This window comes from Pseudomonas sp. GW823-FHT06B06 (assembly GCF_058795195.1).
This window is the reverse complement of the sequence record NZ_JBXAHO010000041.1, coordinates 1-56039: the sequence shown is the minus strand read 5'-3', so window position 1 is coordinate 56039 and position 56039 is coordinate 1. Positions and strand designations below refer to the sequence as shown.

Here is a 56039-nt window from a genome sequence, read left to right as displayed (position 1 = left end):
TCAAGACGGCATTGGCCGAGGGTTCGATGCAAGGTGCTGGCGTGCAGGCCATGGCGACTTTTTTTTTCAGGCTGTCACGAAGCGTTTCGAGCTGTTGCAGCGGCATCGAGCCGAGCGCGTCCTGTTTCAACCAGAACACGATCGTTCGGTCGGAGGGTGCGGGCTTGCCTTCAAGCGCCTGCGGTGGATCGAACGGATTGGACACGAACACTTCGTAGGGCGTATCGACGAAAGCGTTTTTCTGCGGTGCCTCGAGTGACAGGTTGGCGGCCAGCTTCAGGCAGTGGATGTACTGCTCCTGATCCGGCACCCGGTGGGAATTCTTGAACCCGGCCAGCAAGGCATAGCGAATGCGCCGGCGCCGTTCGACTTCATCGGCGTAGGGGCCACCCTCGACCAGCGCGACCATGATGTCGGGCGCCGATTGTCCTGCGCTCAGGGGCGAGAGGTCGGGGCTGCAAACGTTCTCGGCGTCCGGGTTCTTGCTGTCGGCAAGCTTCTTGCGATAACGCTCCACCGCGTCGAAAGGGTCCTGCCACAACCGGGCCTCGATGGGCAGTTGTGCCTGGAACTGGGCACCGATGGGGCGCGGCTCCAGGAAGGGTTCGCGGGTGAGGGCGAACATCGATACCACCAGACTCAGGATGACTGCACTGCCTGGCAACCAGAGGGCCAGATTTGTGCCCGAATCCTTGCTGTCCATGGCCTGTGCCTCTTGTTTGCGGCCAACTGTGTACTGTTATGTATAGACCCAATAAATGAAGGGGAATGGCCTGAATGAACGATTGCCTGACCGAATTGCCGTCGATCGGCTATTCACCCGCACTACGGCGGCAGGTGTACAGTGCGGTGCTCTGGCTGAATAATCGGTCATGCCTCCTTTAAGGTCATTCTGGACGAACGCCATGCATCGCATCGGACTCATCGTTTACCCCGGTTTCCAGGTTCTGGGCCTGGCCATGTGTGCCACATTCGAACTGGCCAACAGTGCGGCCGATGAACCGGTGTACAGCATTGTCCTGGTGTCCGAACACGGCGGCATGGTGCAAACCTCCGCAGGGTTCGCTGTGGAGACCAAGCCATTTGACCCGTGTTCGTTCGATACGCTGTTGGTCATGGGCGATAACTTGATTCGCCCGCCATCGAAAGGGCTGGTGGACTTTTTGCGCCATGCCAGCCAGGGCACCCGCCGCCTGGGTTCGATCTGCACCGGTGCCATTGCCCTGGCCGAAGCCGGTTTGCTCGATGGCCGGCGAGCAACCACCCACTGGTGTCATGCGGCGTCGTTGCAGCGGGCGTTTCCGAAGGTGAAGGTTGAGGAAGACCGGATTTTTATCAACGACGGAAATATCTGGACCGCCGCCGGCATGAGCGCGTGTGTCGATCTGGCGCTGGCCCTGGTGGAAATCGATCTGGGCGCGGAAGTCGCGCGCCGGGTCGCCCGGCAGTTGGTGGTGTATCACCGCCGGGCGGGCGGGCAGTCGCAGTTTTCGGTCATGCTGGAGTTGCAGCCCAGGACCGATCGCATCCAGGCAGCATTGACGTACGCCAAGCAGAACCTGAAGTCCGATTTGTCGGTTGAGGAACTGGCCAACGCCGCCAATCTCAGCCCGCGACAATTCAGCCGAGTGTTCAATGCCGAAACCGGGCAATCGCCGGCCAAGGCTATCGAAAGCCTGAGGGTGGAGGCCGCGCGGTTGATGATGGAAACCGGCCGGCACTCGATCGATGTGGTGGCAACCGAAACCGGCTTTGGTGACAGGGAGCGAATGCGCCGGGCTTTCCTGCGAGCTTTCGGGCAACCGCCCCAGGTGATTCAGCGGGCCAATCGAGGTTGATGACCTAAAAGGTGGTGTATACGACATTCAAGTCACAATATTATTTTCGTAATATTTGTCTCGTTGAAACCCATTCCCTCAATGAGATCGCCGCCATGACCTTTGTCAAAGCCGCCGCCGTACAAATCAGCCCCGTGCTCCACAGCCGTGAAGGCACCGTCAACAAAGTCGTCGAGAAAATTCTCGAGCTGGGTGAGCAGGGCGTGCAGTTCGCCGTGTTTCCCGAAACCGTCGTGCCGTACTACCCGTATTTCTCGTTCGTCCAGGCGCCCTTTGCCATGGGCGCCGAACATCTCAAGCTGCTGGACCAGGCCGTGACGGTGCCGTCGGCGGCGACCGATGCCATTGGCGCTGCCGCCCGAGAGGCCGGCATGGTCGTGTCCATCGGTGTCAACGAACGAGATGGCGGTACGTTGTACAACACCCAATTGTTGTTCGACGCCGACGGCTCACTGATCCAGAGCCGCCGCAAGATCTCCCCGACTTACCATGAACGCATGATCTGGGGCATGGGCGACGGGTCCGGCCTGCGCGCCACCGACAGCGCGGTGGGGCGCATCGGCCAACTGGCGTGCTGGGAACATTACAACCCGCTGGCCCGCTACGCCTTGATGGCCGATGGCGAACAGATCCACGCCTCGATGTACCCCGGCTCGTTTGCCGGCCCGCTGTTCACCTCACAGATGGAAGTCAGTATCCGCCAGCACGCATTGGAAGCGGCGTGCTTCGTGGTCAACTCCACCGCCTGGCTCAGCCCTGAGCAACAGGCGCAGATAATGGCCGACACCGGCTGCCCGATCGGGCCGATTTCCGGCGGTTGCTACACCGCGATCATCAGCCCGGATGGCGTGGTACTGGGTGCGTTGACCGAGGGTGAAGGCGAGGTGATCGTCGACCTCGACATGAGCCTGATCGACAAGCGCAAGCGCATGATGGATTCGCGCGGCCACTACAGCCGTCCGGAACTGCTCAGCCTGCTGATCGACCGCACCCCGCATGCCCATGTGCATGAACGCAGTGCGCATCCGGAGACAGTGGAAAAGGTAGATCCACTGTAGGAGCGAGCATGCTCGCTCCTACAGTAAGGCGGTAAGGCAGTACTCCGTTGTTTCAGTGCTGGTTGCGGCGCCAGAAAATCCGGGCCAGCAACGCATCGACGCTGAACTTGCCAGGACCCGAAAGCAGCAACGGCACAAGGGCGGCGAGATAAATCAGCGGCAGCTTGAAGTTACCAAAACCTTTGTTGCTGATGGAGTAACCCTGGGCCAGTTCGCTCAAGGTCGACCAGTCTGCCGGCCAGTGCACCGCGGCGGTCGCGACGATGGTCACCACGATCAGGCTGATCGCCGAGAAGCGTGTGGCCAGGCCCACCAGCAGGGCGAGCGCGCAGATCAGCTCGACCCACATCGACAGTTCCCAATTCAGCGTGGCCGGCAGGTGGTTGAACGGGAACAGGAAGCGGTCCTGGATGTCGGCGAACCAGTTTTCGCCATTGAATTTTTCCAGGCCCGACTCGAAGAACTCCCAGGCGAGGAACACCCGCAAGGACAGTGGCGCGATCCAGCTGCCGGCACGGTCAAGGTTCAGGTGCAGGCCTTTCACGGCCGATGAAATAGTGGCGTTCATGGTTGATCTCCTTCAAGACAGGGATGTCGGACCGGGGGGGCCGTTGAGAGGTATTTCATCAACCGGGTGTATCTGCGGTATGTCGTTGGCACGGGAATTTGAAGGCCTGGTGTGTCAGGGGCGGGTCTGTACACACTTTGATACGTTCAGTTCGAATGCATTTAAATGTGGGAGCGGGCCCGCTCCCACAGGGACCTTTGTGGGCATCAAGTCAGAGCGGCAACGCCAGAACCCGGCTGCGCAGATGCGCCAGCGTCTCGTCATCGAGCACCGTGGTCAGTTCCAGGCCTTCTTTGGCCTGATACAGGTTCATCGCATCCCGGGTCTGTTTGCCGACAATGCCGTCAATCGTGCCGGGGTGCCAGCCCAGGTACGTCAGGTAGGTTTGCGCGGTGCGAATCCTCAGGTCGGGCGTTCCGCCGTAAGAGAACTTCTGATACGCGGCACTGAGCCGCACGTCGTAGTTGTTGATGGCGTAGTTGGGGCCGTTGTAACGACGGGCGAAGTTCGCCCAATCCTTGGCCCGTAGCGCGGCGATGGAGCCGCCACCGATCAACGTGCCGACCATACACAACAGTTGTTCGTTCTCTGACAGGACCATGCGCCTGACCATCGATTCAACGTCTGCAGAACCGGTGGAAGCGAAGTTGAACCCCATGATCTGGCCCAGCCCCCACGACGTGCTTTGCAGCGCCGCATTGCGGTCAAGCTCGATCGCCTGGTTGAGCCGGTCGTACTGGTGGTCCCCCGACGCACCATAGTTGCCAGGGCTTTTGCTGCTGATATCGGGGTGTTGTGCGTCAAACGCCTGGTGGGTCAAGCGGCTGAAGACGTGACGCTCGAAAAGGATTTTCGGACGGCGATCGGAAAAGAATCCGTTGCCGGAGGTTTCTACTGCCAGAACAGCCCACAGTTGTGCAGCGCTGACTTTGGCCAGGTCCAGGGCGTTTTCCAGACCTTCGTCGTCAAGGGCTGCGCCATGGCTTCTGAATTCGTTGCTCATGACGGCCTCCTTCGAAACAGCAAACGCGGGGGTACGCTTTAAGCGTAGGTGGGCCAGGCTGGCACCGGCGGGTTTGCGATTATCGGCGCAGGGCTGTGGCGGATGACGCTCGGCGGCTTTTGCTATACATTTTCTGCCCGCCCATTGCATGGTGATACCGCTTCATGTCTCTTGCGCTCGAACGTCTAGTCGCTGGCACGCCGATCCCTTTCGCCGGTAATCGTGTCACTGTGGTCAGCCCCGAACTGGCGGCACGCTTTGCGCCCGGTGACCACCTGTTGGTGGAGCAGGTCAGCGGCGAACTGTTGCTGATTCCGGTGGCTGACCAGCAAGCGGCAGCGGTGGCGATCGAACGTGCCGAAGCGGCGTTCAAGGCGATGTCGACGGTGTCGGACCAGGCCATCAGCGCCTTCTTCGATGAGTTTGCCCAACGCCTGGAGACGCCTGAGTGCTGGGCCTTGATCGAGGCCGCAAACCTGGCCGACATCGAGCGGGCCAAGGCTCGTGGCCGCTCGACCACGCGTTTGCTGGCCGATGAGCGCATGCGTCGCGACATGATTGCCGGCCTGCGCGCCTGGCGCGATGCATCGGCCACCCGCGGCAAAGTGATCAGTTGCGTTGAGCACGACGGCTGGAAAGTCGAACAGGTGGTCTCGCCGCTGGGTATCGTCGCGTTCGTCTTCGAGGGCAGGCCGAATGTCTTCGCCGATGCCGCCGGTGTGTTGCGCACCGGTAACACCGCGGTGCTGCGCATTGGCAGCGACGCGTTGGGCACGGCCCAGGCCATCGTCACTCACGCATTGAACCCGGCATTGAACGCCACCGGATTACCAGCCGGTGCGGTGTCGTTGGTGGAAAGCGTCAATCACGCCGCCGGGTGGGCGATGTTCGCCGACCGCCGTCTGTCCCTGGCCGTCGCCCGTGGTTCGGGGCGCGCCGTCAGTCAATTGGGCAGCATCGCGCAACAGGCCGGCACCGCCGTCAGCCTCCATGGCACCGGTGGTGCCTGGTTGATCGCCGACATCGACGCAGATGCCACGCGCTTCGCCGCTGTGGTGCGCAACTCCCTGGACCGCAAGGTCTGCAACACCCTGAACGTCTGCCTTATCCAGCGCGACCGCGCCGCTGACCTGGTGCCGCTGTTTCTCGATGCGCTGCAACAGGCAGGCAAGGCACGGGGGCAGGGCTGCAAGTTGCACATCGTGGAAGGCAGCGAAGCGTTCCTGCCGGCGGATTGGCAAACCGCCAGCGTCGAGGTCTACCGCGCCGAAGGCTACCGCACCGAAGCACTGGCCGAAGCGTTGCCGGAAGATCAACTGGGTCGCGAGTGGGAGTGGGAAGAAACCCCCGAAGTCAGCCTGAAGATCGTCGACGACCTGGACAGCGCCATCGCCTTGTTCAATCGCTACAGCCCGCAGTTCACCGTGTCGCTGCTCAGCGAAGCTGCAGCGACTCAGGAACGCTTCTACAACGCGGTCAACGCGCCTTTTGTCGGCAACGGGATCACCCGTTGGGTCGATGGTCAGTACGCACTCAACAAGCCGGAGCTGGGCCTGTCGAATTGGGAGAGCGGGCGGCTATTTGCGCGCAGTGCAATTCTTTCAGGTGATGGTGTGTTCACCATTCGCAGTCGCATGACCCAAATAGATCTGGGCATCAAACGCTAAAAAAGGCCTGTCGCAGCATCTTTATATTGTTCGAACGTGAGAGGCACCTTTACGGTTTTCTCTGCAAAAGGTGGGGTTGTCTACTGTCAAGTTTGACAGTAGACGCGCCATGCTTTTCGCCGACTTAATAAAGCTCCGGGGCTGAACCCGTGTAGTCACCATGGAAATCAGTCATCCCACTGCCTGACGAATCCCCAGGTTCCGACGATTTTAAGGGTGAGCTATTAATCGACGGCGACCCGTCGACCCCCTTCTGATATCTGCCGATGAAAAGATCTTGATGGTGTATGGGGGGCTTCTCATACGTCTGCTGAAAAATGGTCAACCTGATCCGAGTTTCAACGGGGTAAATATTACGTAGATACCCGACATTCGGAATATCCATCAGTCATCCTTCGCATGGTGCAAGTTTGTGAGGATAAACTTGTGTTGTCGGGCAACGCCAACGTGAACGGTGAGCGTGTCGTCATGTTTACGTGTTTCTTCTCAATGGAAAACTGGACACGGGTTACGGGCAAAACGGACTGCTGCTTCGCTACCTTGCTTGATTTTACGTAGTAAACAAAAAAGTCCCCGCTCAAAAAACTTGAGAGGGGACTTCTTATGGCTATGGATTATCAGTAGAACCGGTCAATCACCCGAACTTCGTTCTGGCCCTGCAGCGAGTCCCAGGCCTGTTTAAGCGTTTGCAGGACATTACCGATGAAGTCCTTGTCGGCTGCGGCCTTCTTGCCAACATAGCCATGGCCGCGACGGTACATTTTCAATCGGGCCAGCAGGTTCTGGTTGTTCTGGTCGAACTCCGCTTCGTGGGCATGTGGCGACAGGCAGTCGATATGCACCTGGCCCGATTTGCTGATCCACAGGATATGGCTGTCGTGGCTGTCTTTTTGCGCCGCGAACATGCGAGCCAGTTCTTCGATAGTTGGTTGATTGTTCAGATTCATGATAAAGCCCCCTTGACCATTTGGTGATCTTTCAAAGTTGATTCGCTAATACATGTAGCCCATCGGTTAGTTGATCCCTGGCACCGAAACCAGGACGTCAGCAGTCGTCCGCCGAAATCGACGGGGTCCCGCGTCTGTTGCATGTAGTCGTGTTGAATAACTGCTACGCAATAGCGTCACAACGAAGAGAAGCGGCGATAACCTTTGGCCCCTGCCGACGTTTTCAGGGTCGGCCACAAGCATCATGAGGATGGATCGCCAGCGCTTCTCGCCCTTGTACTGGACGTTCAGGCCAGGTCAGCTTCTTCAATCTGCCTTGTGGGCAGCGTGTATCCGGAAAAAACAGCTCGGCGGTCAGACGAGCTTGCTCAAGCGTGTTACCAGTACTCCCGATCGGGGAGACGTCTGCATCATGCAAGGGCAAATCGAAGGCGTCAACGGTTTTGTAGTGAATATTTTTAGTCACTACATATTGTCTGACAAAGCTGATTTGGAATTAGACGGAGGGTCTTCCTCTACCCCCATGTAGGAGCGAGCATGCTCGCGATAGAGGTCAACGATGACGCGGGGAGCCTGACACCCCGTGGTGCCCTCAGGTTTTTCGCGAGCATGCTCGCTCCTACAGGGACAGGGCTTACGCTTTCTCAAAACAGTAAACAGTGCACGGCAACCCCTGGATGTACAGTTGATGAGCGCTGAACCGGTTTTGCGTCGCCTCAGGAATCACCGCCGCCCAGAACAGCCGTGCCGGCTGGTTCGCCTCGACATGGAAAATTTGCCATCGACCGGGGAGTCGGTTCAACAGGGTGGACACGACAAACCTGGCGACGCCCTGGCCACGAAAGCCCCGACTGACGAACAGATAACCGATGTTGTAGCGGGCATCGGGCACGTGGATTTCGTCATCCACGGTGACGAACCCGGCCAACTCCCCATCGACCCGGATCAGAAATGCCTGGGTCGCGGGTTTTCGCCAGTAGTCCGAGAGGGGCAGGATATTGAAGAAGCCATGCTCACCCAGCTTCAGCGGCACCCACTCGCTGAAATCATAGGTGTAGAACTGCATCAGGTTTTCAATGGTCTGCAGTTCGTCGCGTTGGGCCGCGTGCAGTTCAATCGAGATCATCTGAAAGGTTCCCGCCGATGGCTGTGCATGACAGGTCATTATGGCCGAAGAAGCTGATTGACCACGTTGAACGTCTGCGAGCCGCCACACACCTGCATCACTGCAAGCGTCTTGCCCTGGGTGGGGCGAACGGCACCGAGTTCCAGGGGAACCCAGTCGATCTGCGCCTTGAACAAGGCCGACATCGCGCCATGGCGTTCCGGCGAACACCCGACCTGGCCTTTGGACCACTGCAACAGTTCGCGCAGCTCCTGGACTTTGGGGTGGGCGGCAGGAGCATCGTCGGGCAGCGGCAAACTGGACGGATTGAAGATGCGCGTCTCTGCGCCGAAATGCTCCAGCAGGCGCGCGGCTTCTTCGACCAGCAGGCGGCTGAACGAGCGTTCGCGGGTCGAGCCGTACAACAGCAGGATGTGTGGATACCAACCTTGAAGTAGTAGCCCCAGGTGATGCGCATGTCCTTGCGTTCGAGCACGTGCAGCCAGAGGAGGGTGGCGAGACTGCCGATGGGGGTGATCTTCGGGCCGAGGTCACAGCCGATGATGTTGGCGTAGATCATCGCCTTGCGAATCAGTCCGTCCGCGCCCAGGGGTTCAGCAACAGGCAGCATCGCGCACGGGACGCCCGTCCATGGCGGAACCATTGCACCCGGTTCATCCACCGCTGACTTTCCAATGCTTGACATCGTCAGCGAACATCATCTGCTTCATCTCATGGGCAATGCCATAGGCCAGGGATTCGTGTGCAGCGATGACTTTTTCTTCCGCCGAAAGGCAATGGAAAATGTCGAGCTTGGTCTCTGCCTCAGCCGTTTCGAGGGTGAAAATCTGCACGTAACGCGCAAGGTCGTTATCAAGGCTCGACAGGTATTCGCGCAGGCGCTGGTGGTCGACCGATTTCTGGCTGAAGTACCAGTTCATCGGGTGGATCAGGAAGCGTGAGTGAGGGGAGGTGATGCGCCGGCCTGCCGCCAGGAACATGATGATGCCCATGGATTCGATGTTACCCGCGTTGATTGCGCACAGCGGTACCGGCAGTGACTTCAGGAACGTATAGAGGGTGAATCCAAAGTTGGTGCTACCGCCGCTCGTAGACAGATTGAGGAGTAGGGAGGTGGCGCCTTCATCGATGGCTTCGAGGCAACAGTCCCGGAAGCGCTCAGTCGTTCCCTGATCGATCTGGCAATGAAAATGCACGATATGTTCAGTCATCGATAGACTACCTGGATGATGCCTGGAGGACTTCCACGCGTTATCAAGTCTAGTAAACATCGAGCGGTTGATCTTGAAACCCTCGCAGATTGCCGCTCTATCCGATGCTCGCCATCCATCGAATGAGCGCAATTCCAATTGAACCAAATGCCCGGATCCACTCGTCGCAAGTACGATAATTCGGTTCAAACTTTCTGTTTTGTGCGTCCTCCGACGTATACGGGCCCAAGCTCGTACCAACGATGCAGAGGTGAATGAAAATGGCCAATACAGGAAATAAAAATCCCGGCAGCGACTGGGACAAGACCAATGAAGCCGGTAAAAAAGGTGGTCAGGCTTCCGGCGGGCAACAATCGCGCGATAACGATCGCATGTCCGGAGGCGGGCAAGGCAATCGCGGAGGCGAATTTGCCGATGATAAGGAAAATATGACCAAGCCAGGCCAGAAAGGCGGCCAGGCTTCAGGCGGACAACAAGGCAACAGGGCTGACCAATCGTCCAGCACTGGGCAAGGAAGCGGACGCGGCGGTAATTTTGCCGATGATCGCGATAAGTCTGATATGGGACGCAAAGATGACGGGATGAGCGGAGGTGGAGGACGCAAACCCTGATGCTGTCTGAATCATCAAGCCCCGATTTTTTCGGGGCTTGATTTCGATAGGATTGAGATCAGTCGCAAGGACGCGCTAATTGATCTGCACAATCACCGGACCTTCCGTCACGATCGGCGGGTTCGCGTGGATATTCGATGCATTTTTCTGAATCCATTCGCGTGCAACTTTCAAGCTCGCATCGCTGCCGGCCTTGTCCGTGCAAACCGTCACTGAGGTCCCACCATCCCCGGTATTGAGCAGTGTGTAGCTGACGAGGCCAGGCACTGTCCGCAGGAGCGCTTCGACGTCGGTCTGGCGCTGTTCCAAAAGGTCGAAAAGCTGTTTGGCTCCTGCACCGAGGTAGGTTCTTATTACCGCATACATGATCGTCTCCTTTGGGAGTACCCAGGTTTCAATTCTCCCCGATTCATTAAGCTTAGCCACAGGCCGGTGGCAGGCGAGATGCTACGACCATCGGCGGCGTTCGCTCTCGCCATTCACTCTCACGCCTGATCCATCGCCTCAGCCACCCCCTGATCCTCTCCCAGGAAACCACCACTTTGATGCTGCCACAGCCGCGCGTAGGTGCCGTTTTTTGCCAGCAATTGCGCATGGGTACCCTGTTCGATGATACGTCCCTCGTCCATGACAATGAGTCGATCCATGGCCGCAATCGTCGACAGCCGATGGGCGATGGCGATGACGGTCTTGCCCTGCATCATTTCATCGAGGCTTTCCTGGATGGCGACTTCAACTTCAGAATCCAGGGCACTCGTGGCCTCGTCCAACAACAGAATTGGCGCGTTCTTGAGCATCACCCGGGCGATGGCAATGCGTTGGCGCTGGCCGCCCGAGAGCTTGATGCCGCGCTCACCCACCAGGGTGTCATAGCCGCTATGGCCTTGCCGATCACTCAGTTGGCTGATGAAACCGTCGGCTTGGGCATTAATCGCGGCGCTGCGCACCTGGGCGTCGGTCGCGTCCGGGCGGCCGTAGGCGATGTTGTCGCGAATCGAGCGGTGCAGCAGGGACGTATCCTGGGTGACCATGCCGATAGCGGCCCGCAGACTGTCTTGTGTCACCTGAGCGATGTTTTGCCCGTCGATGCGAATCTCACCGCTGTCGACGTCATAGAAGCGCAGCAGCAGATTGATCAGCGTCGATTTGCCTGCGCCGGAACGGCCCACCAGGCCGATTTTTTCGCCTGGGTGGATAGTCAGGCTCAATCCGTCGAGCACCTGGCGTTCACCGTTGTAGTTGAAGCTCACGTTGTCAAAGGTCACCGCGCCGCCAGAGGGCACCAGTACGCCAGCGTTCGGCGCGTCCTGCACCTTGGGACCTCGGGTCAGGGTTGCCATGCCATCCTGCACGGTGCCGATGCTTTCGAACAGCGAAGCCATCTGCCACATGATCCAGTGCGACATGCCATTGATACGCAACGCCATGGCCGTAATTGCCGCCACCGCTCCCGCGCCGACCTCGCCCTGGTGCCAGAGCCACAGGGCATAGCCGCCAGCGGCCATGATCAACATCACCACCAGCGCCTGGTTGACGATCTCGAACTGGCTGACCAGGCGCATCTGGCGGAAGCCGGTTTGCTTGAAGTCCTCCATTGCCGCGCGCGCAAAATGCGCTTCACGATTGGAGTGCGAGAACAGTTTCACGGTGGTGATGTTGCTATAGGCATCTGAAATACGCCCCGTCATCGACGATCGCGCATGGGCCTGTTCCTGCCCGACTCGCCCCAGGCGCGGCACAAAGTACAGCATGGCCAGCCCGAACAACGCGACCCAGGCAATAAAAGGCAGCATGAGTTTCAGGGCGAAGCCGCCGGCCAGTGCGATGATCGCAATGAAATAAACGCCAATTCCGGGTGCGATTTCGATAAGGGTGAACAGGACTTCGCGCACGCCCAGTGCAGTCTGCATCACCTTGGTGGTGACCCGACCGGAGAACTCATCGGAAAAGAACGAAAGGCTTTGCCGCAGCATCAGTCGATGGAAGTCCCAGCGCAGCCGCAACGGCAGGTTGATGGCCAATATCTGGTGCTGCACCATGGTACGTAGCGCCACCAGCCCAATGCTGGTGACCAACACTGTCGCGATACCCCACAGCACAGAACTTTCCTGCCCGTTCGCATCGCCACCGGCCTGCCAGGTCGAGAGCAGGTCCACGACCTGCCCAAGAAAGGAAAATAACCAGGCTTCGTAGATCGACACACTGGCACTGAGCAGCGCCAACGCAAGGATATAACCGCGGGCGCCGCGCGTGCAGGCCCACAGGAACCGCATCAGGCCGACAGGCGGCGGCGGTGCTTCGTCGGGAGGGAATGGATCGAGCCTTCGTTCAAACACGCGAAGCATTGTGATCTCCGAAATGATCTGGGTAAGCGGATTTTGCCATTGAGTGGCTGCTTTGAGGGTTTGCGGGCAGGCGTCGTATCCGCCACCGCCAGACTAACGGTGCCGGGGGATGCAGGGGGGCCGCGTCCAAAGCGCTCGGTTGAACTTTTACAGATGTAAGGCTGTGAAGGGTGTAAAGGAGTGTAAAAGGAGGTAAAGGGAGGGGGGCCACAAACGGAACAATTCGTCCCGTTTTCCATCAAGCGGAGAGTGGCCTGTTCATTCCTGCCGTTTACAAACACTCGGAGGTTGAAATTTCGCTGGCGTAGGCGCCTGTGGCGCTGTTGTCGACCTGAGCCGATGGACTGACAGACATACGTGCGCCGGCAGACAGGTTGCCGTTGATCCGGGGGATATGGCACAGGGACGATGCCGCCCCCATGCTCATGCGCACATTGGCCACATCCGCAATGAAGGGCAACGGTTTTTTGTTGAAGGTGCTGCCCATCGCCAGGTCAAGGACCAGTTCACCCGTCTTGCCCTCGATCTGGATGTCAGTGCCCATGCTGCCTGCCACCGTCAGCCTGGACGGATCGACGGCACAGGCAGGTGCCACGATTTTTACCCCTGCTTTTCCCGTCAACCCCGTCAGTGGCGCGCTGGTATATAGCGTGATATCCAGGGTAGGGGAGACGACGCGAACATTTTCCACTGCGTCATTCACCAGAAATAACGCCTTGTTGTCTGTCGTCACCTGAAGCTTGTTCAGCGTATCGGCAGAGCCTGAGACCACCATTGATGACGTTGCAGCGCATTTGATCGACAGGTTCACTCCCTGCCGGACCTCAACACTGCTGAATGCGGTCAGCGCAAAGGTTTTTTCGGCGGCCAGTGCAGCGCAGCTGGTCGTGCTGGCCAGCAGCATAAGCATCAGCTTCATCGTGTCCATGTTGTTCATGCAACCTCCTTGTTTTACAGAAGTACCGAAAGGGAAATCCAAATCCCGGAAACGACAAAGCCCTGAATAATCAGGGCTTTGTCATACATAAGATGGCGGAGGCGATGGGATTCGAACTCATGGACCTGTTACAGTCGACGGTTTTCAAGACCGTTGCCTTAAACCACTCGGCCACACCTCCGTTTGTGTTGCGGGCGCCATAATACCTGAATGAAACACACTGTCAAACTCTCTGCATAGCTTGTTACAGGGCGTCTGTTATGATCTTTGCGACTGAACGTTTCAAACCAACAGGAGTGTCGCCATGCGCGAACAGGATTACGCAGTGAACAACAGCGTGCAGGCTGAGCAGCTAGAGGTTAGCCGCGTCCTGCGCAACACATACGGCTTGCTGGCTCTGACGCTCGCCTTCAGTGGTGTGATGGCGTACGTTGCCCAGCAGATGCGTGTCGGCTACCCGAACATTTTCGTGGTGCTGATCGGCTTCTACGGCCTTTTCTTCCTCACCAATAAGCTTCGTGATTCCGCCTGGGGCCTGGTGTCGGCCTTTGCCCTGACCGGTTTCATGGGTTTCCTGCTCGGCCCGATCCTCAACCGTTACCTGGGCATGCAGGGCGGCGCCGAAGTGGTTAGCTCGGCCTTTGCCATGACCGCACTGGTATTCGGTGGCCTGTCGGCTTATGTGCTGATCTCGCGCAAGGACATGAGTTTCCTCAGTGGCTTCATCACGGCGGGTTTCTTCGTGTTGCTGGGTGCGGTGGTTGCGAGCTTCTTCTTCCAGATCAGCGGCCTGCAACTGGCGATCAGCGCGGGCTTCGTGCTGTTTTCCTCGGTCTGCATCCTGTTCCAGACCAGCGCCATCATCCACGGCGGCGAGCGTAACTACATCATGGCCACCATCAGCCTGTATGTATCGATCTACAACCTGTTCATCAGCTTGTTGCAGCTGTTTGGCATCATGAGCCGCGATGATTGATCGCCAGCCATGATTGAAAAAACCCGCTTCGGCGGGTTTTTTTTTGTTCTTGGCAAATGTACCGGCGGCTAGGCCATTGGCGGCAGGCGTCGCTTGACCGGGGTTTTCTTGACGATGGCGGTGTTGGTTTCGGCGTGAGTGTTGAGGCGGTCGAGCAGGGTGTCCAGTTGTTCCATCGAGCGTACATGCAGGCGGGCGATGAAGCAGTCGTCACCGGTGACCTTGTCGCATTCGGTGAACTCGGGAATCGCCATGATCTGCCGTTCCACTTCCTGCAACTGGCCGGGCAGCGGGCGAATGCGCACGATGGCCTGCAGCTGATAACCGAAGCATTTCGGGTCGATTTCCACGGTATAACCCTTGAGCACACCGCGCTCTTCGAGACGCCGCAGGCGCTCGGCGACGCTGGGCGAGGACAGGCCGCTGATTTGCGCCAGGGCCTTGAGCGAACGTCGCGAGTCTTCCATCAAGGCGGTGATCAGCACCTGGTCGATGTCATCGGTCATGGCGAAAACCTCAATTAGGCAATTTTGCGAAATCGCCTTCGCATAAAAGGCAGATTCGAAGTTTAGCCTGCTTTTTGCGCTGGAGCAGCCCCCGGTCGATTGGCATACTTTGCCCATCAACCACAGGAGTCTGATGATGGACAACTCAATACGTCGCGGCTCGTTCGAAATGACCGCCGCCATGCTGATCTCCGGGACCATCGGCTGGTTCGTGCTGGTTTCCGGGCAACCGGTGCTGGACGTGGTGTTCTGGCGCTGCCTGTTCGGGGCCGGTGCGCTGCTGCTGATTTGCGCGGCGTTCGGCTTTCTTCGCCCTGGCATCCTCACCCGTACCACCTTCCTGTTGGCGGTGCTCAGCGGTGTGGCGATCGTCGGCAACTGGGTGTTGTTGTTCGCCTCTTATTCCCGGGCTTCGATAGCCATCGGTACGGCGGTCTACAACGTCCAGCCGTTCATGCTGGTGGGGCTGGCGGCGGTGTTCCTCAACGAGAAAATCACCCTGCAGAAACTGGCATGGCTGGGCGTTTCGTTTCTCGGCATGCTGGCGATTGTCAGCGCACATGGCGGGGAGGGCGAGAGCGGTAACGAGTACCTGATAGGGATCGTCCTGGCCTTGGGCGCCGCGTTCCTCTATGCGATTGCCGCGTTGATCATCAAGCGCCTGACCGGTACGCCACCGCATCTGATTGCGTTGGTCCAGGTCAGCACCGGCGTATTGCTGCTTGCGCCATTCGCGCACTTTTCGGCCCTGCCGCAGGAACCGAGTGCCTGGGGCAGCCTCGTCACCTTGGGCATCGTGCACACTGGCGTGATGTACGTGCTGTTGTACGGCGCGATCCAGAAATTGCCGACGGCATTGACCGGCGCGCTGTCGTTCATCTACCCGATCGCGGCGATTTTCGTCGACTGGTTTGCCTTCGGCCATCGCCTGGAACCGCTGCAATGGATCGGGGTGGCCGCAATCCTGCTGGCCGCGGCCGGCATGCAGCAGGGCTGGAGCTTGAAATTGCGGCGCACCGTTACCTCGTAAGGCGTTTCAGATGTTCCAGCGCGGCGCCGTCCTGGCCAGTCGCTGGCGCATCTCGCCAATGTTGGCAAGCAGTTGCTCAGTCAACAAGCGGTAACCGTCCAGGGCGTTGTAGACCGGCACATCGAGCCTGACCATCGGTAGCGCCACGGGGCGCTCCAGCCGGTGGGGGACGCCGGACTTGAGCGCCCGGGCCATGGCAATCAGTTGCACGCGAATCAGTCGATGCTCTGCCTTCAAGGCCGACTGCAGGTCGCCGGCATCCGGTCGGGTATTGCCCAGTATCTCAAGGGTGCTGACACACAGGCGCAGTTGACGTTGAATGGCATCGAGTTCGGTCATGGAAATCTTCACTTCCTTGGACACCGATGGCATCAGGGAGCGCAGTTGCACCATCACGGTGTTCAGTCGCCCCATCAGCCTGAGGTGTTCGTCGCCAGTCACCGATTGGCCGGTGATGATACGACTGTAGACCGCCGCGCAATCACGCAGCGCATCTGCCAGGTTGTACCGCCAGGAATAGACCGCATAGAGCGGCAGGGCGAAGGAAAATGCCAGGGCCAGGGCAATGCCGATCAGGATATCCACCCCACGCCACAACCCGTCAGTGACCGGATTGTCACCATGCCCGGCGACGATGAATACGGTGATACCGGCCAGCAGCGCGGTGTATCCGCCTTTGCCGATGGCATGGTACGAGAAGAATCCGCACACCACCGCCATGGCGAAATAGGTCAGCCACGGCATGCCGAGCCAGGACTGTTGCACCACCAGGACCAGGCCGATAGCCGCCCCGACCAGGGTGCCGATGGCCCGTTCGGCGGCTTTCTTGCCGATGTTGCCATGGTGCTGCAAGCCGCCGATCACCACCAGCATCGTCACTGAGGCCCACTCGCCGTGGGGCAGGTGGATGCCGGTGGTCAGCAGGATCGTCGCCAGCAACCCGAGCGACACGCGCACGGCATGGATCATCCGCGCGTGGCGATAGCGCTGGTACGGGTCCAATAGCGGACGCAGTAACCGGCGCAGTAGCGGTGGCAGGCGAAGAGCCGTGGATGCGCTCAGGTCGGCTCTCCTCAGAAGATGTAGTCAGTGGTCAGGAAGCTTGAACTGCGGCCACTGATGATCTCGCTGATGAGATCCTTGTTGGTCTCCTGGAATTTGGTCGCCACCAGCGTGCGAATCGAAAACACCCGCAGGGCGTCGTGCACCGACAGCGTGCCCTCGGCGGAGTTTTTCCGGCCATTGAACGGGTAGGTGTCCGGGCCGCGCTGGCATTGGGCGTTGAGGTTGATGCGCCCGACCTGGTTGGCGAAGGTGTCGACCAGTCGACCGACCGCCACCGGGTTCGTGCCGAAGATACTCAGTTGCTGGCCGAAGTCCGATTCGAGGACGTAGTCGATCACCGTGTCCAGGTGACGATAGGGCACGATCGGCACCACCGGGCCGAACTGTTCTTCCTGGTAGACCCGCATCTGCGGCGTCACCGGGTACAACACGGCGGGGTAGAAGAACGATGCGCGCGCCTCGCCGCCATTGGGGTTGACCACTTTCGCGCCCTTGCCCACGGCATCGGCCACCAGCGAGTGCAGGTAATCGACCTTGCCCGATTCCGGCAAAGGTGTCAGCGCCACGCCACTGTCCCACGGCATGCCGGGTTTGAGCGTGGCCAGTCTGGCGTTGAATTTCTCGATGAAGGCCTCGACCACGTCTTCGTGGACAAACAGGATCTTCAGGGCGGTGCAGCGCTGGCCGTTGAATGACAGGGAGCCGGTGAGCGCTTCAGTCACCGCATTGTCCAGGTCCACTTCCGGCAGGACGATCCCGGGGTTTTTCGCGTCGAGTCCCAATGCCGCGCGCAAGCGGTGAGGGCGCGGGTGCAATTTCTTCAGGTCGCTGGCGGCCTTGTTGGTGCCGATGAAGGCAAAGATATCGATGTTACCGCTGGCCATCAGCGCACTGACCGTCTCACGCCCGCTGCCGTAGATCACGTTGATCACCCCGGCCGGGAAGCTGTCCCGGAAGGCCTCCAGCAACGGGCGAATCAGCAGCACGCCAAGCTTGGCCGGCTTGAACACTACGGTATTGCCCATGATCAGCGCCGGGATCAGCGTGGTGAAGGTTTCGTTCAGCGGGTAGTTGTAGGGCCCCATGCACAGCGCCACGCCCAGCGGTACGCGACGGATCTGACCGAGAGTGTCCTGCTCGAGTTCGAAGCGGCTGGAGCGGCGGTCGAGTTCCTTGAGGGCGTTGATGGTGTCGACGATGTAGTCGCAGGTACGGTCGAACTCTTTTTCCGAATCCTTGAGGTTCTTGCCGATTTCCCACATCAGTAGCTTCACCACCGCGTCGCGCTGTTCACGCATGCGCCCCAGGAAGGTCTCGACATGCTGGATGCGCTCGGCCACGCGCATGGTCGGCCACAAACCCTGGCCGCGGTCATAGGCACGCACGGCGGCGTCGAGGGCGGTCAAGGCGGTGGCGGCATCCAGCAACGGCGTGCTGCCGAGGATGACCTGTTCATCGCCGCCAGGGCCGCTCAGGTAAACCGGGCTGCGCACCTGGGCGAGTGGACCTGGCCAGGTTTTCAACACGCCATCGACCAGGTACTCGCGTTGTTCGGTCTGGCCGTCGAGACGGTATTTTTCCGGGATGCTGCCGGCGTCGGGAAACAGGTTGCCAAGAATCTGTGCGGTCGTCATGTCGCTACCCCGTGTGTAATGTCAGCCGTGCGCTTATGGCTAGCCGTTGAAGAATCCAGTTCAAGGGTTATACGCCTTGTTGATGAGTTTTTTTAACTGCAATCGAGCGCTGATGGGCAGAATAGAGGGGTGAAGGTGTGATTATTGTGCTTCAAGCGTAGACCGCAATCGGCGTTGGGGTGAAACGCGATCTTTTGACTTGGGAGCACACAATGGCTGGTGCCGAGGTTAAACTCCGCGCTCTTTCATAAGGAGTTCACATGAGTCACTACCAGCCGGGCATTCTTGCCACCCCTGTTCCGCCTCTCGCCCGTCACATGTTCTTCGCCCTGGAATCGGCCGCGGCGCTGCCGGCTGCGTTGGACAAGCTGACGCAACTGGTGGATGGCAAATCGGCGGTGGTCGGCTTCGGTGAGTCCCTGGTCAAGGCCCTCGGCGGGCATGTCGAAGGCTTGCGGGCGTTTCCAGCGCTGAGCGGTGTCGGCGTCGACAATCCGTCGACGCAACAGGCACTCTGGTGCTGGTTGCACGGTACCGACCGTGGCGAACTGCTTAACCGCAGCCACGCCTTCGAAGCAGCGTTGGCCCCGGCCCTGCGCCTGGTGCAAGTGACCGAGGGTTTCCGTCACCGTAACGGCCATGACCTGACCGGTTACGAAGACGGCACTGAAAACCCCCGTGACGAAGCCGCCGCGGCCGCCGCGCTGGTGGGTGAGGGCGCCGAAGGCATGGTGGGCGGCAGCTTCGCCGCGCTTCAGCAGTGGCAGCATGACCTCAAGGGCTTTCGCGCGATGGCGTCCCATGAGACGGATGACATCATGGGACGTCGCCTGAGCGATAACGAAGAACTCGACGACGCACCGATCTCGGCCCACGTCAAACGCACCGCCCAGGAGAGCTTTGCCCCTGAGGCGTTCGTGGTTCGCCGCTCGATGCCATGGATCGAAGGCGAGCGAGCCGGGTTGATGTTCCTGGCCTTCGGTTTTTCCCTCGACGCCTTCGAAGTCCAGCTGCGCCGCATGAGCGGCCTGGAAGACGGAATCACTGACGGCTTGTACCGCATCAGCCGGCCGATCACCGGCGGCTACTACTGGTGCCCGCCGCTGAAGGATGGTCGTTTGGATCTGCGGGCCATGCGCATCGGCTGAGTAAAAGCAAAAGATCGCAGCCTTCGGCAGCTCCTACAGGTGGAACGCATAAACCTGTAGGAGCTGCCGAAGGCTGCGATCTTTTGATCTCCATCTAACCTTATGCCCAAACAGTATTTCTCAGCCATTCCTTAGAACTCTATGATCACGTCATAACTCGTTATGACAAGTGATCTTCATGACCGATAACGTTCTATCGCTTAGTAGCGTTCCGCTGCACACCCAACTGCGCGATGTGTTGCGTGCGCGCATCCTCGACGGTGAATACCCGCAAGACAGCCAGATGCCTTCCGAAAGCGAGCTCGGTGCGCTGTTCAAGGTCAGTCGCATCACGGTGCGCCAGGCTCTCGGCGATCTGCAGAAGGAAGGGTTGATCTTCAAAATCCACGGCAAGGGTACCTTCGTCGCCAAGCCGAAAACCTTCCAGAACGTCAGCACCTTGCAAGGCCTGGCCGAGTCCATGACCGGTCGCGGATATGAGGTGATCAACCGCCTGCGCAGCTTCAAGTTCATCGCTGCCGACAAGCTGGTCGCCGATCGCTTGCAGGTCGCCGAAGGGGAGACCGTGGCGCAGATCAAGCGGGTTCGCCTGATCAACCGCGAACCGATTTCGCTGGAAATCACTTACCTGCCCAAAGCCCTTGGCGAGCGCCTGGAGAAGGCCGATCTGGTAACCCGCGACATTTTCCTGATCCTGGAAAACGACTGCGGACTGGCCCTCGGCCACGCCGACCTGGCCATCGACGCAGTACTGGCCGACAGCGACTTGACCCAGGCGCTGAACGTCGAGGCCGGCTCGCCGATCATGCGCATCGAGCGCCTGACCCACGACGCCGAAGGCCGCCCAGTGGACTTCGAACACCTTTACTACCGTGGCGATGCCTTCCAGTACCGCCTGCGGATCGACCGGCAAAAAGGGGCGCAGGCATGACCCGAACGACTCTCGAGCAGGAATACGACATCGTGGTGATCGGCGGCGGCACGGCCGGGCCGATGGCGGCGATCAAGGCCAAGGAACGCAACCGCGATTTGCGGGTATTGTTGATCGACAAGGCCAACGTCAAGCGCAGCGGCGCGATCAGCATGGGCATGGACGGCCTCAACAACGCGATCATTCCCGGCCACTCCACGCCGGAGCAGTACACCAAGGAAATCACCATCGCCAACGACGGCATCGTCAATCAGGCCGCGGTGTATGCCTACGCGACCCACAGCTTCGAGACTATCGAACAGCTAGACCGCTGGGGCGTGAAGTTCGAGAAAGACGAGACCGGCGACTACGCGGTGAAAAAGGTTCACCACATGGGCGCCTACGTGCTGCCGATGCCGGAAGGCCACGACATCAAGAAAGTCCTGTATCGCCAGTTGAAGCGGGCGCGGGTCAGCATTACCAATCGCCTGGTCTGCACCCGTTTGCTCAAGGACGAAGAGGGCGCGGTCAACGGCGTGATGGGCTTCGATTGCCGCACGGCCGACTTCCATGTGATCAAGGCCAAGGCCGTGATCCTCGCCTGCGGTTCCGCCGGACGCCTGGGCCTGCCGGCTTCGGGTTACCTGATGGGCACCTACGAAAACCCGACCAATGCCGGCGACGGTTACGCCATGGCCTACCACGCCGGAGCCGAACTGGCGAACCTGGAATGCTTCCAGATCAACCCGCTGATCAAGGACTACAACGGCCCGGCCTGCGCCTACGTCACTGGTCCCTTGGGTGGCTACACCGCCAACAACAAGGGCGAGCGCTTCATCGAGTGCGACTACTGGAGCGGCCAGATGATGTGGGAGTTCCATCAGGAGCTCGAAAGTGGCAACGGCCCGGTGTTCCTCAAGCTCGATCACCTGGCCGAAGAAACCATCCAGAACATCGAAGAGATCCTGCACAGCAACGAGCGCCCGAGTCGCGGTCAGTTCCACGCCAATCGCGGTACCGATTACCGCACGCAAATGGTCGAGATGCACATCTCCGAGATCGGTTTTTGCAGCGGACATTCGGCGTCGGGCGTGTGGGTCAACGAGAAGGCCGAGACCTCGGTCAAGGGCCTGTATTCGGCCGGTGACATGGCCGCGGTGCCGCACAACTACATGCTCGGTGCGTTCACCTATGGCTGGTTTGCCGGCACCAACGCGGCGGACTTTGTCGCCGGACGCGAGTTTTCCGCGCTCGATGCCGAGCAGGTCGCAATTGAAAAGCAGCGAGTCTACGCACCCCTTGATCGCGAACACGGCCTGCCACCGGCCCAGGTCGAGTACAAGCTGCGCCGCTTCGTCAACGACTACCTGCAGCCGCCGAAAGTGACCAGGAAGATGCAGATCGGCCTGCAACGCTTCAGCGACATCCAGCGTGACCTGGATCAGATCAAGGCCCACAACGCCCACGAACTGATGCGCGCCATGGAAGTCAGCATGATCCGCGACTGCGCCGAAATGGCTGCCCGTGCTTCATTGTTCCGCGCCGAAAGTCGCTGGGGGCTTTACCACTATCGGGTCGACCACCCGCAACGCAACGACAGCGACTGGTTCTGCCATTGCCACTTGAAGAAGGGCGAAAACGGCGTGATGACCAGTTTCAAGAAAGCCATCGAACCTTACATCATCCCACTGGACGCCGATGAAATGCAGGCCTACGACCGGTTGCGGGTCGGTGCCGACGCGGCTTGAGCATGACACTAGAGAGAAACCGTGAAATGGCCTACCAACCCCAGGAAATATTCTTTCGCTCCAAGGCTCCGGTCACCGTCGACGAGGACCTTTGCATCGCCCACAAGGGCTGCACGGTGTGCGTCGACGTCTGCCCGATGGACTTGCTGGCGATCAACCCGGCCACGCAAAAGGCCTACATGGCCTTCGATGAATGCTGGTACTGCATGCCGTGCGAAAAGGACTGCCCGACTGGCGCCGTGAAAGTGGATATCCCTTATTTGTTGCGTTGAAGCACAGCCCAAATGTGGGAGCGAGCCTGCTCGCGAAGAGGTCGGCACAGCTGGCATCTTTGTGGACTGACAGGACGCTTTCGCGAGCAGGCTCGCTCCCACAATGGAGCGAGTGCAGACAATAAAATGCTACCCGGAAACCACCGGACGCTTGCTTCAAGACACCCCTCGTTTCCCACCACGCCCTGATCGTGGCGGAGACGAACATCCTATAAATGATTCGAGGGGAAACACCCATGATATTGCGTGCAGCTTTGGCCGGTCTGGTACTGGCATCATTCACCCTGTCGGCGCAGGCGGAGACCATCCGCATCGCCATCGGCACCCAGGACACCACCATCAATTGCGCCGCTGGCGGCCTGTTGATCCGCGAGCTGGGCCTGCTGGACAAATACCTGCCCCACGATGGCCAGTACAAGGACGCCAAGTACGAGGTGCAGTGGAAGAACTTCACCAGCGGCGCGCCGCTGACCAATGAGATGGTCGCCGGCAAGCTCGACTTCGGCGCCATGGCCGATTTCCCCGGGTCGTTCAACGGCGTGGCGTTTGAAACTGCCGGCAAGCGCAGCCTGTTCATCAGCGTGCTGTCGGGCAGCACCCAGGGCAGTGGCAACGGCATCGTGGTGCCGAGCGCGTCGGGCGTGCAGTCACTGGCCGAGCTCAAGGGCAAGACCATTTCCGTTCCGTTCGCGTCCACTGCCCATGGCATGTTGCTGCGCGCTGTAGCGGCCCAGGGTTGGGACCCGCTCAAGGACGTGAACATCATTGCCCAGCCACCGGAAGTCGCCGGTTCCGCGTTGCAGGCCGGCAAGATCGACGCCCATGCCGACTTTGTGCCGTTCGCCGAACTGTTCCCGAGCCGGGGGTTCGCACGCAAGATCTACGACGGTTCCCAGGCTGGCGCGCCGACCTTCCACGGTGCGCTGGTGGACCAGGCCTATGCGAAAAAATACCCGGAAATCGTCGTCGCCTACCTGCGCGCGAGCATCGAAGCCAACCAACTGCTGGCCGCCGAGCCTGAGAAGTACAGCGAGTTGATCGCCAAGGTCACCGGAGTCGATGCCGAGGTCAACTACCTGTTCCACGGCCCGCTCGGCGTGCAGACCCGCGACTTGACCTGGAAACCGGAATTCCGCCAGGCCGTCGGCACCGCCATCGACACCCTCAAGCTGTTGAAGAAGGCTGATCGCGGCCTCGACCTGAATACCTTCATCGACGACCAATACATTCGCGCCGCGTTCAAGGCGTCCAATCTGGACTACAGCGCGCAGTTGGCGAATTACCAGCAGACGCCGCTCAAGGCCGTCGATGCAGGCAGTGGCCAGGCCATCACCGACTTCAGCCACGTGGCCGAGATCTGGGTGCGCGGCGAGCCGAAAGTCCGTCAGTACGCCTCGGCGCAAGCGGCATTCACCGCGCTGGCCGCGCTGAAGCAGGAAGGCAAGAACATCCGCGCGGTGTATGCCCAGGCCAGTGACAGCGGGATCAAGTTGCTGGCCGACCAGGCGTGGTTTGCCAGTGATGCGCAAGGTCGCCTCAGCGCGTTTCTGCTCAAGGGCCATGCCCAGCAATTCGCCACGGCCCAGGGCGGCAAGGTGTTCGATTTCACCGATGCCACGACCCAGGCCGTGGCCAGTCGCTGAGTCAGTGATCGTTCCCACGCTCTGCGTGGGAATGCCGCCAGGGACGCTCCGCGTTCCGCTTTTGAATGTGACGCAGAGCGTCACTGGATGCATTCCCACGCGGAGCGTGGGAACGATCGGAGGTGTTATATGTTTGCACGATGGCTCCCCCGAGCCGCCTCGCTGCTGCTCTGCCTTTTATTCTGGCACCTCGCTGCCAGCCACCACTGGAACCTCGGCCTGGTGACTTTCGCCAACGTCCCGACACCCCTTGCCGTGATTGAAGCGGCACTGGGCCTCGGTGACTCCGGAAAACTCGCCCGACACCTTGGCAGCAGCCTCAGCCGGGTCTTCGCCGGTTACCTCGCGGCATTGGTGATCGGCGTCGCGCTGGGCCTGGCCATCGGCCGCTCGAAATGGGCCGAAGACTTGCTGCTGCCACCGCTGGAAGTGCTGCGCCCAATTCCCGCCGTGGCCTGGATTCCCCTGGCGATCCTGATGTTCCCCTCGTCCGAGCTGTCGATGGTCTTCATCACCTTTACCGGCGCCTTGTTCCCGATCCTGCTCAACACCGTGCATGGCGTCGAAGGCGTCGATCCACGGCTGATCGCTTCGGCGAAAAGCCTCGGGGCAGGGCGACGGGCGATGCTGCTGGAAGTGATTCTGCCGGGGGCCGCACCGAGCGTCATCACCGGCCTTTCCATCGGCATGGGCACGTCGTGGTTTTGCCTGGTGACCGCCGAGATGATCTCCGGCCAATACGGCATCGGCTATTACACCTGGGAGTCCTACACCATCCAGAACTACCCCGACATTGTGGTCGGCATGTTGCTGATCGGCGTACTCGGGATGGGCAGCAGCCTGCTGATCAAACGCCTGGGCGGTGTATTCACACCCTGGCATCGACCACGAGGAAAAGCCTGATGAGTGTTTTTCAACAGCCCGAAGGGCGGATCGATATTCGCGGTTTGTCGATCAGCCTGGGCGAGGGCAGCGCGGCCTTCGAAGCTGTGCAGGGCCTCGATTGCCTGATCGAACCAGGGCAGTTCGTGTGCATCCTCGGGCCGTCCGGTTGCGGCAAGTCGACCTTGCTCGGCGCCCTGGCCGGGCACCTGCAACCACGCGCTGGCAGCCTCAAGGTTGATGGCGCGGCGGTGTCCGGCCCGTCGCCGCAACGCGGCATGGTGTTTCAGCAGCACACACTGTTCCCTTGGCGCACGGTGCGCGACAACGTTGCGTTCGGCCTGAAAATGCGCGGCATCGGTAAAGCCGAACGCGACAAGGCCGCCGATGAAATCCTCGCCCTGGTCGGCCTTGAAGGCTTCGCCGAGCGCTGGCCGGATCAGTTGTCCGGTGGCATGCAGCAACGGGTGGAAATCGCCCGGGTGTTGGTCAATCGGCCACGGCTATTACTCATGGACGAGCCCTTTGGCGCTCTCGATGCCCTGACCCGCTTGAACATGCAGGAACTGCTGCTGGACATCTGGACGCGCATTCGCACCACCGTGGTGTTCGTCACCCATGACATCGACGAGGCGCTGTTCCTCGCCGATCGCCTGCTGGTGATGAGTACGCGTCCCGGTCGGATCATCGAAGACCTGCGCCTGGATTTCCCCCGGCCACGCACCACCGCACTGGTGACCAGCCACGAATTTTCCCGCTTGAAACGTCACTGCCTCGAACTCCTGCGTCACGAAGACGGTCGGCAGCTGCCCCGCCTGAACCCTCTCGGACTTCCCCCAGAAAACAAACTGCCGCGATTTGCCCTATGACCTCACTATTCGATGTAACCGATAACGATGACATTCTCGCCCTGCAACCACGCCTGACTGACGACGATGCCGGCGTGCGCCGCATCGCCCTGATCGAACTGGCCGACCTGGAAGAAGCGGACGGGCTGCTGTGGCTGGTCAACCGGCTGGCTGAAGACCCGGCGGAAGACGTCCGTGCCGAAGCCGCGCGGTTACTCGAAGCCTGGGAGGACGAGCCTGTGGTCGAAGCGCTGTGCCAGGCCCTGACCGATCCATCCGCAGCGGTGCAAGCCGCCGCGGCGCAAAGCCTCAGTCTGCTCAAGAGCGAAGCGGCGGGTGAGGTGATCCTGCCGTGGACCGGGCATGCCGACATCGGCGTGCGCATCGCTGCGTTCAGGGCCTTGCGTGAATTGCGCTACCCGCAAGCGGCCCCGGCGGCACTGGTTGCGTTGAGCGATCAGGAGGCCAATGTCCGCCGTGAAGCTGTCGGCGTGCTGGGTTGGCTCAAACAGCTCGACGCCTTGCCGGCCCTGGCTCGACTGGCAAGTGCAGACCCGGACACCGAAGTGCGCCGCGCCGCCACCGGTGCACTCGGCCTGGCGTCTGACGAGCAGGTGCTGCCGGCCCTGCGCCAAGCCTTGCAGGACCAGGCCTGGCAAGTGCGCGAGGAAGCCGCCACCACCCTGGGCAAGGTCGGCCACATCGACGCCGGCCCGGCATTGGTCCAAGCCCTGAGCGACGATTACTGGCAAGTCCGCCTGCGCGCCACCCGCAGTCTCGGCCGCTTGCGTTACGCCCAGGCACTGGACGCGCTGATCGAAACCCTCGGCCACCGCATCAGCAACCTGCGCAAGGAAGCCGCCCTGGCCCTCGGCGAGTTGAATGAAAAAGGCGCGATCGCACCGCTGCAGGCCGCGCAAGACGATGGTGATCCGGAAGTGCGCAAGGCGGTGCGCATTGCCCTGAGTCAGCTGCAATGAACCCGGTGGCCATCGGCAATTCCCGGAGCAGGCAGCAGCTGCGACTGAACTGGCCGGATGGCCGCGAGCAGTGGCTGGACCATGCCGAACTGCGCCGCCAGTGCCCGTGTTCGCAATGCCGGGCGTTTCGATTGCGCGGGATGGCGCCGCTGGTCGATGCCCGCGTTCGGCTGATCGAGGTGAATTCCCAGGGGTATGGGTTGCAACTGGTGTTCAGTGATGGGCATGAACGCGGAATATATCCATGGGCCTATCTCGAAGGATTAACTCCAAACCTGTAGGAGCGAGCATGCTCGCGATGGTCGTTAACGTTAACGCGTGGTTTCTGGTTAAACGCGGCGTTCTTGAGTCCATCGCGAGCATGCTCGCTCCTACAGGGGGGCCAGGGCAATCAGAAGGACTTGCTGACGCTCGCCACTACCGTCGCGCTGCACACATCGTCGAAGCCCCAATTGCTCAAGCATTGGCTCTTCGACAGGTCGGTGTCGATGTAGCTCAGGCCCAGCATCACGCCCGCCAGTTCATGGGTCAGCTTGAGCTCCCACTCACGGTACGAGTCTTCAGCTTCACCCGAGCGTGAGTACAGGTGCGGGTCCTTGAAGTCCATGTCGCCGTAGCGCAGTTTGAGGCCAACGCCGTAGGGCAGCTCGGTTTCGTAACCGATATAGCTGTAGAGCGAGTTCTGCTCGCTATCGATACCCGGCGCATCGGCGGAGTAGTAGGCGCCGAGTTTTACCCCGTAGACGCTGAGAATGCCGTAGGCCTCGCTCTGGTTGAACTGGCTCTCTTTCGGGTAAGAATATTTGAGGTAGCCCAGGTCGAGGCTGACGTCATCGGTGGCCTGCCACAACCAACCGGCATAGTAGTCGACCTCCTGCCGGGTTTTCAGGCCGCCGCCAAAGTCGACGTTGGAGGTCCATGCGCCCAGGTACAGGCCGCTGCTGTGGGCCAGGGTTGCGCCGGCTTGCAGTGTCGGGTCGTTCTGAGTCTGCGAGATGCCGCGGGTTCGATAATCGCTGGCCAGTGTCACGTCCAGCAGCAAGGCGAAATCATCGTTCAAGGGGATGGCTTGGCTGCTCAAAGGCAGCAGGCTCAAGGAGCCGAGGGCGAACAGTGTGAAAGCTTTCATGGTACGTCCCGCTATTGTGATTGTTATGGGCAGAAATCGGACAAGGCTGCGCCGTGCCCCGTGTTGAAAAACACGAGGTCGGGCAGGGGTGTGGTTGTGGTTTTTATTAGAGGGGTTGCGCGTAGACCTGCCGACCGGCGAACCAGGTCTGTAGCACTTGGGTTTCATGCAGGGCTTTTTCGTCGATGCTGAACACATCACGATCGACCACGATGAAGTCGGCCTGTTTACCGGCGCTCAGCGAGCCGATCTGTTTATCCAGGCCAAGGGTGCGTGCGGCATTGAGCGTGTAGGCATAGAACATGGTTTCGCGGTCGATGCGTTCATCGGCGTTGAGCACCCCCAGCGGACCCACCCGCGTCATGGCCTGGGCCATGGCGTTCCACGGGTTGGGCGAAGACACTGGCCAGTCACTGGCCCCGGCGATGGTCGCGCCCTGTTTGAGCAAAGAATGCGCCGGGTATTGGTAACGGAACGCCAGGGCGCTGACGTAAGGCTTGATCATGTCCGTGGTGTAATCGTCGGCGCTGGCCCAGAGCAGTTGCATCGAGGCGATGACGTCGAGCGGTTTGAAGCGGGCGAATTCTTTCGGATTGACGATCTGCAGGTGCGTGATGGAGTGGGTCACACCGCTCTGTCGGTCTTTGCGCGCCTGGGCGATGCCGTTCAGCGATTCGCGGACCGCGCGGTCGCCGATGGCATGGATGTGTACCCGCCAGCCGCGCTGATCGATGGCGCTGACCAGCTCGCCGAAATGCTTCGGGTCGATCAACAGTTCGCCCGGTTTGTGCGAGTTGGTGTACGGATCGATCATCGCGGCGCTCTGGGCCGGGTACTCGATCACGCCGTCGGCGAAGATCTTGATACCGGGCAGCGTCAGGTTGGGGATGCCCTGGAATTGTTGGCGGACCTTGTCCAGGGTGTCGAGATCGGACGGCACGCTTTTGCCGTTGGCCACCAGCAGCGCCGCGACGTGGGCGGTCATGCCGCCGCTTTCGGACAGGGCCTTGTACACCGGCAGGACACCGACGGTTTTCTCCGTGGGTTTGAGTGCAAACACCGGCTCGCCGGGCGCGGCGTTGGCGGCCGGGTCCATCCAGGCGGTGATGCCCAGGCTGTTGTTGTAGCTCACGGCGGTTTGCGCCGCCTTGAGCATGTCAGTGGCGCTCGGCGAGGGCATTTTCGCGGCCACGCGGTCCCAGCCGGCGTCCACCAGGAAGCCGTTGGGGCGGCCGTCGGCGAGTTTGCCGATGGTGTCTTTCTCGGCGCCTGGCAGTGTTTTCAGCAGCGCCGCATCAATGCCTGCGCGCTTGAGCATCACGTTGTTGGCCCAGGCCGTGTGATGGTCACTGCCGGTGAACACCACGGGCACGTCGGCCCATTCGCCGCTGTTGAATTTCTTGCCCAAGGCATCAGATTGCGCCCAGTAGGCCGAACTCATACCGGCCACGCTCAGGATGTCGCCGTGTTTGGCCTTGCCGTCTTCACGCCAGGCCCGCAGGCGTTTTTCCAGTTCGTCCAGATCGACCACTTCATCTTCCATGTTGGCCGAAACCATCTCCAATCCGCCGAAGATCGCGTGGGAGTGGGTGTCGATCAGGCCTGGCATCAGGGTCTTGCCACCCAGGTCGACGACCTTGGTTCCCGAATCGATCAGGGCCTTGATCTGCGCATCGCTGCCTGCTTGCAACACTTTACCGTCCTGTACCGCCAGCGCCTGGACCTTGGGCTGGTTGCGGTCGGCAGTGAAGATCTTGCCGTTGAACAGCACCAGGTCAGTCGCGGCCATGGCTTCCAACGAGGCAAAACTGACTGCCACCAGCAACAGATTCGGGATGAATTTTTTCATTGAATGTTTCCTTGTTATTGCGTCTGATGGCCAGACTAGTGGCTTACCGCGCTCGGCAGAACGCCTCGCTCACGAAAAACGTTTTTGCCTGAATGGAAAAAGAATGGACAAGCTGGGTGCACTGAAAATGTTCGTGGTCACCGCACAACTGGGCAGCTTCAGTCGCGCCGCCGAGCAGTTGGGCAAGACCCCGTCGGCCCTGACCAAAGCGGTCAATCACCTGGAAGCGGAACTCGGCGCGCGATTGTTCGAGCGCAGTACCCGGCGGATCTTGCTCACGGAATCCGGGCGGCTGTACCTGGAAACCGCGCGCCAGGTATTGCAGCGACTGGACGAGGCCGGCGAGGAAATCGAGCAGTTGCAGCACGGTTTGCGCGGCAGTCTGAAAATCACCGCGCCGCTGGCCTATGGGCAGGCCTTTCTCGATCAGGTGTGTGGCGGTTTTCTCGAGCAATACCCGCAGATCAACCTGCAAGTGGACCTGTGTGACGAGTTCGTCAATCTGCTGGAAAGCGGCTACGACCTGGCCTTGCGTGAAGGGCATGACGACTTGCCGGGGTTGATTGCCCGCGTCGTTGGCAGCAATCGCCTGGCGCTGTGCGCCAGCCCGGAGTATCTGGCGCGCAAGGGGCTGGCGGTCACCCCGCAGACCCTCGATGAGCACGAATGGTTGCTGTACCGCCATCCTTTGCTCAGCCGCGAATTCTGGTGGGCCGAGCGCGACGGCCAACGTTTGAGCTTGCCGCAACCCCAGGCACCCCGCTTGCGCAGCGACAACTACGACTTACTGCTGGCCAATGCCCTGGCCGGGCGCGGGTTGCTGCATACGCCGTTGTGGAGCGCGGCGCCGTACATTGCCGAAGGGCGCCTGGTGCGGGTGATGGCCGACTACGACATCGACCCGGACAGCTTCGGTCCGCACATCCTGGCGGTGTACCCCAGCCATCGGCGGGCCACGGCCAAGGTGCTGGCGTTCATCGATTACATCACGGCGTTTCTGGCGGAGCCTCTGTAGGAGCGAGCATGCTCCGGGCGGCGTTCCGACGATGGTCGTCAACGATAACGCGGGGGGCCTGATACCCCGCAACGGCCTCGGGTTTTTCGCGAGCATGCTCGCTCCTACAGGGGGTAGGGGCTTGCCAGGAAATTGCGGAAAGAGTACAAATGTACTCCATGACGACATTAACTCCCCGCCGTACCGCCATCCTGACTTTTATCCGTGATCGAATCGCGGAGCATGGTCAGTCCCCGAGCCTCGCTGAAATCAGCGAGGCGTTCGGCTTCGCCTCCCGCAGCGTCGCGCGCAAGCATGTGCTGGCGCTGACCGAAGCCGGTTTTATCGAGGTCAATCCACATCAGGCCCGGGGCATTCGCTTGCTCGGCCAGCCGCCGCGTCCCGAGCTGCTGGACATCCCGGTGCTCGGCCGGGTGGCGGCCGGTGCGCCGATCGGTGCCGATGCCGAGGTCCATAGCCGCTTGTTGCTCGACCCATCGATTTTCTCGCGGGTGCCGGACTACATGCTGCGGGTGCGCGGCGACTCGATGATCGAGGACGGCATTCTCGACGGCGACCTGGTGGGCGTGTACCGCAGCCCCGAGGCCATCAATGGCCAGATCGTCGTGGCGCGGCTCGACGGTGAAGTCACCATCAAGCGCTTCGAGCGGGTTGGCGACCAGGTTCGCCTGTTGCCGCGCAACCCGGCCTATCAACCGATCATCGTCGAGGCCGACCGGGACCTGGCCATCGAAGGGGTGTTCTGCGGCCTGGTGAGGCAAGGCTGATGGGTGCCGTCGTTGCGCTGGATACGCTGTTCAATGGCGGCCAGGTCTGGAGGGGCCGGCCTGCGCCGCCGGCCGCCAGCCCGCAACCCACCGGCCATGCCGCACTGGATGCGGCACTGCCCACGGGCGGTTGGCCGGAGGCGGCGCTGACGGAAATCCTCCTGGCCGGGCAGGGCGTGGGCGAGTTGCAACTGGTGTGGCCGGCGCTGGCGCGGCTATCGGCGGCGGGCGAGCGCATTGTGCTGGTGGCGCCGCCCTGCGTGCCATACCCCCAGGCCTGGCAGAACGCCGGGGTCGATCTGCGCCAGTTGTCGATCATCCAGGCCAGCGAGCGCGATGCGTTGTGGGCGGCGGAACAATGCCTGCGTTCGGGCAGTTGTGGTGCGGTGCTGTGCTGGCCGCACAAGGCCGATGACCGCGCCTTGCGCCGCTTGCAGGTGGCGGCGGAAACCGGCTCGACCCTGGCGTTCGCCTATCGCTCGCTCAGCGAAGCGATCAACCCTTCGCCAGCGGCCCTGCGCATCGCCATCGATGCCAAGCCCGCGCAATTACGGGTGCTCAAGTGCCGCGGCGGATTGGCCCGCTCGGCGCCGATTGCCTTCGCCGTGGGGCATTGAGGTTGCCATGCGCTGGGTCTGTATTCTGTTTCCGCAATTGGCGCTGGACGCGGTACTGCGTCAGCGCGCCGACCCCCAGGAGCCGCTGGCACTGCTGACCGGCCCGGCCCAGCGGCGGGTGCTGCAGGCGGTCAATGGCCCGGCGCGGGCGCTGGGTCTGCGCCCCGGCCAGTCCATGAGCGCCGCCCAGGCCTTGAGCAAGGGCTTTGCCACCGCCGAGTACGACGTCGCGGATATCGAACACTGGCAGCAATTCCTGGCCGCCTGGGCTTATCGATTCAGCTCCCAGGTCAGCGTGCATTATCCGCGGGCGCTGGTGTTCGAAATCGAGTCCAGCCTGGGACTGTTCGGCCCCTGGCCGCAATTCGAGGCGCGCCTGCGCAGCGAACTCGGCGAACTGGGGTTTCGTCACCGCATCGTCGCGGCGCCCAATCCGGTGGCGGCGCGGATGCTGGCCAACGCCTACGATGGCCTGGTGGTGGCCGACGAGCAAGCCTTGCAGCATCACCTGGGGCACATGCCCATCGACCGCATCGGTCTGGCGGCCAGCGTGGCCACGGCGTTGTCGCGCATGGGCCTGCGCACCTTGAGCCAGGTGCAGGCGTTGCCCCGGCACAGCCTGGCCCGGCGTTTCGAGGCCCAGGTGCTCAAGCACCTGGATGAATTGCTGGGCATACGACGCCTGGCGCTGGCGTTCTACCTGCCGCCGGACCGTTTCGATGTGCGCATCGAGCTCAATTTCGATGTGCAGTCCCATCAGGCCTTGCTGTTTCCGTTGCGCCGCCTGACGGGGGATCTGTCGACGTTCCTGTGCGGTCGGGACAGCGGTGTGCAGCGTTTCGACCTGCACCTGGAGCACGCCGGATTGCCGGACACGCTGATCAAGGTCGGCCTGCTCAGTGCCGAACGTGATCCGGCGATGCTGTTCGAACTGGCTCGGGGACGCCTGGAGCAAGTCCAGGTCGAAGCCCCTGTGCGCGGTTTTCGCCTGCGCGCCGAAGATTTGCCGAGCTTCGTTCCGCAGTTTCAGGAGCTGTTCGACGATCGCCCGCAGCAGACCTTGCCCTGGGAGCAACTGCGCGAACGCCTGCGCGCACGGCTGGGGGATGATGCCGTGCAGGGCCTGCGCTTCCAGGCCGATCACCGGCCCGAGTGCGCGTGGCAGGCCAGTGCCGACAGCCAGCCCGGTGCGCGATTGCCGACCGTGCAGCGACCGGGCTGGCTGCTGACCGAACCGCTGGCGGTGCACGAAGGCTCGACGCGCATCCTCATGGGGCCGGAACGCATCGAGTCCGGTTGGTGGGACGGCGATGACGTGCGCCGTGATTACTACTTGATCGAAACCCGTGCCGGCCAGCAGGGTTGGGCCTACCGTGCGGTGGGCGAGGGTGGTCAGTTGTGGCTGCAGGGCTGGTTCGCGTGAACGCCGGATATGCCGAGCTGCACTGTCTGTCGAACTTCAGTTTCCAGCGCGGTGCTTCCAGTGCCCTGGAATTGTTCCAGCGGGCGAAAAAACAGGGCTACCAGGCCCTGGCGATCACCGACGAGTGTACCCTGGCGGGTATCGTCCGCGCCTGGCAAGCGGCGAAGTCCGTGGAGCTGCCACTGATCATCGGCAGTGAAGTGCGCGTTGAGAACGGCCCGAAGCTGGTGTTGCTGGTGGAAAACCTCGAGGGTTACCAGACCCTGTGCCGACTGATCACACGAGCTCGACGTCGTACGCAAAAAGGTCAGTATCAAGTGCTGCGCGAAGACTTCGACGAAGCATTGCCAGGACTGTTGGCGCTGTGGGTGCCGGACGCGGTCGATGACCTTGAGCAGGGCCATTGGTTGAAGCAGGTCTTCGCCGAACGCCTGTGGCTGGCGGTCCAGCTGCATCGCGGCCAGGACGATACCCGACGACTGAATGATCTCCTGGCGCTGGCCGGGGAACTGCGGATACCCGCGGTGGCCAGCGGCGATGTGCACATGCATGCGCGCGGGCGCCGGGCCCTGCAGGACACCATGACCGCGATCCGTCATCACCTGCCGGTAGCCGATGCCGGACTGCGCCTGCACCCCAATGGCGAACGGCACCTGCGCGGCCTCGATGTGTTGCGCGAGCTCTATCCGCCAGCCTTGCTCGACGAAACCCTGGACATTGCCCGGCGCTGCACCTTTGATCTGGGTCAGTTGCGTTATCAGTATCCGCGCGAACTGGTGCCCGATGGGCACAGTGCAGCGTCCTGGCTACGGGAATTGACTGAGCGGGGCATGCGCCAGCGCTGGCCCCAGGGTGCGAGCGAGAAGGTCCGCGGGCTGATCGACAAGGAGCTGGGGCTGATTGCCGAGCTGGGCTACGAGAGTTATTTCCTCACTGTCCAGGACATCGTCGCCTTCGCCCGGCGCGAGAAAATCCTCTGTCAGGGCCGAGGCTCGGCGGCCAACTCGGCGGTGTGTTTCGCCTTGGGCATTACCGAGATCGACCCCGACCGGATGAACATGCTGTTCGAGCGCTTTCTTTCCAAAGAGCGCGACGAACCGCCGGACATTGATGTGGACTTCGAGCACGAGCGCCGTGAAGAAGTCTTGCAGTACGTGTTCCAGCGCTATGGGCGGACCCGCGCGGCACTGACTGCCGTGGTCAGCACCTACCACGCGGCCGGCGCTGTGCGTGATGTGGCCAAGGCGTTGGGGTTGCCGCCGGACCAGATCAATGCCCTGGCCGATTGCTGTGGTCACTGGAGTGATGAAACACCGCCCGTGGAGCGCCTGCGCGAAGGCGGTTTCGATCCCGAGAGCCCGGTGTTGCGCCGGGTATTGAGCTTGACCGGGCAACTGATCGGTTTCCCCCGGCACCTGTCACAGCACCCCGGTGGTTTCGTGATTTCCGAGCATCCCCTGGACACCCTGGTGCCGGTGGAAAACGCTGCCATGGCGGAGCGCACCATCATCCAGTGGGACAAGGACGATCTGGACGCGGTCGGCCTGCTCAAGGTGGATATCCTTGCATTAGGCATGCTCAGCGCGATTCGTCGTTGTCTCGATTTGCTGCGTCGTCATCGCAACCTGGACTTGAGCCTGGCAACGATCCCCTCCGAAGACCCATTGACCTACGACATGATTGGCCGTGCCGACACCATCGGCGTGTTCCAGATCGAGTCCCGGGCACAGATGTCGATGCTGCCCAGGCTCAAGCCCCGCGAGTTCTATGACCTGGTGATCGAGGTGGCCATCGTTCGCCCCGGTCCTATCCAGGGCGGCATGGTGCACCCGTACCTGCGGCGGCGGAACAAGGAAGAGCTCGAAAGCTATCCCTCCGAAGAGTTGCGCGAGGTGTTGAAGCGCACCCTCGGCGTGCCGCTGTTCCAGGAGCAGGTCATGCAGATCGCCATCGTCGCCGCCGACTACAGCCCCGGCGAAGCCGATCAGTTGCGCCGCTCCATGGCGGCCTGGAAACGCCATGGCGGACTGGAACCGCATAGGGATCGCCTGGCCGCCGGGATGAAGAAAAAAGGCTACACCGCCGATTTCGCCGCGCAGATCTTCGAACAGATCAAAGGCTTTGGCAGCTACGGTTTTCCCGAATCCCATGCCGCCAGTTTTGCCTTGTTGACCTACGCCAGTTGCTGGTTGAAATGCCACGAACCGGCGGCCTTCGCCTGTGCCCTGATCAACAGCTGGCCCATGGGTTTCTACAGCCCGGACCAGATCCTGCAGGACGCGCGCCGTCACCATTTGCAGATTCGTCCGGTAGACGTGCGGGCCAGCGACTGGGATTGCAGCCTCGAACCGATTGCCGGTGCGCAACCGGCGATTCGCATGGGCTTGCGCATGATCAAGGGCTTTCGGCAGGACGATGCCCGGCGCATCGAGGCGGCGCGTTCGAAAGGCGCCTTCGTCGACATCGCGGACCTTGGCGAACGGGCATGCCTGGATGCCCGCGCCCAGGAACAACTGGCCGATGCCGGTGCCTTGCGCGGGCTGGCCGGTGACCGGCATAGGGCGCGCTGGGAAGTGGCGGGGGTGCAAAAGCAGCTCGGCCTGTTTGCCGGCCTGCCCCGTCAGGAGGAAGGCGCGGTGGCGCTGCCCAAACCCACGGTCGGCGAAGACCTGTTGGCCGATTACAACAGCCTCGGCACCACTCTCGGGCCGCATCCGCTGGCCTTGTTGCGTGGTGAGTTGAAAGCCCGTCGCTGCCGCAGTTCGAAGGAGTTGCTGGAGGTGGAGCACGGGCGACCGGTCAGCGTCGCCGGGCTGGTAACCGGCCGACAACGCCCGAGCACCGCCAGTGGCGTGACCTTCGTCACCCTGGAAGACGAGTTCGGCAACGTCAACGTGGTGGTCTGGCGCGACCTGGCCGAGCGCCAGCGCCAGGTGCTGGTGGGCTCGCAGTTGCTCAAGGTCGATGGGCGCTGGGAGAAGGAGGGAGAGGTGCGGCATTTGATTGCCGGGCGCTTGAGCGACTTGAGTCCACTGCTCGACGGCATCAGCGTGCGCAGCCGGGATTTCCGCTGACCCCCGCACACAGATCGTTCCCACGCTCCGCGTGGGAACGCCGCCGGGGACGCTCCGCGTTCCGCTTCTGTAGGTGACGCGGAGCGTCACGGGATGCATTCCCACGCGGAGCGTGGGAACGATCAGTGGGAAGACGGTTACTTGGCGATTGGCCAAAACCGCTCGCCACCCCCCGGCGCATCCGTCCACGCCTGCAACGAGCGGGTCGGCAGGTCGAAATAATCCCGGGTACGCGCATACCCATGCCCACCCATCCGCCCGATCGCATCAAGCCCGAGTTGATCGATGTACAACGTCTTCGGGTCGATCAGCTCATCACGCACATGGGCCATCAGCACTTCACCAAAAATGATCTCCCGCGACTGACCGATGTTCAGCGCCATCATCCGCCGGCATTCCAGCGCCACCGGTGCCTCGCCGATGCGCGGGCATTTGACCGAGGTGCCAGGGATGGCGGTGAGGCCGGCGGCGGTCAGTTCGTCGAAACCGGGGGCGAAAGGTACGGCGCAGACGTTCATGGCTTCCACCAGGGCATCGCTGACGATGTTCACGGTGAACTCCTGGTTGAGCTGGATGTTGCGCGTGGTGTCCTTGGGACTCTGGTCGCCGTAGTTTTCCACGCCCAGCGCAAGGATCGGCGGATCGGCCGACAGCGCGTTGAAAAAGCTGAACGGCGCGGCGTTGACACGGCCTTCAGCGTCGACGGTGGTGACCAGGGCAATCGGGCGTGGCACCACGCTGCCGATCAGAATCTTGTACTTGTCCCGTGGGCTCAGTTGGCTGAAGTCGAAGCTTTGCATGGGCAGAATTCTCTAAAGGAGTGGATCGATGGCGCACAGCGGCACCTGTGCGCTGTAGTCGTCGGCGAACGGGATGGCCGGCTGGAACAGAGTCCTCCAGTCCGGTTGGCCGAAGGCCCGGTCGCTGTGGCTGCGCATCAGTTTTTCGAATTGCTGTTGGGCCTGGCGTTGCAGGGCGGGGTAGTCGACACCCCGTACCTGACCGTCCTGCATCACGCAGCGGCCATCGATGTAGCTAGCGATGCAATCGTCACCGCGCCCGGCCAGGAGCAGGTTCTTCAGCGGGTCGAACAGCGGCCCCAAGTGCAGTCCGCGCAGGCTGAACACGCTGATGTCGGCCTTGGCCCCCGGTGCCAGGCGACCAATATCTTCGCGGCCCAAGGCCTTGGCGCCGCCGAGAGTGGCGGCGTTGTACAGGTCCAGCGCGCTGGTGAGCGTATTGCCGCCCTCCATCAAGCGCGCAATGTTCAAGCCTTGGCGCATGTTGTCGAGCAAATCCGCCGGCCAGGTGTCGGTGCCCAGGGCGAAATTGACTCCCTTGGCGCGATAGCGACCAAACGAATTCAGCGCCTCGCCATCGCGGGCAAACACCACCGGGCAGTGCACCAGGCTGGCGCCACCATCGACCACGCGTTGCAGGTCGTCATCGCCGTGGGTGTAGATGCCGTGGGGCAACAGGCTGCGCGGGGTCAGCAGGCCCAGATCCTGCAGCCAGCCCAGCGGCGAACAACCGCGAAGTTGTTCCACCATCGCCACTTCGCCGAGCCCCTGGCAGCAATGCAAGCGCATCGGCGCGTTGAGTTCCCGGCTCAGTGCAGCAGTGCGTTGCAGCAACGCTGGCGTGCACGTCTGGATGCGATCCGGCAGCAGAGCGCCGCGGATCAACCCTTGATGAGCACCGTCGAAGTCCTGGAAAAACCGCTCGGTCGCATCGAGCCCGGCCAGGCCCCGGGCTTCGTCCCAGTGATGGGCCAGCGTGCCGTCGGCCTGCCAGTAACTCATGCCGCTCATGTAGCAGGGGCCGAGGTAGGTGCGCAGTCCCAACTCGGCCGCCACGCCGGCCACCGCGGCAAACTCGTCGTAGGTCTCGGCCCACTCGCGGTAGTACATCGAGGTGATCGGCATGGCTGTGGTGATGCCGTTGCGGATCAATTGGGTGAAGGCGTAGCGGTACTTGAAGACTTCTTCTTCGGGGCTGTAGCTCTCCCGTGGACCGCGCGCCAGATACTGCGCCGACCACATCCGGCCCATGTCGCGCTCGTCGCCGTTGTCCAGGGTCAGCACCGTGGAGTCGAGATCGCCCAGGGCATCCAGATCGATGAAGCCTGGGCCGATCAGCGCGTTGCCGTAATCAATCCACTGATCCACCGGCCCGGGAAAGTCACGCCCGACAAACACAATGCGCGAGCCTTCAAACACCACTTCGCCGTTGCGCCACAGCACATGTTGCGTGCCGTCGAAGCCGACCACGCAACTGGCCCGAAGTCCGATGCGCTTCACAAACGACTTTCCAGTAAACGACCGCCGGAAGCGATCAACTGCCCGCCGCGATAGACCTCGCGCGGTGGCCGTGAAACCACGGCTTCGCCCAACGTCTGCACGGGCATCAACAGGAAGTTCGCCGGTTGGCCAATCTCCAGGCCAACACCGTCATGACCCAGCGCCCGGGCACCATTGACCGTCGCCGCCTCAAATGCCGCCGCCAGTTCTTCGTCCTTGTTCAGATCGAAACGAAACGCCAGCAACATCGCCCGCTCCAGCATGTCGCCGTTGCCCATGGGCGACCAGGCGTCGCGGATGCCGTCCGAACCCAGGCACACATTCACGCCAACCTCGCGCAACGCCAGGAACGGCGGCACCGCGCAATCGGCCGGCGCCGAACTCATCAGCGAAATGCCCAATATTGCCAGGCGTTCAGCCACCGGTTTGATCTGGCTCCACGGCAACATCCCCAGGCAATAGGCATGACTGATCATCACCCGGTCTTGAAGACCGAAGCGCTGGGTGTAATCGGCGATCAGGGCGATCTGCCACAGGCCCAGCTCACCCTTGTCGTGCAGGTGAATGTCGACGCCACGGTCGAACTCGCTGGCCAGTTTGAACACAAAGTCGAGTTGCGCGATCGGGTCGTTGTCGATGCCACACGGGTCAAGGCCGCCGACGTTCTCGACGCCCAGGGCCATGGCTTCGCGCATCAGTTCGGCGGTGCCGGGGCGGCTGATCAGGCCGGTTTGCGGGAATACCACCAGTTGCAGGTCGATCAGGTCGCGGTATTGTTCCTGCAGTTGCTGCATGGCTTCGACATGGCGCAGGCCGAATTCCGGATCGATATCGACGTGGCAGCGCAGGGTCAGGGAGCCGCGGGCGATGCAGTTTTCCAGCAGGGCACCGGCGCGTTGCGCGATCGGTACGGTGACTTCGCGCAGGATGCGCCGCTCGTTGGCGATGTAGTCCTTGAGGGTGGGACCTGCGCTGTTCGGGCGCCAGGGCTGGCCCCAGAGGGTTTTGTCCAGGTGCACGTGGCTTTCCACCAGGGCGGGGGTCAGCAGCTGGTTTTGGCCGTCGATGTCGGTGGCCGACAAGGCTTCGTTCGAAGCGGGACGGCGTTGGCTGAACCGGCCGTTCTCGATCAGCAGGTCTTCGGCGGGGGCGCCGTAGGGGCGCACGTTGCGCAGCCAGCGGGGTTGGGTCATTGCATACCTCAAATTCTGTGTTGTTTGGGCGGGCCTCTTCGCGAGCAGGCTCGCTCCCACAATGGTTTTATGTGGGACACAGAATCTGGGGTAACCCCCGAACCCTGTGGGAGCGAGCCTGCTCGCGAAGGCCGCGACTCGGTTTGGGATCAGCCCTTGAGCTTCGCCCAAATGCGGTCCTGCAGCTCACGCGCCTTGTTGCTGCATTCCTTCTCCGGGCGCAGGCGCGAGGCGAATTCGTCGGGCATGTTGATGGCGTCCATGACTCGCCACTTGGCATCGATCAGCTTGTCGCTCTGGATGCCGTTGGCGTAGGCAATGGCGTTGGACACGGCGGCGGCGTTTTCCGGTTTCATCATCCAGTCGATGAAGATCTTCGCGTTGCCGGGGTGCGGTGCGCTTTTCGGCACGGCGAAGTTGTCCTGGAACATCGCCAGGCCTTCTTTCGGATACACGTACTTGATGGTGCTCTTCTGCAAGGTGGCCCGGGCGGTGGAGCCGTTCCAGTTCTGCATCATGATCACTTCACCGGAAGCCATGCGGTCGACGGTGTTGTCCGAGCTGTACATCTTCAGGAAGGGCTTCTGTTTTTGCAGCAGTTCGAGAATGCGCTTGGCGTCCTGCGGGTTTTCCGTGCATTCGTCGACGTTCAGGTAATGACTGGCGGCGTTGATCACGCTGCTGGAGGTGTCGAGGGCAGCCAGCTGCCCTTGCAGTTCCTTGCGTGGTTCGAAGAACTCTTTCCACGAATCGTCCAGCTTGCCGCCAGGCACCCGCGCGCTGTCATAGGAGAACCCGGTGCTGCCCCACAGGTACGGTGCCGAGAATTTGCGGCCAGGGTCGAAGCTTGGGTCGCGGAACGCCGGCTTGACGTACTGGAAGTTGGGCAGGGTCGAGGCGTCGATTTGCAGCAGCAAGTCCTGGTTGATCAAGGTGCGCATGATCGATTGCGACGGCACGATCACGTCGTACGCCGCACCACCGGCCTGCAATTTGGCCAACAGGGTTTCGTTGCTGTCGTAGCCGTCCATGGTGACCTTGATCCCGGTCTCCTTTTCGAACTTGGCCAACAACTCGACCGGGTAGTAATCGGTCCAGTTGTAGAAGAACAGCTCCTTGGGCTCGGCGGCGTGGGCGCTGAATGCGGTGAAGCAGCTCAGGGCCAGACTGGCAACGGCGAAACGCAGGCTTTTCACTTTCATGGACGAACACTCCAGGCTCATTGTTGTTTGCCGCGCTGTCCCAGCCAGAAGGCCAGCACCACCAGCACGATGGAAATCACCAGCATCAGGGTCGAGATCGCGTTGATCTCCGGCGTCACGCCGGCCTTGATCGCGGAGAAGATGTACACCGGCAAGGTGGTCGAACCGGGGCCGGCGACGAAGAAGGTCATGATGAAATCGTCGAGGCTGACCACGAACGCCAGCACCGACCCGGACAGCACCGCCGGCCACAACAGCGGCAGCGTCACCCGGCGAAACACCTGCCACGGGTTGGCGTACAGGTCGTTCGCCGCTTCCAGCAGGCTCTTGTCCAGGTCATTGAGCCGCGCGCGAATCGGCAGGTAGGCGAAGGGAATGCAGAAGCCGATGTGCGCGACGATCACCGTCAGCAACCCCAGCTTGATCCCCAGCGCCATGAACAGCAGCAGGGTGGCCACCGCGGTGACGATCTCCGGCAGGATCAGCGGCAGGTTGATCCCCCCTTCGACCATCTTCTGGCCGTAGAACGGCCGGTAGGTCGCCAGCGCCGCGAGCAAGGCAATCGCCGTGGCACAGACCGTGGCGATGCCGGCGACGATGATCGAGTTCAGCGCGGCGGTCTGGATAGACGGGTTGGCCAAAATCCGCCCGTACCAGGCGAACGAGAACTCGGTCCACACCGTCGCCGAGCGGTTGGCGTTGAAGCTGTAGGCGATCAACACGAAGATCGGCAGGTACAGGTAGGCCAGGATCAGCAGGCTGACTTCCCGGGTCATTGGCAGTTTTTTCAGGTGCAGGGCGATCATGCGGTAGCTCCCCGACGAAGAGTTTTGGCGGCGCTGCGGCTATACAGGGCGTACAGCACCAACGACAGCAGCAGAATCCCCAGTAGCAGGAACGACAGCGAACTGCCCAGGGGCCAGTTGCGCGCGGTGCCGAACTGTTGCTGGATCAGGTTGCCGATCATCAGGGTCTTGCCGCCGCCGAGAATCGCCGGGGTGATAAAGGCTCCCAGGCTCGGCACGAACACCAACAGGGAACCGGCAATCACCCCTGGCATCGACAGCGGCAGGATGATCCGCCGCAGTGCGTGCCAGCGATTGGCGCCCAGGTCATAAGCGGCTTCCACCAAACGCCAGTCGAGTTTTTCCAGGGTCGAGTAAATCGGCAGGATCATGAACGGCAGGAAGCTGTAGACCAGCCCGACGCTGACCGCGAAGTCGTTGTAGAGCAGGGTGATGCCGCCGGCACTGGGGAGCAGTGCGTTGAGGCTCTGGGCGACCCAGCCCTGTTCGCGCAGGATGATCAACCAGGCGTAGTTGCGGATCAGCAGGTTGGTCCAGAACGGGATGGTGATCAGCAACACCATCAGATTGCGCCGACGCGGGGTCAGGCTCGACATCCACAGCGCCACTGGAAAGCCGAACAGGAAACACAACACCGTGGTGCCACCGGCCTGGAACACCGAGCGCAACAGCGCCTGGGCGTAGACCCAGTTGAGCTCCAACTCGCCATCGAAACCTTCCTGGAAAAACAGCTGCACGTAGCTTTGCAATTGCCAGTCGGCCTGCCAGTCGACGCCGCCATAGACGTTGCGCGGTAGCAGGCTGATGTAGCCCATGATGCCCAACGGAATGGCGATCAGGGCCAGCAGGGTCAGGACCACCGGGCTGAGCAACAGCGCGCGGTTGAGGGCTGGGGAAGTGCTGCTGACGCTCATCTCAAGCCTCCATCAACAGGCAGGCGTGGGGGGGCAGGTTGACCGCCACCCGATCACCGACGCCACGGTTGCGATTGAGGCCCTCGTTGTTCTCCCGCAGCATCACCTTGATGTCGTTGTTCAGGCGGCACTGGTACAAGGTCGCGGTGCCGACGTACAGCACGGCTTCGATCACGCCGCGCAGGTGGTGCGGTTGCGCCGGGTCCACCAGTTGTGAACGTTCCGGGCGGAATGCCAGTTGCACCTTGCCGTCGATGCCTTGAGGCAGGCAGGGGATTTCCACCGGCATGCCGTTGGGCACGAACAGGTTTTCATTGTGCTGGCCGCGCTTGAGGTGGCCGGGCAGGAAGTTGATATCGCCAATGAACTGCGCGACGAACTGATGCTGCGGCCGTTCGTAAATGTCATTGGGCGTGCCGACCTGCAGGATCTTGCCGGCGGACATCACCGCAATGCGATCGGACAGGGTCAAGGCTTCTTCCTGATCGTGGGTGACGAAAATGAAGGTAATCCCGGCTTCCTTCTGCACCCGCTTGAGTTCGACCTGCATTTCCTTGCGCAGCTTGAGGTCCAGCGCCGACAGCGGCTCGTCCAGCAACAGCACTTTCGGTTTCGGCGCCAGGGCCCGTGCCAGAGCCACCCGTTGCTGTTGGCCGCCGGACAATTCGGCGGGTTTGCGCTTGGCCAGGTGCTGCATTTGCACCAGCGCCAGCATTTCATCGACCCGCTGCGCGATCAGCGTGCGATCAAGACCCTGCATCTCGAGGCCGAAGGCGATATTCTGCGCAACACTCATGTGTGGAAACAGCGCGTAGCTCTGGAACACTGTGTTGACTCGACGCTTGAACGGCGGCAGATCGTTGACCGGTTCACCGGCGAGGCGAATCTCACCCTCGCTGACATGCTCGAAGCCGGCGATGGTGCGCAGTAAAGTGGTCTTGCCACAGCCGGAAGGGCCGAGCAGTGTGAAGAACTCGTTATCGGCAATGTCGACTGAAACGTTGTCCAGAGCGGGTGCCAGCCCTGGATCGTCGGAATACCGCTTGGAGACATTACGCACTTCGATTGCAACTGGATGACCCATAATGGTGCATTCCTCTAATTATTGTATGCAAAATCTGGATGCAATTTAGAAATACCCGGATTAACCTGCTCGTGCAACCCCCTTTTTCAAGGCTGTTGATTCGCCTGGGGCCGGTTGCACAGCACTGAAGGAGTCTTCGAATGGCGGAAAAGAAACTGGAAACCACGGTGGACCGCGTCTACCAAGGGGTTTACGAGGCGATCAGCAAACGCTCGCTGCGTCCCGGCATGAAGCTGGGCGAGGCTTCGTTGGCCGAACTTTTCAATGTCAGCCGCACGTCAGTTCGAGCCGCGCTCAAGCAATTGGAAGCCGATGGACTGGTCACCACCGAGCCCAATAAAGGTGCGTCGGTGTCGCTGCCGAGCGACGAAGAGATCCGTTCGTTGTTCGAAACCCGGCGCCTGGTCGAGATCGGCATCGTCAGTGAATTGTGTCGCCGGCGCGATACGGCGGTGACCCGGGATTTGCGCGATCACTTGCTGCTCGAGGATGAAGCGCATCGCAACGGTGACCACGAACGGTTGATCCACCTGCTCGGCGAGTTCCACATCAAGCTGGCCCGCAGCCTGAACAACCCGGTGTTGCTCGACTGGTTCCAGAAGCTGATCTCCCGGGCCTCGCTGTACGCCGCCGCGCTCGATGACGACAGCCACGAAGCCTGCCGCGACGACGAACACCTGCGTTTGATCGAGTACATCGAGGCGGGCAACCAGAGCGCGGCGATCGAGCTGACGTGCATCCATTTGAATGGCATCGAGAAGGCGATTCTGGATGTGGCGGCGACCTTGAAAAGTAGCTACAACCCGCTCAAGCATCTGATTGAGGTGTAACCAGCCGGTCTGAATCTGCAGATGCAATCTGTGGGAGCGGGCTTGCCCGCGATGAGGGCCTGACAATCAATATTTGGTTGAACGTTACGCCGCTATCGCTGGGATGGCGGCGGCAGAGAGGCCTGGCGCCAAGAGCGGGAAAACTCCTACATATCAGATACACCAATCAAAGACGCGTCCTACGCACAAAAAGGAAACGTCTTATTTTCAGCACGTGTCAGCTTCCCTAAAGCTGTCGAGCACTTGAACGAGGGATGGAAATGAAGCCTCCCCGTATGCTCTCAGGGAGGTCTGTACATGAGCACCGCACCAACCGTTTTCTTCAACCACAGCCGCCATAAACTCTGGGTCCGCAACCTGGAGCCCCACCTCGATGTCCTCGCCTTCCGCGGCGAAGAACGCCTCAGCCAACCCTTCACCTACGAGATAGAGTTCACCAGCGCCGAGCTCGATCTTGAAGCCGAACAGCTGCTGGGCAAGGACGCCTCTTTCAGCTTGCACGCGGCGCCATCGAACGTCGCGCCGATGCCTTGGGAAGTGCCCGAGGTCAAACCGTTGCGCACGCTGCACGGCGTGATCACCGGCCTCAAGCGCCTGTGTGCCTCCCGTGACGAAGCCCGCTACGAACTCATCCTGCAACCGCGTTTGGCCTTGCTTGAACGCGGCCGGCAATACCGCATCTACCAGGATCAGTCGGTGCCGGAAATCGTCGAAAGCATCCTGCGCAGCCGCCACGACTTCCGTGGCCAGGACTTCCTGTTCCGCCTGGTGCGTGACTACCCCCGGCGAGAGCAGGTCATGCAGTACGGTGAAAGCGACCTGGCTTTCATCAGCCGGCTGCTGGCCGAGGTCGGCATCTGGTACCGCCTCACCAGCGACCAACGCCTGCACATCGACGTCGTGGAGTTCTGCGACGGGCAGCGCGGCTACCAGTTCGACGTCGAGCTGCCGTACTACTCGCCCGCGGGGCTCAGCAGCAGCGATGCGGACGGCGTGTGGGGCCTGCAAACCCACCACCAGGTAGTGGAAAAAAACGTCAACATCCGCACCTACCACCCCCTTGACGCCAATGCCCACCTCGACGCCGACGTCGACCAGACCCGCGGTGCGAAAATCACCTACGGCGAGGCCTACCACTACGCCGAACCCTACCGCGTGCTCGGCGACGCCTATGACCGGCACGAAGGCCTGGCAAGCGAAAGCGGTTTTTTCTACGCGCGCTTGCGCCACGAGCGCTACCTCAACGAGCAGACCCGCCTTCGCGGCATCACAAGCAGCGCCACCCTCGCACCGGGTCAGGTGCTGACCGTCACCGGCGGCGCACCCAAGGCCTTCACCCCGCGTTGCGCGATCATCGGCGTGCGTACCCGTGCCGCCCGCGATGCCAGCTTCGAGTGCCGCTTTGAAGCCATGCCCTATTCGGAAACCCTGTGCTTTCGCCCGCCACTGCTGCCCAAACCACAAATCGCCGGCACCGTCCCGGCCCGGGTCACCAGCGGCGAAGCCCATGACAAATACGCCGAAATCGATCTGCGAGGCCGCTACAAGGTCAACTTCCTGTTCGACCGCGACCCGTGGAAGCTCGGTGAAGAAAGCATGTGGCTGCGCCTGGCGCGTGCCTACGCCGGCGACACCCATGGCCTGCACCTGCCGCTGATCTGCGGCACCGAAGTGGCCATCGCCTTCGAACAGGGCGACCCGGACCGTCCCTACATCGCCCACGCCCTGCACGACAGCGAACACCCGGACCACGTGACCCTGCGCAGGCGCGACCACACACGCAACGTGCTGCGTACACCGGCGAACAACAAGCTGCGCATGGAAGACCTGCGCGGGGAGGAACACGTCAAGCTCAGCACCGAGTATGGCGGCAAGAGCCAGCTGAACCTGGGGCATTTGGTGGATGCCACGAAGAAAAAACGCGGGGAGGGGTTTGAGCTAAGGACGGATGATTGGGGGGCGCTGCGCGCGGGCAAAGGGTTATTCATCAGCGCCGATGAACAGCCCAAGGCTGCTGACGATGTACTCGCCATGGCGCCGGCCAGCCGCCAGATCGAAAGCGCCCGACAACAAATGGCCCAGTGGCAGGAAATTGCCCAGGCCCATAACAGTCGACCACCCGCCATCGACGGTCTGCAGCAACTACAAACGGACGCCAAAGACCTGTCCGCCCCAGCCATCCTCTTGAGCGCCCCCGACGGCATCGGCGCAGTCACACCGGCCAGTCTGCTGCTCAACAGTGGCGACGGGATGTACCTGCAAAGCCGTGACGACATCCACCTCGCCGCCGACCGGCGCCTGTCGGCACACGCCAAAAAAGGCATCTCACTGCTCGCCCAGCGCGAAGGCATGCGCCTGGTCTCCGGCGAAGGCCCACTGGAAATCGAATCCCACGGCGATCTGATGAACCTGATTGCCCAGCAGGACATCACCGTGCAGTCGGTGCAGGGGGAGCTGCAGTTGTTGGCCAAGAAGGGCATCACGCTCGGCAGCGGAGAAGCATTAATCCGCCTCAGCCCAACCGACGGAATTCTATTCGATAGCCCCACCAAACTACTGTCCAGAGGACAGCACGTTTGGGAGGGGCCTGGCGGCCAGCGTTTTCCGTTGATGGAGCTGCCGAAGTCGGTGTGCGAGGAGTGCCTGCAAAAGGCTCGGAAAAACGCCATTGGCTTGCTGATGCGCCAAGGCTGATCGAGGAGATATACAGATGAAATTGCCTATCCCATGGCTGGAGCAGATCGAGCAGGTGTGCGCCAGAACGGAAGTACAGGAAGTTGATCTTTTGCTCGATCAAGCCACGTGGAGCAAATGCGCTGTTCCCGGGCTGCAGCAATTGAGTCCCAAGGTGCCTTGGTTCTCATTGTTCACCGGTACACCAGAGGAAAACCTGCTGGACCAGGCACCGCTGTTGATGCGCCTGGACCTGACTATTTGGCAGCACAAGGCTTGGCTGGAAGAACTCATCGAGCACTGCGCAGCAGATGCTCGCCTGATGGTTCTGATTTCGAACCTGCCGTTTGAAGAACTGAGTCATGCCTTGCGAGCCCTGTCCCAACTGCAGTGGGGTGGACAAGCTGGCTTGTTGCGTTTCTACGATCCGCGAATCTTTCCCGTGCTGGTGAATTCCATCCTCACCACCGAACAGCGCGCCGAGTTCCTGCGAGTCGCTTGCTTTTGGGGCTGGCTTGATCGCGACGACCAGCCGCAATGGCTACAAAGCAATTGCTTGACGAAACAGAGCAGCATCGAAGTCGAACCCTGCGTGGAACTTAATGATGAACAATGCGAAATGATCGGATGTATTAGTGATGCCCAGAAACTTCTGGTGCGCGTTGAGTTTGATCATCTGGACGATAGCAAGGAAAGACGTTTTGAGATGTTGTACACGATTGCCATGCAAGCAAGTCGAGAGAATTACTTTGGCAATATAGTCGAGTACGCGCGCCAACGACTTTGAGCTGACTATGAAATGGTGCACCTCGGTATGCATTCCGATGTCGGCGGAGGGTATTCGCAAAACGAACGGCCAGGATATGGGCCAGGTATAACTTTTATCCTCCGGTTGCATGGGAGAGACGCTCATTCGGGATTTTCCCATGCAGCCTGAACTGAAATCAGGGAATGGTCGGTGATGGAGGTGACAATGAAAACAATGTGGGCGATATGGTTGTTGGGTTTATTTGGATTGGCGTTGGTGGGATGTTCCACGGCGGACAACGAAATGGCGGGAGGGAATATACAAGCGGTTAATCATACGCTGAACAATATCAATTGGCTCTCGGTGAATGGCTATCGGGCTGATGGGGGTGGGGGACGTTCTTGCTGCATTATTATGCCTACGAAATGGCGTCCTGGTTTGAAGGCTAATATTGAATGGGAACTTGATCCTGAGCCTCATGCAAAATTGCCATCCGTTACTTCTATAGAATTTCGAGATGCGTATGCTAAACACTCCGCCAATTATCGACGGTACGCCGCGGTCGTAGATATTCCAGAGTGGCCAGGAACGGAGTCATGCGATCTTAAGGTGCATTTTTTCACCTGTAACCAGGTAGAGGTTACGACTTCTTGCTGGGCACCCAGTTCACCTAATTATCCGATCAGAGTACCTATGGGAATGAAGGAGCCTTCCGTATGCCCGAAGTAAAAATTAACTCGAGGGCTAAGGTCTGGATATCGCCCGTCTTTCCGGTGCTGGGGAATCGACAATGAAAATAACCTGGGTTCGATGGTTGTTGGGTGTGTTTGTGTTGATGTTGGTTGGATGTTCCACAGCGGATAACGAAATGGCGGGAGGAAATATACAAGCGGTTAATCATACGCTGAGCAATATCAATTGGCTCTCGGTGAATGGTTACCGGGCCGACGGGGGTGGGGGACGTTCTTGCTGCATTATCATGCCTACGAAATGGCGTCCTGGTTTGAAGGCGCATATTGAATGGGAAGTTGATACTGATCCTTATGCTTATTCTAAATGGCCGCCGCTAGGGACTGATGGCTATAGAGTGGCTCAAGCTAAGCATAAGGCCAACTATCAGCGCTACAGCACTGTCGTGGAAATTCCAGAGTGGCCAGGAACGGAGTCATGCGATCTTAAGGTGCATTTTTTCACCTGTAACCAGGTAGAGGTTACGACTTCTTGCTGGGCACCCAGTTCACCTAATTATCCGATCAGAGTACCTATGGGAATGAAGGAGCCTTCCGTATGCCCGAAGTAAAAATTAACCCGAGGGCTGAGGTCTGGATATCGCCCGTCTTTCCGGTGTTAGGAAGTCGACAATGAAAATAACCTGGGTTAGATGGTTGTTGGGTGTGTTTGCGTTGGTGTTGGTTGGATGTTCCACAGCGGACAACGAAATGGCGGGAGGAAATATACAAGCGATTAATCATACGCTGAGCAATATCAATTGGCTTTCGGTAAATGGTTACCGGGCCGACGGGGGTGGGGGACGTTCTTGCTGCATTATCATGCCGACGAAATGGCGTCCTGGCTTGAAGGCGCATATTGAATGGGAAGTTGATACTGATCCTTATGCTGAGTCGCCGCCTCTCGGGACGAAAGAGTTTAGGGAATTTATGAAAGTTCATAAGGCTAAATATCAACACCATCGCACAATAGTAAATATTCCAGAGTGGCGAGGAACGGAATCATGTGATCTTAAAGTGCATTTTTTCACCTGTAACCAGGTAAAGGTTACGACTTCTTGCTGGGCACCCAGTTCACCTAATTATCCGATCAGAGTACCTATGGGAATGAAGGAGCCATCCGTATGCGCGAAGTAAAAATTAACTCGAGCGCTAAGGTCTGGATATCGCCCGTCTTTCCGGTGTTGGGGGATCGACAATGAAAATAACCTGGGTTCGATGGTTATTGGGTGTGTTTGTGTTGGTGTTGGTGTTGGTTGGATGTTCCACAGCGGATAACGAAATGGCGGGAGGGAATCTAAAAGCGGTTAACCATACCTTGCATGCGATCAATTGGTTTTCAGTCAATGGTTATAGAGCATACGGTGGCGGCGGAAGTTCTTGCTGTATTGTCATGCCAATTAAATGGAGGCCTGGTTTAAAGGCTTACATTGAGTGGGAGGTGGATACCGATCAATTTGCGTACTCGAAGTGGCCATCTGATCCAGAGGGATATCGGCTGGCTCAATTGGAACATAAAGCTAAATATAAGCACTACAGCGCCACGGTGGATATCCCCGAGTGGCAAGGTACGGACTCTTGTGGTTTGAGTGTGCATTTTTTAAGTTGCAATCAAATAAAAGTTACAACTTCGTGCTGGGGGTACGGGTCACCCAATAACCCTATTAAAGAACCTAAGCGGATGAAGGAGCCAGCTGTATGTCCGAAGTAAAAAATAATCTGAGTGCTAAGGTCTGGGCACCGCCCGCTTTTCCCGTGGTAGGGCGTTTGCCGGGGGAAGTTCTTACGGTGACTTGCAACTGCGACAAGCAAACTGCCGAGGAAGACAGTCACCATCAACAGGTCAACTCCAAAGGGAGGTCCCAGCGGTTCGAATGCGTTCAAAGTTTGCATGTCAGTTTGTTTTTCGATGGTACTAACAATAATGAAGATAACGATACCAAGAAAAACCACCCCAGTAATATTGCCAAGCTTTTTCATGCGTCGCTCAGGGGTGAACAGGCAGAAAAAGAGGGCTTTTTTTCTTTTTACATGCCTGGTGTAGGTACTCCCTTTCCCGAAATTGGCGAACTGGATTACAGCGCGGAGGGGCTGAGGTATGCGACGGGTGGTGAAGATCGCATCAATTGGGCATTGGTGTCATTGGCCCATGCGCTGAGGTTTGCATTAACTAAGAAAGAGTTATCCAAAGCCGACAGAAAAAAAGCAGTCAATGCCATGAGCACCTGGCAGGCACCGCTGATGAGCGGCCTGGGGGAAGGCAAACGACGACGAGTCATGCACGGGCTGTTGGGCCCCTTGGAGGCCTGTAAAGAAAAGTCCCTGCAGCCTAAAGTATTGGCAGTCAAACTGTACGTGTACGGATTCTCGCGCGGGGCGGCGGAAGCTCGTACTTTCGTGAACTGGCTGAGCCAGTTGTTCGACACCCCGACCGGGGCCCAGCTTCCTGAGCAACGTCTGATCGGCTTGCCGGTCAGCATCGAATTTCTCGGTGTGCTAGACACCGTCGCCTCGGTCGGCATCGCCCATGCGGCGCCTTTTTTTGCGGGTCACATGGACTGGGCCGATGACAGTCAGTTGTTACCTGACGCCGCGAAATTTCCTAAATTCGTCAAATGCTGCCGGCACTTCGTCGCGGCCTTCGAGCAGCGCTCGTGTTTTCCGCTGGACTCGATCCGCAACGAGGACGGTCAGTACCCGCTCCATACCTATGAAGTGGTGTACCCCGGTGTGCATTCTGATGTTGGGGGTGGTTATCCGCAGAATGACCAGGGCAAGGCTCGCGGTGGTACGGATGAACTGGTATCGCAAATTGCCCTGCACGACATGTATGCCGAAGCCTTCGCCGCCGGCGCGCCGTTGCAGGTGCCGGAAACGGTGCTACCAAAAACATTAGAGCCATATAAGGCATGGCGCGAAATGGGGCCGCAAACCTTGTCAGAGTTTGTGGTTAGTCAGCAAACAATCGAACGCTTCAACGCCTGGCGCCACACCCTCCCAGGCATCACCACCGACACCCCCACCCACACAAAACCCTGGGAGTACAAACCACAGCAACTCGGCATCACCTTGGAAGAAACCCTGGCCGATCAACTGGGCTGGATCACCGGTTGGCGCATCGGTCGGTACGCCGATGACCCGTTGCAGAATAACGACAGCTACAGGCATCAGCCGTTCTTCATCCAGGCCAATGAAGTCACTGTGTTCGACACCAGTGATCAACGCGAGGCCTATGAAAAACAGAAAAAAATCATTTTGGCCGATCGGCTGAAAACGCCCGCGGCGGCGACGAACCACCCCGGCCCGCCCATCTATGAACCGCAGATCGACAAGACCCAGCTCAGCCAGGCGGCGGCGGAGTTCAAGCGCGACTACAAGGGCTTCGACCGTCAGCAGACCAGTGCGGTCGGCACGATCACCGATGTGCTGTTGCGCGACGCCATCTATCTGCTCAACGAAAACGATGAGTTGCAGGACCACGCTGCGATCAAGGCGGCAGGTGAACGGCGCACCAAACAATTGTTCAGCGATGCCCGGGGCACGCCCAGCAAGGACCCGCGCATGGCGCTGGTGGTCGCGTTGTTCGATGACCAGATACACGACTCACGCGCCTGGTTCATGCATGACGCGTTGGGTTCGCGTGAGATATGGGCGGGCTACTTCTTCTATCGCATGACGTATTTCGGCAATGACAACAGCCGGGACCTGTCACCGGTGGTAGTGGCCGGGCGAATACTGGGCGTTGCGATGCTGGCCGGCGCCACGGTGTACGGCATTAAGCGGGGTGGGGCGCTGGGCGGGGTTGGTGGGGTGGTCGCGGGCATCGGTGGCACCACCATCGGCTATCAAGTGATCGACAAGGCGCGCGGTGTAGCGCTGCCGTTCCTGCCGGAGGCCGCGCAGTTGCTGAAGCCGACAGCGCATATCGGCCAGGTGGCGGCTGAGCTGAAGCAGCAGATTGCCCAGGAAGACTATGCGCAACGCATCGACCGCACCGCCGCCTTTCTGCGCGAGGCCGGCAGTCTGTTCGAACTCACCGGGGAGGTCGTCTGATGTTGCCTCTGGTACGCATGGGGGACTCGATGAGCCCTTTCGGCGGTGAAGTGCTTGAAGGTCACTACGAGGCATTCGGCCAGCCAGTCGCCTGTGTGGGGGATCAGGCTCGCTGCGATTTGCACGGCATGACGCGCATCGCGGAGGGTACCTCGGTGGCGATCATGGACGGCAGGCTCGTGGCCCTGCACGGGTATGAGTGTGATTGCGGTTGCACCCTGGTCAGCTCGCTTGCGGCTTCGTTCATGGTAGTGGCGCCATGAACCGCGCGCCGCAATACCCGGACCTTGTCGAACCGCGTGAACCGCATTGGCGCCGTTGGTGGCTGGTTTTGCCGTTGCTCTGGGGGTTGCAGTCGGCGGTTTTGTTGTCGTTATGGCCAGAGGAGCAGCCAAGGGGAGAACTGTGGATGTGGAGTGCAGTCATGCCTTTTTGCTGGGTGTTGGCCCTAGCGCTGCGCGTGTTGGGGTGGCAAATCTGCCTGTTCAACCGCGATGTGTATCGACGCACGGTGGAGGCTGCGGTGCAGCGTTGGTGGGGACGTCGCCGCTTGGGTTTGCCGGTGGAACACGTGCTGCTCCTGGGGCCCGTCGGCGATGAGCAAATACATTACAACGGCTTGATGGCCGGTGTTCCCGCCCCCAAGCCATCGAAGCCCGACGGCGCTACACAGCGCATGTTGCGCTGCCCGGTGTCGCTGGGTTCGTCCAGTGAGCGTGCGCCAGCATTGGCCCGGCGCCTGGCCAGGATGACGCTTGAACTCCCCGAGTTGAAACAACGCTGGCCGTGGTTGCGCGGGATCGCCTGGATCGGGGATGAGGCCAGTCAAAGTGCGTATTTAACGGCAGTGGCCAAGGGCGACGTGGCGTTGCCCGAAGCGCGCATGCCTTTGGATGACCTGGCCGATCTGGACACGCTCATTGATGCGTTTCACCACGACTGTCGCGATGAGGCGGATTGGTTGCTTTGCGCCGGGGTGGTCTCGGTGCCGAGCGCTGGCGAGCCGGATCTTCCCGGTGAAGCTGGATTTCTCTGGCTGGTGAGCCACCAGGGTCGGCAGTTATTGCACAGGGGCGAGTACTTGTTGAGTGAGCTCGACGAGTCGCCCGCTGAGCTCTGTGTCCAGATCCAGCGCTATGCCGGGTTGGACGCAGCACCGCCCGATTGCCTGGCGCTGGATAAAACCAGCCAGGGCACTTTCCTGAAAGGTGGCTGGCAGTCTGGCGAACATCAATTGTCCGGGTACTGGGGCGTGTTGGCGCAATTGGCGCCTTTCATCGGCATGTCCCTGGCGTTGTTGCAGGCAAAGGAGGCCGGACAACCTTGTGGTTGGCTGAGTCAGGACGGAAACGATCGATTGGCTATTGGAATGGCGGTGCCTCATGGCAATGAATAAGCAAGCGAGCGAAGGCTCACTGATGAAGGTGGGATTGGGCTATCTGCTGGTCGTGACGGTCGTGGTGGTGTTCGGTTGTCTGCTGTACGACTTGACCCACGAGTACATCGGCTGGCCAAGGCTGCCCCTCAAATCGTTGGCGCTGTGGGGGGGTGGAAGCTGGTTTGCCTTGTGCTGGTTCTGCCCGGTGATATTGCTCGCCTGGGATCGATTGGCGGTGGCGCGGGCGATGCGCGTGACGGGCGCGGCTGTTGATGCGCCGATTTCGCCATTCAGCAAAGAGCCCGTTCCGGACGACGATTCATGGGTCGCTAAGTTAAAGGAACACCTGCACGAAAATCACGGTTTCCTTTGGCGCCGCAAAATCCGCCTGCTGCTGGTCGTCGGCGAACCCGCTCAAATCGCCGCCATCGCCCCCAACCTGAAAGATAAAAAATGGCTCGCCGGCCACGACACCGTTCTGCTCTGGGGCGGCAGCACCCAAACCAAATTCGCTGATGGCCGCTTCAGCTCGTGGCAAGGCCTGAGCCGCTGGCGCGGTCTCGACGGCGTGATCTGGGCCTTGAACAAAGAGCAGAGCATGGACGCCAGCGCTATGGACGCCGGTGTGCGTCACCTGCAAGACCTGGCGCGCCAATTGCGCTGGCAGTTGCCGCTGCACCTGTGGCAGGTCCGCGACAGTGGATGGGAACAGAACAAGCGCCAGACCCAGGCCATCGGTTGTTGGCTACCGTCACAGGTGACGCCGCTGGCCTTGGAAAGCGGGCTGGAGAGCCTGGTGCAACCCCTGCGCGACGGTGGTTGGGTGCAGATACGGGGCGCGATGAACCATGACTTCCTGCTGCGTCTGTCCCGCGATTTGCAGGCCGAGGGCATTGCCCGTTGGCGGCAAGTTCTTGCGCCGTTGTTCCGGGTGTTCGACCGTGGCGTGCCGTTACGCGGGTTGTGGTTCAGCCTGCCGGTGCAGGGGGGTCAAGAAACTAAAGAAAATACGGATAACCTTTGGCACGCCACACCACCCTGGGACGGCGTGCTCGATGACAAAAGGGTTCGCCCTGAGCGCCTCGGCTGGCCCGCGACCCGCATCGCGCAAACCCTGATGCTCGCCCTGACTCTGGCCTGGGGCGCCGGCCTGCTGCTGTCCTTCGTCAGCAACCGCGTACACATCGCCCAGGTGCAAACCTCCCTGGCGACCTTGCAACACTCAGCCACCCGTGACGAACAATTCCTCGCCCTCAACGAGCTGATCCGCGAACTCGGCCGCCTGGATTACCGCGCCACCCAC

Annotated in this window: 51 protein-coding genes, 1 tRNA gene and 3 pseudogenes (1 of these 55 running past the window's edge); 31 read left to right on the top strand and 24 right to left on the bottom strand. The window is 60.5% G+C overall.

The features are described from left to right. A protein-coding gene (locus tag AC1Q8Q_RS27060; RefSeq protein WP_020800072.1) for a hypothetical protein crosses the window boundary here: on the bottom strand, positions 1-703 show its beginning. Its footprint begins 2786 nt before the window's first position; the window shows 703 of its 3489 coding nt (coding positions 1-703); it begins with the start codon at positions 701-703; the stop codon falls past the left edge of the window. Between the two features lie 202 nt (positions 704-905). On the opposite strand from AC1Q8Q_RS27060, the gene AC1Q8Q_RS27055 reads away from it, so the two are divergent. After that, positions 906-1838, top strand: coding sequence for a GlxA family transcriptional regulator (locus tag AC1Q8Q_RS27055; protein ID WP_033042903.1), 933 nt, complete (start codon positions 906-908; stop codon positions 1836-1838). Positions 1839-1933: 95 nt separating this feature from the next. After that, entirely contained in the window at positions 1934-2896 is a 963-nt protein-coding gene (locus tag AC1Q8Q_RS27050) for a Nit6803 family nitrilase (protein ID WP_020800070.1), read from the top strand. Between the two features lie 52 nt (positions 2897-2948). On the opposite strand, the gene AC1Q8Q_RS27045 is transcribed toward AC1Q8Q_RS27050, so the two are convergent. After that, positions 2949-3464, bottom strand: coding sequence for an HvfX family Cu-binding RiPP maturation protein (locus AC1Q8Q_RS27045; protein ID WP_020800069.1), 516 nt, complete (start codon positions 3462-3464; stop codon positions 2949-2951). A 211-nt stretch (positions 3465-3675) separates the two neighbouring features. Further along, positions 3676-4467, bottom strand: coding sequence for an N-acetylmuramidase domain-containing protein (locus AC1Q8Q_RS27040; RefSeq protein WP_020800068.1), 792 nt, complete (start codon positions 4465-4467; stop codon positions 3676-3678). A 164-nt stretch (positions 4468-4631) separates the two neighbouring features. Between AC1Q8Q_RS27040 and AC1Q8Q_RS27035 the strand changes: the two genes are divergently transcribed. Further along, positions 4632-6134, top strand: coding sequence for an aldehyde dehydrogenase family protein (locus AC1Q8Q_RS27035; RefSeq protein WP_033042902.1), 1503 nt, complete (start codon positions 4632-4634; stop codon positions 6132-6134). 617 nt (positions 6135-6751) lie between these two features. Here AC1Q8Q_RS27035 and AC1Q8Q_RS27030 read toward each other — a convergent pair. The 5 genes and pseudogenes from AC1Q8Q_RS27030 to AC1Q8Q_RS27010 form a co-directional block, all read right to left on the bottom strand. Beyond that, positions 6752-7081 (bottom strand): hypothetical protein, encoded by a 330-nt coding sequence (locus AC1Q8Q_RS27030; protein ID WP_020800065.1) that lies wholly within the window; start codon positions 7079-7081, stop codon positions 6752-6754. 634 nt (positions 7082-7715) lie between these two features. Then, positions 7716-8207, bottom strand: coding sequence for a GNAT family N-acetyltransferase (locus AC1Q8Q_RS27025; protein ID WP_020800064.1), 492 nt, complete (start codon positions 8205-8207; stop codon positions 7716-7718). Between the two features lie 50 nt (positions 8208-8257). After that, positions 8258-8653 (bottom strand): annotated as a pseudogene (locus AC1Q8Q_RS27020) (NAD(P)H-dependent oxidoreductase); the annotation flags it as partial. Continuing rightward, positions 8629-8784, bottom strand: a pseudogene (locus tag AC1Q8Q_RS27015) (ArsB/NhaD family transporter); the annotation flags it as partial. The pseudogenes AC1Q8Q_RS27020 and AC1Q8Q_RS27015, both read right to left, overlap by 25 nt. Before the next feature lie 76 nt (positions 8785-8860). Further along, positions 8861-9418, bottom strand: a complete 558-nt coding sequence (locus AC1Q8Q_RS27010; protein ID WP_020800062.1) for an ATP-dependent Clp protease proteolytic subunit — start codon at positions 9416-9418, stop codon at positions 8861-8863. Positions 9419-9678: 260 nt separating this feature from the next. On the opposite strand from AC1Q8Q_RS27010, the gene AC1Q8Q_RS27005 reads away from it, so the two are divergent. Beyond that, on the top strand, positions 9679-10029 hold the full coding sequence (locus AC1Q8Q_RS27005; protein WP_020800061.1) for a hypothetical protein: 351 nt from the start codon (positions 9679-9681) through the stop codon (positions 10027-10029). A gap of 75 nt (positions 10030-10104) precedes the next feature. Here the strand turns inward: AC1Q8Q_RS27005 and AC1Q8Q_RS27000 are convergent, their stop codons facing one another. From AC1Q8Q_RS27000 to AC1Q8Q_RS26985, 4 genes are all read right to left on the bottom strand, one after another. Further along, positions 10105-10395 (bottom strand): hypothetical protein, encoded by a 291-nt coding sequence (locus tag AC1Q8Q_RS27000; RefSeq protein ID WP_020800060.1) that lies wholly within the window; start codon positions 10393-10395, stop codon positions 10105-10107. A 119-nt stretch (positions 10396-10514) separates the two neighbouring features. Then, a complete protein-coding gene (locus AC1Q8Q_RS26995) occupies positions 10515-12374 on the bottom strand; it encodes an ABC transporter ATP-binding protein (RefSeq protein ID WP_020800059.1) in 1860 nt (619 codons plus the stop codon). Between the two features lie 271 nt (positions 12375-12645). Continuing rightward, complete coding sequence (locus tag AC1Q8Q_RS26990) at positions 12646-13311, bottom strand: GIN domain-containing protein (protein ID WP_168758288.1); 666 nt, start codon at positions 13309-13311, stop codon at positions 12646-12648. A 93-nt stretch (positions 13312-13404) separates the two neighbouring features. Then, a tRNA-Ser gene (locus tag AC1Q8Q_RS26985) sits at positions 13405-13492 on the bottom strand. 123 nt (positions 13493-13615) lie between these two features. Here AC1Q8Q_RS26985 and AC1Q8Q_RS26980 point away from each other — a divergent pair. Then, positions 13616-14287 carry a Bax inhibitor-1/YccA family protein gene (locus AC1Q8Q_RS26980; RefSeq protein ID WP_008060078.1) on the top strand — a complete coding sequence of 224 codons (672 nt, stop codon included), beginning with the start codon at positions 13616-13618 and terminating at the stop codon, positions 14285-14287. Positions 14288-14355: 68 nt separating this feature from the next. Here the strand turns inward: AC1Q8Q_RS26980 and AC1Q8Q_RS26975 are convergent, their stop codons facing one another. Beyond that, complete coding sequence (locus AC1Q8Q_RS26975; protein ID WP_007987480.1) at positions 14356-14793, bottom strand: Lrp/AsnC family transcriptional regulator; 438 nt, start codon at positions 14791-14793, stop codon at positions 14356-14358. Positions 14794-14929: 136 nt separating this feature from the next. On the opposite strand from AC1Q8Q_RS26975, the gene AC1Q8Q_RS26970 reads away from it, so the two are divergent. Next, positions 14930-15823: a DMT family transporter gene (locus tag AC1Q8Q_RS26970; protein ID WP_033045090.1), complete on the top strand. Its 894-nt coding sequence runs from the start codon at positions 14930-14932 to the stop codon at positions 15821-15823. A 6-nt stretch (positions 15824-15829) separates the two neighbouring features. Here the strand turns inward: AC1Q8Q_RS26970 and AC1Q8Q_RS26965 are convergent, their stop codons facing one another. Next, a complete protein-coding gene (locus AC1Q8Q_RS26965; RefSeq protein WP_052024714.1) occupies positions 15830-16792 on the bottom strand; it encodes an FUSC family protein in 963 nt (320 codons plus the stop codon). A gap of 104 nt (positions 16793-16896) precedes the next feature. After that, positions 16897-18522, bottom strand: coding sequence for an NADP-dependent glyceraldehyde-3-phosphate dehydrogenase (locus AC1Q8Q_RS26960; protein WP_020799171.1), 1626 nt, complete (start codon positions 18520-18522; stop codon positions 16897-16899). 260 nt (positions 18523-18782) lie between these two features. Between AC1Q8Q_RS26960 and AC1Q8Q_RS26955 the strand changes: the two genes are divergently transcribed. The 9 genes from AC1Q8Q_RS26955 (at position 18783) to AC1Q8Q_RS26915 (ending at position 27234) form a co-directional block, all read left to right on the top strand. Beyond that, complete coding sequence (locus tag AC1Q8Q_RS26955; protein ID WP_492615729.1) at positions 18783-19670, top strand: Dyp-type peroxidase; 888 nt, start codon at positions 18783-18785, stop codon at positions 19668-19670. Between the two features lie 178 nt (positions 19671-19848). After that, complete coding sequence (locus AC1Q8Q_RS26950; protein WP_033042528.1) at positions 19849-20601, top strand: GntR family transcriptional regulator; 753 nt, start codon at positions 19849-19851, stop codon at positions 20599-20601. Then, positions 20598-22328: a fumarate reductase/succinate dehydrogenase flavoprotein subunit gene (locus tag AC1Q8Q_RS26945; RefSeq protein ID WP_492615728.1), complete on the top strand. Its 1731-nt coding sequence runs from the start codon at positions 20598-20600 to the stop codon at positions 22326-22328. The genes AC1Q8Q_RS26950 and AC1Q8Q_RS26945 overlap by 4 nt, the downstream gene beginning before the upstream one ends. Positions 22329-22354: 26 nt before the next feature. After that, positions 22355-22600, top strand: coding sequence for a 4Fe-4S dicluster domain-containing protein (locus AC1Q8Q_RS26940; RefSeq protein ID WP_168759190.1), 246 nt, complete (start codon positions 22355-22357; stop codon positions 22598-22600). A gap of 236 nt (positions 22601-22836) precedes the next feature. Further along, positions 22837-24243, top strand: a complete 1407-nt coding sequence (locus AC1Q8Q_RS26935; RefSeq protein ID WP_492615727.1) for an ABC transporter substrate-binding protein — start codon at positions 22837-22839, stop codon at positions 24241-24243. A gap of 129 nt (positions 24244-24372) precedes the next feature. Continuing rightward, positions 24373-25146 (top strand): ABC transporter permease, encoded by a 774-nt coding sequence (locus AC1Q8Q_RS26930; protein ID WP_020800864.1) that lies wholly within the window; start codon positions 24373-24375, stop codon positions 25144-25146. Beyond that, positions 25146-25994 (top strand): ABC transporter ATP-binding protein, encoded by an 849-nt coding sequence (locus AC1Q8Q_RS26925; RefSeq protein ID WP_020800863.1) that lies wholly within the window; start codon positions 25146-25148, stop codon positions 25992-25994. The genes AC1Q8Q_RS26930 and AC1Q8Q_RS26925 overlap by 1 nt, the downstream gene beginning before the upstream one ends. Then, on the top strand, positions 25991-26953 hold the full coding sequence (locus AC1Q8Q_RS26920) for a HEAT repeat domain-containing protein (protein ID WP_033041999.1): 963 nt from the start codon (positions 25991-25993) through the stop codon (positions 26951-26953). Before AC1Q8Q_RS26925 ends, AC1Q8Q_RS26920 begins: the two co-directional genes overlap by 4 nt. Further along, complete coding sequence (locus AC1Q8Q_RS26915) at positions 26950-27234, top strand: DUF971 domain-containing protein (RefSeq protein WP_020800861.1); 285 nt, start codon at positions 26950-26952, stop codon at positions 27232-27234. Before AC1Q8Q_RS26920 ends, AC1Q8Q_RS26915 begins: the two co-directional genes overlap by 4 nt. Positions 27235-27344: 110 nt before the next feature. Here AC1Q8Q_RS26915 and AC1Q8Q_RS26910 read toward each other — a convergent pair whose 3' ends face one another. Together AC1Q8Q_RS26910 and AC1Q8Q_RS26905 are read right to left on the bottom strand one after the other, a co-directional pair. Next, positions 27345-28082, bottom strand: coding sequence for a TorF family putative porin (locus tag AC1Q8Q_RS26910; protein ID WP_020800860.1), 738 nt, complete (start codon positions 28080-28082; stop codon positions 27345-27347). A gap of 106 nt (positions 28083-28188) precedes the next feature. Beyond that, a complete protein-coding gene (locus tag AC1Q8Q_RS26905; protein WP_168758284.1) occupies positions 28189-29931 on the bottom strand; it encodes an amidohydrolase in 1743 nt (580 codons plus the stop codon). A gap of 103 nt (positions 29932-30034) precedes the next feature. On the opposite strand from AC1Q8Q_RS26905, the gene AC1Q8Q_RS26900 reads away from it, so the two are divergent. The 5 genes from AC1Q8Q_RS26900 (at position 30035) to AC1Q8Q_RS26880 (ending at position 36827) form a co-directional block, all read left to right on the top strand. Next, positions 30035-30946 carry a LysR family transcriptional regulator gene (locus AC1Q8Q_RS26900; protein ID WP_020800858.1) on the top strand — a complete coding sequence of 304 codons (912 nt, stop codon included), beginning with the start codon at positions 30035-30037 and terminating at the stop codon, positions 30944-30946. A gap of 149 nt (positions 30947-31095) precedes the next feature. Beyond that, positions 31096-31713, top strand: a complete 618-nt coding sequence (gene lexA / locus AC1Q8Q_RS26895; protein ID WP_492615726.1) for a transcriptional repressor LexA — start codon at positions 31096-31098, stop codon at positions 31711-31713. Next, positions 31713-32330, top strand: a complete 618-nt coding sequence (gene imuA, locus AC1Q8Q_RS26890) for a translesion DNA synthesis-associated protein ImuA (RefSeq protein WP_020795461.1) — start codon at positions 31713-31715, stop codon at positions 32328-32330. Before lexA ends, imuA begins: the two co-directional genes overlap by 1 nt. Positions 32331-32337: 7 nt before the next feature. Then, positions 32338-33753: a Y-family DNA polymerase gene (locus tag AC1Q8Q_RS26885; RefSeq protein ID WP_083349241.1), complete on the top strand. Its 1416-nt coding sequence runs from the start codon at positions 32338-32340 to the stop codon at positions 33751-33753. Continuing rightward, positions 33729-36827, top strand: coding sequence for an error-prone DNA polymerase (locus AC1Q8Q_RS26880; protein WP_492615725.1), 3099 nt, complete (start codon positions 33729-33731; stop codon positions 36825-36827). The genes AC1Q8Q_RS26885 and AC1Q8Q_RS26880 overlap by 25 nt, the downstream gene beginning before the upstream one ends. A 137-nt stretch (positions 36828-36964) precedes the next feature. On the opposite strand, the gene AC1Q8Q_RS26875 is transcribed toward AC1Q8Q_RS26880, so the two are convergent. The 7 genes from AC1Q8Q_RS26875 to AC1Q8Q_RS26845 all read right to left on the bottom strand — a co-directional run bounded on the left by AC1Q8Q_RS26875 (position 36965) and on the right by AC1Q8Q_RS26845 (position 44326). Continuing rightward, positions 36965-37627: a flavin reductase family protein gene (locus tag AC1Q8Q_RS26875; protein WP_020795458.1), complete on the bottom strand. Its 663-nt coding sequence runs from the start codon at positions 37625-37627 to the stop codon at positions 36965-36967. 12 nt (positions 37628-37639) lie between these two features. Next, a complete protein-coding gene (locus AC1Q8Q_RS26870) occupies positions 37640-39127 on the bottom strand; it encodes an amidohydrolase family protein (RefSeq protein WP_033044732.1) in 1488 nt (495 codons plus the stop codon). Further along, positions 39124-40320 carry an amidohydrolase family protein gene (locus AC1Q8Q_RS26865; protein ID WP_454866046.1) on the bottom strand — a complete coding sequence of 399 codons (1197 nt, stop codon included), beginning with the start codon at positions 40318-40320 and terminating at the stop codon, positions 39124-39126. The genes AC1Q8Q_RS26870 and AC1Q8Q_RS26865 overlap by 4 nt, the downstream gene beginning before the upstream one ends. Before the next feature lie 149 nt (positions 40321-40469). Next, the gene (locus AC1Q8Q_RS26860; RefSeq protein ID WP_033040925.1) at positions 40470-41522 is read right to left on the bottom strand and encodes an extracellular solute-binding protein; all 1053 of its coding nucleotides are present in this window, start codon (positions 41520-41522) and stop codon (positions 40470-40472) included. Positions 41523-41539: 17 nt separating this feature from the next. Beyond that, positions 41540-42328 carry an ABC transporter permease gene (locus tag AC1Q8Q_RS26855; RefSeq protein ID WP_020795454.1) on the bottom strand — a complete coding sequence of 263 codons (789 nt, stop codon included), beginning with the start codon at positions 42326-42328 and terminating at the stop codon, positions 41540-41542. Next, positions 42325-43242: an ABC transporter permease gene (locus AC1Q8Q_RS26850; RefSeq protein WP_020795453.1), complete on the bottom strand. Its 918-nt coding sequence runs from the start codon at positions 43240-43242 to the stop codon at positions 42325-42327. Before AC1Q8Q_RS26850 ends, AC1Q8Q_RS26855 begins: the two co-directional genes overlap by 4 nt. Position 43243: 1 nt before the next feature. Further along, positions 43244-44326 (bottom strand): ABC transporter ATP-binding protein, encoded by a 1083-nt coding sequence (locus tag AC1Q8Q_RS26845; RefSeq protein ID WP_020795452.1) that lies wholly within the window; start codon positions 44324-44326, stop codon positions 43244-43246. Positions 44327-44466: 140 nt separating this feature from the next. On the opposite strand from AC1Q8Q_RS26845, the gene AC1Q8Q_RS26840 reads away from it, so the two are divergent. The 11 genes and pseudogenes from AC1Q8Q_RS26840 to AC1Q8Q_RS26790 form a co-directional block, all read left to right on the top strand. Continuing rightward, a complete protein-coding gene (locus AC1Q8Q_RS26840; protein WP_020795451.1) occupies positions 44467-45156 on the top strand; it encodes a GntR family transcriptional regulator in 690 nt (229 codons plus the stop codon). A 297-nt stretch (positions 45157-45453) separates the two neighbouring features. Then, complete coding sequence (locus tag AC1Q8Q_RS26835; RefSeq protein ID WP_492615724.1) at positions 45454-47850, top strand: type VI secretion system Vgr family protein; 2397 nt, start codon at positions 45454-45456, stop codon at positions 47848-47850. Positions 47851-47866: 16 nt separating this feature from the next. Then, positions 47867-48616 carry a toxin Tle1 chaperone Tla1 gene (tla1, locus tag AC1Q8Q_RS26830; RefSeq protein WP_492615723.1) on the top strand — a complete coding sequence of 250 codons (750 nt, stop codon included), beginning with the start codon at positions 47867-47869 and terminating at the stop codon, positions 48614-48616. 186 nt (positions 48617-48802) lie between these two features. Next, complete coding sequence (tli1a, locus tag AC1Q8Q_RS26825) at positions 48803-49306, top strand: Tli1a family immunity protein (protein WP_492615722.1); 504 nt, start codon at positions 48803-48805, stop codon at positions 49304-49306. Between the two features lie 61 nt (positions 49307-49367). Further along, positions 49368-49877: a Tli1a family immunity protein gene (gene tli1a / locus AC1Q8Q_RS26820; protein WP_492615721.1), complete on the top strand. Its 510-nt coding sequence runs from the start codon at positions 49368-49370 to the stop codon at positions 49875-49877. A 61-nt stretch (positions 49878-49938) separates the two neighbouring features. Continuing rightward, a complete protein-coding gene (gene tli1a / locus AC1Q8Q_RS26815; protein ID WP_492615720.1) occupies positions 49939-50442 on the top strand; it encodes a Tli1a family immunity protein in 504 nt (167 codons plus the stop codon). 61 nt (positions 50443-50503) lie between these two features. After that, complete coding sequence (tli1a, locus tag AC1Q8Q_RS26810; protein WP_492615719.1) at positions 50504-51016, top strand: Tli1a family immunity protein; 513 nt, start codon at positions 50504-50506, stop codon at positions 51014-51016. Further along, positions 51004-53358, top strand: a complete 2355-nt coding sequence (locus AC1Q8Q_RS26805) for a T6SS phospholipase effector Tle1-like catalytic domain-containing protein (RefSeq protein WP_492615718.1) — start codon at positions 51004-51006, stop codon at positions 53356-53358. The genes tli1a (AC1Q8Q_RS26810) and AC1Q8Q_RS26805 overlap by 13 nt, the downstream gene beginning before the upstream one ends. Beyond that, positions 53358-53621 carry a PAAR domain-containing protein gene (locus AC1Q8Q_RS26800; RefSeq protein WP_083349232.1) on the top strand — a complete coding sequence of 88 codons (264 nt, stop codon included), beginning with the start codon at positions 53358-53360 and terminating at the stop codon, positions 53619-53621. Before AC1Q8Q_RS26805 ends, AC1Q8Q_RS26800 begins: the two co-directional genes overlap by 1 nt. Before the next feature lie 140 nt (positions 53622-53761). Beyond that, complete coding sequence (locus AC1Q8Q_RS26795; protein ID WP_033042373.1) at positions 53762-54754, top strand: hypothetical protein; 993 nt, start codon at positions 53762-53764, stop codon at positions 54752-54754. Further along, a pseudogene (locus AC1Q8Q_RS26790) lies at positions 54747-56039 on the top strand (ImcF-related family protein); the annotation flags it as partial. The gene AC1Q8Q_RS26795 and the pseudogene AC1Q8Q_RS26790, both read left to right, overlap by 8 nt.

Excerpts from the sequence above, each read along its gene's own strand:
- AC1Q8Q_RS27055 (WP_033042903.1), top strand. The coding sequence starts at position 906 with ATGCATCGCATCGGACTCATCGTTTACCCCGGTTTCCAGGTTCTGGGC.
- AC1Q8Q_RS27050 (WP_020800070.1), top strand. The coding sequence starts at position 1,934 with ATGACCTTTGTCAAAGCCGCCGCCGTACAAATCAGCCCCGTGCTCCAC.
- AC1Q8Q_RS27045 (WP_020800069.1), bottom strand. The coding sequence starts at position 3,464 with ATGAACGCCACTATTTCATCGGCCGTGAAAGGCCTGCACCTGAACCTT.
- AC1Q8Q_RS27040 (WP_020800068.1), bottom strand. The coding sequence starts at position 4,467 with ATGAGCAACGAATTCAGAAGCCATGGCGCAGCCCTTGACGACGAAGGT.
- AC1Q8Q_RS27035 (WP_033042902.1), top strand. The coding sequence starts at position 4,632 with ATGTCTCTTGCGCTCGAACGTCTAGTCGCTGGCACGCCGATCCCTTTC.
- AC1Q8Q_RS27030 (WP_020800065.1), bottom strand. The coding sequence starts at position 7,081 with ATGAATCTGAACAATCAACCAACTATCGAAGAACTGGCTCGCATGTTC.
- AC1Q8Q_RS27025 (WP_020800064.1), bottom strand. The coding sequence starts at position 8,207 with ATGATCTCGATTGAACTGCACGCGGCCCAACGCGACGAACTGCAGACC.
- AC1Q8Q_RS27010 (WP_020800062.1), bottom strand. The coding sequence starts at position 9,418 with ATGACTGAACATATCGTGCATTTTCATTGCCAGATCGATCAGGGAACG.
- AC1Q8Q_RS27005 (WP_020800061.1), top strand. The coding sequence starts at position 9,679 with ATGGCCAATACAGGAAATAAAAATCCCGGCAGCGACTGGGACAAGACC.
- AC1Q8Q_RS27000 (WP_020800060.1), bottom strand. The coding sequence starts at position 10,395 with ATGTATGCGGTAATAAGAACCTACCTCGGTGCAGGAGCCAAACAGCTT.
- AC1Q8Q_RS26995 (WP_020800059.1), bottom strand. The coding sequence starts at position 12,374 with ATGCTTCGCGTGTTTGAACGAAGGCTCGATCCATTCCCTCCCGACGAA.
- AC1Q8Q_RS26990 (WP_168758288.1), bottom strand. The coding sequence starts at position 13,311 with ATGAACAACATGGACACGATGAAGCTGATGCTTATGCTGCTGGCCAGC.
- AC1Q8Q_RS26980 (WP_008060078.1), top strand. The coding sequence starts at position 13,616 with ATGCGCGAACAGGATTACGCAGTGAACAACAGCGTGCAGGCTGAGCAG.
- AC1Q8Q_RS26975 (WP_007987480.1), bottom strand. The coding sequence starts at position 14,793 with ATGACCGATGACATCGACCAGGTGCTGATCACCGCCTTGATGGAAGAC.
- AC1Q8Q_RS26970 (WP_033045090.1), top strand. The coding sequence starts at position 14,930 with ATGGACAACTCAATACGTCGCGGCTCGTTCGAAATGACCGCCGCCATG.
- AC1Q8Q_RS26965 (WP_052024714.1), bottom strand. The coding sequence starts at position 16,792 with ATGATCCATGCCGTGCGCGTGTCGCTCGGGTTGCTGGCGACGATCCTG.
- AC1Q8Q_RS26960 (WP_020799171.1), bottom strand. The coding sequence starts at position 18,522 with ATGACGACCGCACAGATTCTTGGCAACCTGTTTCCCGACGCCGGCAGC.
- AC1Q8Q_RS26955 (WP_492615729.1), top strand. The coding sequence starts at position 18,783 with ATGAGTCACTACCAGCCGGGCATTCTTGCCACCCCTGTTCCGCCTCTC.
- AC1Q8Q_RS26950 (WP_033042528.1), top strand. The coding sequence starts at position 19,849 with ATGACCGATAACGTTCTATCGCTTAGTAGCGTTCCGCTGCACACCCAA.
- AC1Q8Q_RS26945 (WP_492615728.1), top strand. The coding sequence starts at position 20,598 with ATGACCCGAACGACTCTCGAGCAGGAATACGACATCGTGGTGATCGGC.
- AC1Q8Q_RS26940 (WP_168759190.1), top strand. The coding sequence starts at position 22,355 with ATGGCCTACCAACCCCAGGAAATATTCTTTCGCTCCAAGGCTCCGGTC.
- AC1Q8Q_RS26935 (WP_492615727.1), top strand. The coding sequence starts at position 22,837 with ATGATATTGCGTGCAGCTTTGGCCGGTCTGGTACTGGCATCATTCACC.
- AC1Q8Q_RS26930 (WP_020800864.1), top strand. The coding sequence starts at position 24,373 with ATGTTTGCACGATGGCTCCCCCGAGCCGCCTCGCTGCTGCTCTGCCTT.
- AC1Q8Q_RS26925 (WP_020800863.1), top strand. The coding sequence starts at position 25,146 with ATGAGTGTTTTTCAACAGCCCGAAGGGCGGATCGATATTCGCGGTTTG.
- AC1Q8Q_RS26920 (WP_033041999.1), top strand. The coding sequence starts at position 25,991 with ATGACCTCACTATTCGATGTAACCGATAACGATGACATTCTCGCCCTG.
- AC1Q8Q_RS26915 (WP_020800861.1), top strand. The coding sequence starts at position 26,950 with ATGAACCCGGTGGCCATCGGCAATTCCCGGAGCAGGCAGCAGCTGCGA.
- AC1Q8Q_RS26910 (WP_020800860.1), bottom strand. The coding sequence starts at position 28,082 with ATGAAAGCTTTCACACTGTTCGCCCTCGGCTCCTTGAGCCTGCTGCCT.
- AC1Q8Q_RS26905 (WP_168758284.1), bottom strand. The coding sequence starts at position 29,931 with ATGAAAAAATTCATCCCGAATCTGTTGCTGGTGGCAGTCAGTTTTGCC.
- AC1Q8Q_RS26900 (WP_020800858.1), top strand. The coding sequence starts at position 30,035 with ATGGACAAGCTGGGTGCACTGAAAATGTTCGTGGTCACCGCACAACTG.
- lexA (WP_492615726.1), top strand. The coding sequence starts at position 31,096 with ATGTACTCCATGACGACATTAACTCCCCGCCGTACCGCCATCCTGACT.
- imuA (WP_020795461.1), top strand. The coding sequence starts at position 31,713 with ATGGGTGCCGTCGTTGCGCTGGATACGCTGTTCAATGGCGGCCAGGTC.
- AC1Q8Q_RS26885 (WP_083349241.1), top strand. The coding sequence starts at position 32,338 with ATGCGCTGGGTCTGTATTCTGTTTCCGCAATTGGCGCTGGACGCGGTA.
- AC1Q8Q_RS26875 (WP_020795458.1), bottom strand. The coding sequence starts at position 37,627 with ATGCAAAGCTTCGACTTCAGCCAACTGAGCCCACGGGACAAGTACAAG.
- AC1Q8Q_RS26865 (WP_454866046.1), bottom strand. The coding sequence starts at position 40,320 with ATGACCCAACCCCGCTGGCTGCGCAACGTGCGCCCCTACGGCGCCCCC.
- AC1Q8Q_RS26860 (WP_033040925.1), bottom strand. The coding sequence starts at position 41,522 with ATGAAAGTGAAAAGCCTGCGTTTCGCCGTTGCCAGTCTGGCCCTGAGC.
- AC1Q8Q_RS26855 (WP_020795454.1), bottom strand. The coding sequence starts at position 42,328 with ATGATCGCCCTGCACCTGAAAAAACTGCCAATGACCCGGGAAGTCAGC.
- AC1Q8Q_RS26850 (WP_020795453.1), bottom strand. The coding sequence starts at position 43,242 with ATGAGCGTCAGCAGCACTTCCCCAGCCCTCAACCGCGCGCTGTTGCTC.
- AC1Q8Q_RS26845 (WP_020795452.1), bottom strand. The coding sequence starts at position 44,326 with ATGGGTCATCCAGTTGCAATCGAAGTGCGTAATGTCTCCAAGCGGTAT.
- AC1Q8Q_RS26840 (WP_020795451.1), top strand. The coding sequence starts at position 44,467 with ATGGCGGAAAAGAAACTGGAAACCACGGTGGACCGCGTCTACCAAGGG.
- AC1Q8Q_RS26835 (WP_492615724.1), top strand. The coding sequence starts at position 45,454 with ATGAGCACCGCACCAACCGTTTTCTTCAACCACAGCCGCCATAAACTC.
- tla1 (WP_492615723.1), top strand. The coding sequence starts at position 47,867 with ATGAAATTGCCTATCCCATGGCTGGAGCAGATCGAGCAGGTGTGCGCC.
- tli1a (WP_492615722.1), top strand. The coding sequence starts at position 48,803 with ATGAAAACAATGTGGGCGATATGGTTGTTGGGTTTATTTGGATTGGCG.
- tli1a (WP_492615721.1), top strand. The coding sequence starts at position 49,368 with ATGAAAATAACCTGGGTTCGATGGTTGTTGGGTGTGTTTGTGTTGATG.
- tli1a (WP_492615720.1), top strand. The coding sequence starts at position 49,939 with ATGAAAATAACCTGGGTTAGATGGTTGTTGGGTGTGTTTGCGTTGGTG.
- tli1a (WP_492615719.1), top strand. The coding sequence starts at position 50,504 with ATGAAAATAACCTGGGTTCGATGGTTATTGGGTGTGTTTGTGTTGGTG.
- AC1Q8Q_RS26805 (WP_492615718.1), top strand. The coding sequence starts at position 51,004 with ATGTCCGAAGTAAAAAATAATCTGAGTGCTAAGGTCTGGGCACCGCCC.
- AC1Q8Q_RS26800 (WP_083349232.1), top strand. The coding sequence starts at position 53,358 with ATGTTGCCTCTGGTACGCATGGGGGACTCGATGAGCCCTTTCGGCGGT.